This is a genomic window from Streptomyces sp. NPDC086554, assembly GCF_040686095.1.
In the GTDB taxonomy this organism is placed as follows: domain Bacteria; phylum Actinomycetota; class Actinomycetes; order Streptomycetales; family Streptomycetaceae; genus Streptomyces.
Map to the genome: position 1 here is coordinate 212457 of NZ_JBFBJK010000003.1, position 56218 is coordinate 268674.

The window sequence follows — 56218 nt, forward strand, 5'->3', positions numbered from 1 at the left end:
AACGAAGCGGTGCGGCACGAAGCGGTGCGGCACGAAGCGGTGCGGCACGAAGCGGTGCGGCACGAAGCGGTGCGGCACGAAGCGGTGCGGCACGAAGCGGTGCGGCACGAACCCCTACTCGCGGGAGGCATCCGATGACCTGGCAAACCTGGCAACTTGCCGAGAAGTTCGAGACGTCCGACGGGTACGTGAGGTGGGCGTCGTTCGGCGAAGGGGACCCGGTCGTCCTGCTGCATGGCTCCCCCTTCTCGTCGTACATCTGGCGCGGGATCGCCCCCGCCCTGGCCCGTACGCGCAAGGCCTACGTCTGGGACCTGCTGGGCTTCGGCCGGTCGGAGCAGCGGGACGGCCAGGACGTCGGCCTGGCCGCGCAGGGCAGGCACTTCGCGCGGCTCCTCGCGCATTGGGGCCTGGAGCGGCCCAGCGTGGTCGCGCACGACGTGGGCGGGGCGGTCGCGCTGCGGGCCCTGCTCCTGGAGGGTGCCGCGTACCGGGATCTGACGCTGGTCGACGCGGTCGGCGGCGGTGCGTGGGGGACGGGCTACTTCAAGCTCATCCGCGACAACGCGCACGTCTTCGAGCGGCTGCCCGGTTACGCCCATGAGGCGCTGGTGGCCAGCCACCTGCGCCACGCCACGTACGCCGGATACGGTCCCGGCGTCCTGGACGCCTACCTCGCCCCATGGCGCGGCGCGCGGGGCCAGGCCGCCTTCTACCGGCAGTACCGCCAGTTCGCGCAGTCCCAGACCGACGAGCTGGAACCCCTGCTCGGCGAGGTGTCCGTGCCGACCCGGATCATCTGGGGCCGTGAAGACCGCCTGCTGCCAGGGGAGTTCGCCGCATTCCTGCGGGCGAGGATCCCGCACGCCGAACTGATCTGGGTGGACGCCGCGGGCCACACCGTCCAGGAAGACGCACCGGCCCGGCTGCTTGGGCACTTGGAGGCGGACTTCGGGCGGGCGGTCAACTGAGTGCAGGGGAGCAGCGGCGCCAGATCGTGCGCGGACAAGAGGGCGAAGACCGGGCGCGAGGAATTGGAGGAAGAAGACCGGGCGCGAGGAATAAGCGGACATCCGTCATCGCTGGAAATGATCACGACCCCTGCCCCAAGAGGCTGGGCACCGACATCAGCCCGAGAACTGGGCACCGACATCAGCCCGAGAAAGGGAAGAACTTGCCCACCAAGTCCCTGCGGATTCCCACCCCCGACGGCCAGGCCGACGCCTTCGCCGCCTTCCCGGACGACGGCGAGCGGCACCCGGGGGTGCTGCTGTACATGGACGCCTTCGGCCTGCGGGCCGAGCTGGAGGAGAAGGCCCGCGAACTGGCCGGGCACGGGTACTACGTACTCGTCCCCAACCTCTACTACCGGCACGGCCCGGCACCGGTGATCGAACTTCCCGAGCACATCGCAGACGACCTCCGCCCGTCGATCTTCGCCCAGTTGATGCCCTTGGTCGAGGCGCACACCACCGAACGTGTCCTGAGCGATGCCGACGCCTACCTCAGGTTCCTCACCGCCCAGCCGGAGGTCGGTGTCGGACCGGTCGCCACGATCGGCTACTGCATGGGCGCCGCCCTGGCGGTGCGCACCGCGGCGGCCCACCCCGACCAGGTGGCCGCAGTCGCCGGATTCCACCCCGGCCTCCTTGTCACCGACGCGCCCGACAGCCCGCACCGGCTCGGCGCCAAGCTCACCGCGCAGGTCCATCTCGGCCTCGCCGTGGACGACTTGTCGCCCGAGGCCCTCAGCGAGCTCAACCAGGCCTTGGACGCCGCAGGTGTCGACTACACCACCGAGATCTACCCCGACACCGTCCACGGCTTCACCATGTCCGACACCGATGCCTTCAGCGACGCCGCGCTGCAGCGCCACTGGGACCGCCTGCTCCCCCTCCTCGAGCGCACCTTGGCCAAGCCGGTCCGCTAGGGCCTGTCCGATGGGTCCTGCCGGGGTCGCGACCCCGGGCACGCACTCCCCCAAGCTCTCGGCTTCGCTCGAGCAGGGAGGTGCCCCCTCCCGCGTTGTCGTCGGTTGCCAACTTCCCCAAGCTCTCGACTCCGCTCGAGCAGGGGAGACCCCATTCGCGTTGACGCCCTCCTCCGCCTTGCAGCTGCACGCACCAGGGCCCGCTCGGCACTGCTGAATCGGCACCCGGCGCGAAGACCGGCCTGACCCATCGGACAGGCCCTAGGCCCACTCCACCGCGAACGCCCGCGCGGGGTTCGTCGTCAGCATCTGCTCCACCACGTCTTCTCCTACGGCAAGTTGGAGGCGTGGTCGCACCCGGCGCAGCAGATTCGGCATCCCCGGTCCGCCGTTGACCGACCGCGCGCCGGCCGTCGTCGTGTCGCCGCCCAGGAGCAGCTGATCGGCGAACCCGGCCTCGGCCAGGGCGCGTACGGCGTCCGGCATCCGCCAGTCCGTGGCGTGGTGGGCACGGGAGGGGCCGTCGAAGGCGAGATGCGCGCCGGTCTTCGCGGCCTCCCGGTGGACGGTGAGGTCGGGGGAGCGGTTCAGATGGCCGAGGATCACCCGGCCCGGCGGGACGCCCAACTCCCCGCACAGCGCGTCGAGTACGTCCAGGGCGCCGGTGCCGAGTTCCAGGTGGACGGCGATGGGCGCTCCCGTCGCCCGATGGGCATCGGCCGCGGCCTCCATGGTCCAGCGGGCGTGTGCGTCCAGGCCGTGGAAGCCGCCCGCGACCTTGATGAGCCCGGCGCGTACGCCCGTGTCGCCGATGCCCTGCGTCAGCTCCCGTACGAAGAGGGCGCCGAGGTCACCGGCCCGCAGTCGGGCGAGCAACTCCGGTGTGTAGTGGGCCGCTTGGTGAAGTCCCGTCGCGGCGACGACCTGTACCCCCGTCGTACGGGACAGCTCGGGCAGCTCTCCGGCGTGCCGCCCCATGCCGTACGGCGTCCACTGCACCAGGCTCCGCCCGCCCGCCGCCCGGAATTCCGCCAGCTCGCGCGCCGCTGCTGTGGTCGAGTCCAGTTCCTGGCCCGGGAGTTGAGGGCTGGTCAGGTAGGCGTGGTCATGGGCGTCGCAGATGCCGAGCGACTCGGGGGTGACGTCTCCGAGGACCGTGCGGACCGCGCCGCTCACCACTGCCGGCCCCGGGGGAGCAGGTCCCGCTCCGGTGCCGACAGGTGCAGCACCTGGAACACGTCGCCCACGCCCTTGGGGGAGTCGTGGTCCCAGACGGAGAAGTGCAGTGCCTCCCAGGTCCGCGGGTCGATGGACACGGCCGCGTAGATGTTCCCGTCCTGGTACGCCAACCGCTCGGCCTCGTGGACGAGTTCGGCGGCCAGCGGGCCCAGGGGAGTGCGGTCGGGGATCCGCATCCGGCGCCGTATCGCGGCCCTGGCGGGAGCGGCGGACGCGGGTCCCTCCGCGAAGGCCAGACCCGTCCAGTGCTGCACCTCGGGGCGCCCGAAGTCATCGACGATGCCCTGGAATCCGGGGCCCCAGAGGAAGGAGTTCATGCCCTCGGGGGTGCTCCAGAGGTAGAACGGCGCGTACTGATTCACGGGGGAGTCGTCGACACCGCGCTCACGCACCAGGTAGGCCTTGGCGCCGAGCCCCGGGTAGCCGTCCAGGAGATGCCCCTTGGTGGCCACGCGGTCACGGATGATCCCCATGTCGTAATCGGCCGGCAGCGTGATCTCGTACTGCATCGCATGCATGGTCAATGGTTCCTTGTCTGCAGGAGGGCGAGCAGGCCCCGTACGCCGGTGTCGAAAGCTGCGGGCGATCCGTCGGCGCGGGCCAGCACATAGCCGCCCTGGACCGTCGCGACGACCGTCGCCGCGACCTCCCGCGGATCGAGCGCGGCCGTGAACTCGCCCTGCTCCTGGCCTTCTTCGACGATCCCGGCGAGCCGCTCCCGCAGCCAGTCGAGCGTCTCGGTGACCGGCGCGCGCAGCTCGTCGCTCGCGATGACATCCGGGTCCATCGTGAGCCGCCCGACCGGGCAGCCCCGCAGCACGTCGCGCTCCCGCAGCAGATACGCCTCGATACGCTCGTACGCCGATCCCTCGCCGCCCAGGACCGCATCGGCGGCAGCCCGCATCTCCTCGGCCGTGCGCCGGATCGCGGCGAGCGCCAGGTCGGGCTTCCCGGCGAAGTGGTGGTACATGCTGCCCTGCCCGGCTCCCGCGTGCTGCTGGATGGCCTTGGGGCTCGTACCGACGTAGCCGCGCTCCCACAGCAGCTCGCGGGTGGACTCGATCAGACGCTCCGGAGTGCTCATGGACGTACTGTACATACTAGTAGGTACAGAGGTCCAGGCTTCCTCCGGGAGCAGCGTCGACGGTCGCTCCTACTCCCCGCGTGGTACGCGAGCTGCCGCTGGCCGTACGACGACTCGGACCCCCTCGGAGAGCGAATCTCGATACATCGCACAGACATCGCGAACTGCGTCGCACAGATAGCGCGAAGGCATCGCGAACTCGCTTCCGAGGAGATGGACACCATGCAGACCCTGGCTCACTTCGACGGCGGGCCCGGCCCGTGGATCCTGTTCTTCCCGCTCATCTGGGCGGCCGTCGTGATCGGCGGCATCACCCTGCTGCGCCGCACCGTGTGGCGTGGCCGCCGCGCACCGTGGCAGCGTGACGGCCACGACGCGAACGTACGCATCGACGAGAAGTCGCCCATCGCCGTGCTCGGCCGGCGCTTCGCGTCCGGTGAGATCGACGAGGACGAGTACTGGCGGCGGCTCTCCGTCCTGAACGAGGAGTTCGGCCGTACCTCCAAGGGCGGTGCGGCATGAGCACCGCAACCGGACAGCGCACCGCCACGCTCGACGCGGCCCGCGTCACCGAGGCCGTCAAGGTCTACGGCAGCGGCGACACCGCCGTACGGGCCCTGGACGGGGTGAGCGTCGGCTTCCCGGCAGGACGCTTCACCGCGATCATGGGCCCGTCGGGCTCCGGCAAATCCACCCTGATGCACTGCGCGGCGGGCCTCGACACCCTCACGTCGGGCACCGCGCACATCGGGGACACCGAGCTCGGCGCACTCGACGACCGACGGCTCACGCTGCTGCGTCGCGACCGCATCGGCTTCGTCTTCCAGGCCTTCAACCTGGTGCCGACGCTGACCGTCGCCGAGAACATCACCCTCCCGATGGACCTGGCGGGACGGCACGGCGGACACGAGTGGACCGACGCCCTCATCGACGTCGTCGGCCTGCGCGACCGACTGCACCACCGGCCCGCCGAACTCTCCGGCGGACAGCAGCAACGCGTCGCCGTGGCACGGGCGTTCGCCGGGCAGCCCGACGTCGTCTTCGCCGACGAACCGACCGGCAACCTCGACTCGCGCTCCGGCGAGGAGGTCCTGCGCCTGCTCGGCCGCGCCGTACGGCAGATGGAGCGCACCGTCGTCATGGTCACCCACGACCCGGTGGCCGCCGCCCACGCCGACGAGGTCGTCTTCCTGGCCGACGGCCGGCTCGTGGACCGGATGGCGGACCCGACCGCCGACAAGGTCCTCGACCGGCTCAAGGCCTTCGACGCGAAGACCACGACGACCACGAAGACCACGAAGACCGCGACGACCTCGGCCACACCCGGTACCAAGGGGGCACCGTCATGAGTTCCCTGAGCGCGTCCGCGCGCATCAGCCTGTCCTCGCTGCGCGGCCACAAGCGGCGCTTCGCGGGTACGTTCCTCGCGGTCATGCTCGGTGTCGCCTTCCTGGCGGGCACGCTCGTCATGGGCGACACCCTGCGCGGCAGCTTCGACACCATGTTCGGCAACGCGACCAGCGGCACCGACGCCGTGGTCCGCAGCGCCGACACCATCACCACCCCCGACGACAGCCAGGGCACCCGGCAGCCCGTCAAGACCTCGCTCGTCGAGAAGATCGAGCGGACCGACGGTGTCGCGGCCGCCGCGCCCAGCATTCAGGGCGCAGGCCAGCTCCTCGGCAAGGACCGCGAGCCCATCGGCGGCGAAGGCCCGCCCACCCTCGCCGGCAACTGGATCGCCGACAAGGATCTGAACGCCTATCAGCTGGCCGACGGCCGCGCCCCCGCCAAGTCCGGCGAGGTCGTCGTCAACCGCGGCGCCGTCGAGTCCGGCGACCTGAAGATCGGCGACACGACCACGCTGCGCACCCCGGACCCGGTCGAGGTGACGATCGTGGGCCTCGCGACCTTCGGTGGCGAGGACGGCATGGCGCAGACCACGTTCACCGGCATGACGCAGGCCGACGCGGAGAAGTACCTCACGCCGAAGCCCGGCGAGGCGGCGTCCATCCAGGTGCGGGCCGGGCCCGGAGTGAGCGAGCAGGAACTCGTCGACGCGCTGAGTCCCGTACTCCCCAAGGGAGTTGAGGCGATCACCGGCGAGGCGTCGGCGGCGGAGAACACCGACAACATCTCCGGCCAGTTCCTGACGCTCTTCACCAGCTTCCTCCTCGTCTTCTCCGGGGTCGCCCTGCTTGTCGCGACCTTCAGCATCCACAACACCTTCGCGATCGTCGTCGCCCAGCGCACCCGCGAGAACGCGCTCCTTCGCGCCCTCGGAGCCTCGCGCCGCCAGGTCACCGCATCCACCCTCGTGGAGGCGAGCGCGGTCGCCGTCGTGGCGTCGGCGGCCGGCCTCGCGGGCGGCATCGGGATCGCGGCCGGGCTCCAGGCACTCTTCCCGGCCATCGGATTCCCCTTCCCCGAAGGCGACCTGGTGATCAGCGGCCTGTCGATGCTGCTGCCCCTGGCCGTCGGCATCGTGGTCTGCCTGGGCTCCGCCCTGCTGCCCGCCGTCCGCGCCGGGCGCACCGCACCCCTGGCCGCGCTGCGCGAGACGGCGGTCGACCACTCCGGGGCCTCGCGGGGGCGCGCCGTCACGGGCACGGCCCTCGCCCTCACCGCCGTCGGCCTCTCGCTCTTCGGTGTCCTCGTCAGCCCGTCCGTGTGGCTGGCAGGGGCCGGGGCGGTCCTCGCGCTCGCCGCGTTCGTCGTACTCGGACCGGTCGCGTCCTCGCGGGCGGTACGCATTCTCGGCGGGCCCCTGGACCGGCTGCGCGGCGTCACGGGCGGGCTCGCCCGGCGCAACGCCCTGCGCAGCCCCAAGCGGACCGCCGCCACCGCGAGCGCGCTGATGATCGGCGTCGCCGTCGTCTCGCTCTTCACGGTCTTCGGCGCCTCGCTGAAGGCGACCATGGACCAGACGGTGAACCGCTCCTTCGCCGGCGATCTCGCCATCAGCACCCCCGGTTTCGGCGCGGGCGGCAGCGGACTCAGCCCCAAGCTGGCCCCCGCGCTCGCGGAGCAGCCGGAGGTGGAGACCGCCGTCGGCCTGGGCAAGGGCGCGGCGGAGGTCGACGGGGAAGGGCGCGCCCTGACCGTCACGGACCCCGGCCCCTTCGCCAAGTCCTTCGACCTCGGCAAGATCGAGGGTTCGCTGGACCTCGGCACCAACGGCATCGCGATCAATCGCGCCGAGGCACAGAAGCAGGACCTGAAGGTCGGATCCAAGGCGGAACTCGCCTTCGCCGACGGCAAGAAGGCCACCTTCACCGTCCGCGCGCTGTTCGGACAGTCGGAGCTCGCGGGGGACTACGTCATCACCCGTGAGGCCTGGGCGCCGCACCGCATGCAGGACGCCGACAGTCTCGTGTCCGTCACCTTCAAGGACGGGGTGAGCGCGAGCGACGGCGAGGCCGCGGTCTCCAAGACCGCCCAGGAGTACGGCAATCCGGACGTGCAGAGCCGGGATGAGTACGCGCAGTCCGCGGCGGGCGGCATCGACATGATGCTCACGCTTGTCTACGCCCTGCTCGCGCTCGCGGTCCTGATCGCCCTGCTCGGCATCGCCAACACCCTGACCCTCGCGATCCACGAACGTACCCGCGAGCTCGGTCTGTTGCGGGCCGTCGGGCAGACGAGGGCGCAGCTGCGGGCCATGGTCCGCTGGGAGTCGGTGCTCGTAGCGGCCTTCGGCACGGCCGGCGGCCTGGCGCTCGGCGGCTTCCTCGGCTGGGTCCTGGTCAAGGCCTCGGACGGCGCGACCGACAGTGCCTTCGCGTTCGCGGTGCCGCCGGTGCAGCTCGTGGTGGTCGCCCTGGTGGGCCTGGCGGCGGGAGCCCTTGCGGGTCTGCGTCCGGCGCGGCGGGCCGCACGCCTGGACGTGCTGCGTGCCATCGCCACCGAGTGACGTACGCCGTCACGGACGCGGGGCCTGTCACCGCCCGGTCAGCCGACAACGGCCGACCGGGCGGGAGCATGTCCGGGCGCGTCGGCCAGGGCGTCCGGCGCGCCGGTGTCCAGGTCCGCGAAGGGGCCAGCCGTGGCCGCCCCGTACACCGGGTACGTGGGCAGAGAAGCCGCCGGGGTCGGCGCCGGAAGGGTGAACCAGACGACCTTGCCCGTCTCGCCGTGCGGGCGTACGCCCCAGCTCTCGCTGACCGCGGCGACCATCGCGAGGCCACGTCCGCAGGTCTCGAACGTCTCGGCGTCGTTCAGCTCGGGGAGGCGGGGGTCGTGATCGTGCACGGAGACCGTGAGGCGGTCGAGCAGCAGCTCGATCTCCACGGTGCACACCTTGTCCGGCTGTGCGTGCCGGTGCACGTTGGTCAGCAGCTCGGTCACACCGAGCGCGGCCCGGTCTATCAAGGGATCGAGATGCCAGTAGCGCAACTGCGCCGATACGATTCTGCGGACCTGGCCGATCCGCGCGGGCAGAGCCTGGAGCTCCACTGTGCAATACCTGCTTGGCTGGCTGATCACGGCTGCGACTCCCCGAATTACGGTCCGGAAGAAGACGACGATCGGATCCAGCAGCGGCCGCGTGGTCTGCCGCCTGCTGTGTGGCCGGCGGGCTGGTTCGCAGCGTCATCGCCGGTAAACCCAGAGTGATGTGAGACCAGAGTGACTCAGGGGGTGCGGGCGTGCAACTCGCACCCTGCCCTGCGGGCACTCCGGCCCCGCTCAGTCCCGGGTCTTGCGGCCTGACGCCCTGCGCACCGCGTCGATGAACTTGCGCACCGTGGGCGGACCCGCCGCGCCGGGCGCCGGATCGTGATCGGCGAGCGTGAGCCGGTAGCGCGTGCCGTTCAGTTCGGCCAGTGCCCGGCCGTCCGCGGCGAACCACGGCTTGCCCGCGCGCACCGTCTGCACGGGGGCGCTGTCGATCTCCCTGCCGTAACTGGTCAGCAGCTCGAACCTGCCGTCGCTGATGCGGACTTGGCCGGCCCGGGTGAGGGAGCGCAGCCGCCGCCCGATCCGTACGCCTGTGGCCGTGAACTCCGGCTCCGCCATGACGTTCCGCCCCCTTGCGCCTCGGTGTGTCGCTCCGTACGGGACTGCCGTCCCGTGCGGTGCAGTCTGCACGCACCCGGCGTCGAGCACCAGTGCGCATGAAGACGCCGGCACAGAACGGAGCATCCTCTCTCCAGTGTGCCCGGCGGGTGCGTCCGGTAACTGCGCCAGGTGTGCCTTTGAGCTGCTCAAAGGTGTGTTTATGCAGGTGAGAAGCGTGCGAAAGGTGCTTATGATCGAGGTGTCCGGCCGGCTGTGAGCGTGGCCGGCCCGACCCGGAGGAGCCGCGCGGTGAGCACCACACAGCAGGATCGAGCCGACGAGCCGATGGCGACGCTCGACATCGACCGCAGCGACGCGGAGTACCGCGCCTGGCTCAAAGAAGCCGTACGCAAGGTCCAGGCCGACGCCAACCGCTCGGCCGACACCCACCTGTTGCGCTTCCCGCTGCCGGAGGAGTGGGGCATCGACCTGTATTTGAAGGACGAGTCGACCCACCCGACCGGCAGCCTCAAGCACCGCCTGGCCCGCTCCCTCTTCCTGTACGGCCTCTGCAACGGCTGGATCAGGCCAGGGCGCCCGGTGATCGAGGCGTCCAGCGGCTCGACGGCCGTCTCCGAGGCGTACTTCGCGAAGCTGATCGGGGTGCCCTTCATCGCGGTGATGCCGCGCACGACCAGCGCCGAGAAGTGCCGACTGATCGAATTCCACGGCGGGCAGTGCCACTTCGTGGACGACTCGCGCACGATGTACGCCGAGTCGGCCGCCCTCGCCGTCGAGACCGGCGGCCACTACATGGACCAGTTCACCTACGCCGAGCGGGCCACGGACTGGCGCGGCAACAACAACATCGCCGAGTCGATCTACCAGCAGATGAGGCTGGAGCGTTATCCGGAGCCCGCGTGGATCGTCGCCACGGCGGGCACCGGCGGCACGTCGGCGACCATCGCCCGCTACGTCCACTACATGCAGCACGACACCCGGCTGTGCGTCGCCGACCCCGAGAACTCCTGTTTCTTCGACGGCTGGACCCACCACGACCCGGACGCCACCAGCGACTGCGGCTCCCGCATCGAGGGCATCGGCAGGCCGCGCATGGAGCCGAGCTTCGTGCCCGGCGCGATCGACCGCATGATGAAGGTGCCGGACGCGGCGAGCGTCGCCGCCGTGCGCGCCCTGGAGCAGGCGATCGGCCGCAAGGCGGGCGGCTCGACCGGCACCGGCCTGTGGAGCTCCCTGAAGATCGTCGCCGAGATGGTGGCCGCGGGACGCACCGGCAGCGTCGTCACGCTCATCTGCGACCCGGGCGACCGCTATCTGGACAAGTACTACTCGGACGAGTGGCTGGCCGAACAAGGACTGGACATCACGCCGTACGCGGCCGCCATCAAGTCGCTGCTGGCGACCGGGACTTGGGGCTAGCGCTCCGCGGGAAGAGCGGTGCTTGGGCTGCGGGTCGCATGTGGCTGGTCGCGCAGTTCCCCGCGCCCCTTCGGGGGCACCTTCGGGGCGGCGGAGGGATCAGGCGTTCGCCGCCGCCAGGCGTCGGTCGAGGGCCGTCACGGCGTCGCGGAAGGCCCGGCTCATGCCCGCCCTGCCCAGCTTCATGGCGAAGCGGAAAGGCGCGGCGCCGTCCGCGGCGAAGGTCCACTGCACGCGGGTGCCGGTGCCGGCCGGGGTGAGCCGCCACTCCTCCAGGAGGGCGCGCAGACCCGGCGCGTTCGTCTCGTCGATCCGGTAGGCGTACCGCTGCGCCGCCTCGGCCGCCACGATCGTCTCCCGGAAGCGTGTGCCGCCCTTGAGCCGGACCTCGCGGCCCGCGCCGCCGTCGATGGGGCGGCACAGGGTGACCGCCGTGAACCACTCGGGCCAGCCCGTCATGTCGTCGGCGAGGGCGCTGTACACCGCCTCGGGCGCGGCGCCCACCTCACGGGCGAAGACCAGACGCAGCGGTGCGGACTCGGCGAACTCGAGCCCCACGGGCCTCAGTCGGCGTGCCATCGAACTCAGCCCCCAAGCAGCATCGGGTGGTTGACCAGCCACCGTCACCATAGCTGAGGGGTCGTCAGATGTCTGCGGCGTACCCGCCGCTCTCCTCGGGCTCCTCGGGCTCGCCCGTGATCACCAGGCGCCGCAGATGGTCGGAGATCTCCGCCCGCGCCTCCGCGGGCAGCCCGGGGTCCGTCACGAGCGTGTCGACCTGCGCCAGCGTCGCGAACGAACTGAGGCCCACCGTGCCCCACTTGGTGTGGTCGGCGACCACGATGACGCGCCGCGCCGACTGCACCAGACGCCGGTTGGTCTCCGCCTCCGCGAGGTTGGGCGTGGACAGACCGGCCTCGGCCGATATGCCGTGCACACCCAGGAAGAGCACATCGAAGTGCAGCGCCCCGATCGCCTGGTCGGCGACCGGGCCCACCAGCGAGTCCGACGGGGTGCGCACACCGCCCGTGAGGACCACGGTGGCCGCGCCCTGGCGCTGGCCCGAGGTGCGCTGCGCGGAGTGGAAGACATCCGCGACCCGCACCGAGTTCGTCACCACCGTCAGGTCCGGCACGTCCAGGAGATGGTGTGCAAGGGCGTACGTCGTCGTGCCCCCGGAGAGGGCGATCGCGGTGCCCGGTGCCACCAGGGACGCCGCGGTGCGCGCGATGTCCTCCTTGGCGGTCAGCTCGAGGCCCGACTTGGCCTCGAACCCCGGCTCGTGCGTGCTCGCCTCGGCCACCGGGACGGCGCCGCCGTGCACCTTCTCCAGGACGCCCTGACGGGCCAGGGCGTCGAGATCGCGGCGGACCGTCATGTCGGACACGCCGAGCTTCCGCGTCAGTTCGTTGACCCGGACCCCGCCCCGGCGCCGTACCTCGTCGAGGATCAGGGCGCGGCGCTGCTCCGCGAGGAGGTTCTGATTCTCACTCACGTCAGGTCCGGCCCTTCTGCCTCGTCACATCTGTCGCGCCCGTCGAATGCGCTGTTCTCATCCTCTCACCCGGAACGGGGAGATTACGTGACGGGGGGTGCGCACGGGGCGACGAGCCGAGATCCTGGTTTCCTGACCACGCGCATCGACACTGACCACGTGCAACGGGGGATGCAGAACAGTGGAGCGCTCGACAACAGAAGACATGGCTCTCGAACTCCTCGTCCACGGAGTCGGGGGCACCACACCGGAAGAGATGCTGGGCGACCCCAGGACCGTACGGGTCTCCGGCGACGAGACGGCGGCGGTCTTCCGCCGCACCGAGGACGCGGACGCCGAGCAACGCCCGGACGACTACCGGGGCAAACCGGTCCCCGAGGCGTACGTGTGGTGCAACCTGACCTCCGGCAACGGCTCACGGGCCCTGTGGCTCCTGCTGCTGCCCTTCATGGTGGTCAACCTCGCGCACTGGATGCGCCCCACCTCGCGGCGCAGGAAGAAGACCGTCCGCGCCTACGGCCTCCTGGTGCGCCTGACCGGACTCACCCTCACCGTGCTGCTCATCGCCGCCGCCTGTGAGGTCGCCATCGACCTGACGGCCTGGCAGTGCGCGGGCACGCCCGAGTGCGCCGAAGGCCGCTCCTGGCTCGGCTTCCTGGCGACGGACGCCTCCGGGCACGGCGGCTGGTGGTCCCAGCCGGGGCGGCGCCTCGCGCTCGCCGCCGTCGTGCCGACCGCCATGACCGCCTTGCTCTGGTACCTCTCGCACCGCACCTGGAGCGCGTACGAGTCCCAGACGCCGCTGCCCCACCAGCGGGACCCGGAGGAGGACCCCGGCCGGACCGCGCTCGGCAGGCCCGGATTCTGGTACGGACGCCGCCTCGTGGCCCGGCTGCGCGCCGCGCACACGGCCGCGGGCTTCCTCACGGTGGCCGCAGCGGTGGGCACTTCGGCCGCACGCCACGACCGGCGGGGCGGCGGCCCCGCGCTGCTCGACGTACTCGGCTGGATCCTCGACGGCACGCTCGTCCTGGGGGCGGGCCTCGTGGTGTGGGTGGTGTGCCGCAGGGGCCGCAGCGAGAACAAGCTGGACCAGCACCTCGACGAGAAGCTGATCCGCCGCCTGCCGCTCGGCGCGCTCAGCCTGCTCGCCTTGACCCTCCTGTACGCGGGTTGGTCACGCCCCGAGTGGATCTCCCAGGGCCGGCTGCCCGGCGACGCGACCTTCGGCGGTATCGCCCTGGTCCAGGGGATCCTCGTCGTCGCCCTCGCCGTGGTCGCCCGCCTCCTGTACCGCACGGCCCCCGACACCCGCACCGCGATCCGCGGCTTCGGCGGCCCTGCCGTGGCCATGCTGGCGTGCGCGCTCGGCGGAGTGATGTCCGGCGGCGGCGCCCAGCGCGTCGCCGACTGGCTCGACGGATCGGGGCAGCCCGGTGCGGGCGGCACGATCGACGGCCCGCCCGTCCTGCTGACCTGGCAGGCGTCCGTGATCCCGCCGCTCCTGGTGGTGGTCGCGGTGCTCTGCGGCTGGCTGGGAGCGCGCACCGTACAGCTCAAGCGCCGCGAGACGGCGAAGGTGACCGACGACTACGCGGGCGAACCGGAGGACGCGGCACGCACCCGCCGCATCGCGAGCACGCGCGCGCGTGCCTCCCTCACTGACCGGGCGCCGCGGATCGTCGGCATCACCTCCGCCGTGACCCTGTTCCTCGGCGCCGCCGCGCTCGTCGGGGCCTGGCTGACGGAAGAGGTGCCGGGGGAGGCCGCCCAAGGGCTGCCGATCTTCTTCGAAGGGGCCGCGCAGACCTCCCAGTCGCTCGGCTCCTGGCTGATCGGGCTCGGCTTCATACTCTTCGTCACCTGGGGACGCCGCGCCTACCGCGACCCTTCGGCACGCCGGACCATCGGCATCCTCTGGGACGTCGGTACGTTCTGGCCGCGCGCCGCCCACCCCTTCGCGCCCCCCTGCTACGCCGAGCGCGCCGTACCCGACCTCACCTGGCGGATGCACACCTGGACCCGCCAGACGCGTGCCGAGGGCGGCAGGCTCGTCATCTCCGGGCACTCGCAGGGCAGCGTCCTGGCCGCGGCGGCCGCCTGGCAGCTGTGGCCGTCCGTACGTAAACGGGTCGCCCTCCTTACCTACGGCTCGCCCCTGGAGCGCCTCTACGGACGGTGGTTCCCGGCCCACTTCGGTCCCGCCGCCCTGCGCTCCCTGCACCGCGAGGTCGACTGCTGGCGCAATCTGCACCGCACCACCGACCCGATCGGCGGCCCCGTCCGGGTGCCCCCCGAGGACGAAGGACCGCAGGTCGACCGCGACGCCCTCAAGGACCCCCTGGCGTACGGCCGCACCGAGGAACACCCGCTGCCCGCACCGATCCTGGGCCACTCCGACTACCAGGTCGACCCGGCGTTCGCCGAGGAGCGGGCCCGGCTGCTCGCCCGGCTCAAGCCGGGCGTCCCCGGCCAGCGGCCGGGTCCACAGGTCACGGCAGCTCCGGCAGATCCTCCGGATACAGCAGGGTGAGGTCGTCCGTGCTCGGCTCGTCGAACTGGGCGACGCGTCCCGCGTGCCGCTCCACCATCGCCTCGAAGGTCTGGCGCGCGGTGCGGCCGTTGCCGAAGGCGGGGCCCTTGGGGAGGGCGGTGAAGTACTTCAGGAGAGCCTCGCCGGTGCCCGAGTCGAGGCGGTACTCGTGCTCGTCGGCCTGCTGCTCGACAATCCGGAGCAGCTCCTCGGGGGCGTAGTCGCTGAAGGTGATGGTCCGTGAGAAGCGGGACGCCACACCGGGGTTGACCGAAAGGAAACGCTTCATCTCCGCCGTGTAGCCCGCGACGATCACCACCACCGCCTCCCGGTGGTCCTCCATCAGCTTCACCAGCGTGTCGATGGCCTCGCGGCCGAAGTCGCGCCCGGAGTCCTCGGGCGAGAGCGCGTACGCCTCGTCGATGAACAGCACGCCGCCGCGCGCCCGGTCGAAGGCCTCCTGGGTGCGGATCGCCGTCGACCCGATGTGCTCACCGACCAGGTCGACGCGCGACACCTCGACGAGATGACCGCTCTGCAGGACGCCGAGCGAGGCCAGGATCTCGCCGTACAGCCGTGCCACGGTCGTCTTGCCGGTGCCGGGGGAGCCGGTGAAGACCAGGTGGCGGCGGACGGACGCGGCCTTGAGCCCCGCCTGCTGCCGGCGCCGCCCGACCTCGATCATGTCCGTCAGGGCGCGCACCTCGCGCTTGACGCTGTCCAGGCCCACCAGCGCGTCCAGTTCACCGAGCACGGCCTTGGATGTGCGGGACGGCTGCTCGGGGACGGCACTCTTCTCGGGCTCCTGCTCCGTGGTGCGCTGCCCGGGGACCGCGCCGAGCAGACCCACCGACTGCGTGGCCGTCTGGACGGCCGGCGCGGACTCCCGCGCGGTCGTCCGCGGGCCGCCGCTCTCGTCGCTGGTGCAGTCCTCGACGATCGGCCCGTCCTCGGAGAACTCGAAGCCGCCGCGTCCGCACCGCTCCGTACGGCACTTCTTCAGCGTCGTACGACAGCCGTCGATCACATGGAAGCCGAAGCCGCCGCTGTCGGTCACCCGGCAGCCGTACAGGCTGCCGCGGGCGCCCGCCGACACGTAGAACCCGGCCTCGGCGGGCGAAGTGACCGTGCAGCGCTCGATGGTGGGGTCGGCGCCCTTGGTGACGATGACGCCCGTCTGGACGCCGTCGACGGTGCAGTTGGCCAGCGTGCCGCCGCTGCCGTGGTCGCGGAACCACGCGCCGGTGGCGGCCTCGCGGATGCGGCAGTCGTCCAGCTGCGCGGTGGCGCCGTCGCTCACCGACACCGCCGTGTTGCGCACTTGGGAGAGATCGCTGTCGATGACGTCGGCGCGCGAGCCGCGGTCGAGGACGAACAGCGCGTCCGGCACGTCGTGCACCCGGCAGGACTCCAGGACGGCGGTCGCGCCGTCGCTGACCCACACCGCCGGATAGTCGCCCGTACTGTCGTGGATCTCGCACTGGTTGGCGTCCACGCGCGTGCCCGGGTCCCACACCGACAGGCCGTTGCGGCCGAACCGCCGCACCGTGGACCGCGTCAGGGTAAGCACCGACCGGGAGCGCAGATCGATCGCGTTCTCGGGGATGTCGTGGATCCGGCAGTCGGCGAGCGTCAGGACGGCGTCCGTGTCGAGCGTGACGCCGTCCGACGTCGTGCGGTGTACGTCGCAGTCCGTGAGGTGCGCGGTGGCCCGTCCGGTGATCTGCACCCCCGCGCCCTTGACCTCGTACACCTCGCAGCCGATCGCCTCGAGTCCGGTGTGCTCGCCGGTCGCCGAGAGCCCGGCGCCCGATGCGTGATGCACCCGGCAGCGCTCCAGGCGGGGGTGCGCGCCGCCGCGCACGGCGATGCCCGACTGCCCGGCCGAGACGACCTCGCACTCCTCGAAGACACCGCCCCCGCCGTCGAGTACGGCGATGCCGATGCCGCCGGGGTTGTCGACCGTGCAGCGGCGCACGGTCGGGCGCGCGCCGCCGCGCACCTCTATCCCGGAGGCCGAGCGCGTCACCACGCGTACGTCGACGAGTTCGGGTGCGCCGTCCTCGACGAGCAGCGCGGGCGCCGCCGAGTCCTGGCCCTCGATGTGCAGGTCCTGCACCACGGCGGACGAACGGACCGTGAGCGGCACGCCGTCGGAGGGTGCGATGCGGACGGAGCCGGGGGAGTTCTCGGGGCCGCGCAGCGTCACCGCGCGCTGGACGACGAGGTTCTCGCGGTAGGTGCCGGGTGCGACGGTGAGGACATCCCCGTCGGTCGCGGCCTCCAAGGCGGCGGCGAGCGATGCGTACTCGCCCGTGCGGCGCCGCCACCGCGACGTGCCGGTGTGCGTCACCTGGACCGTGCCCTGTGCCATGGAGTTGCTCTGCCCCCACCTCGTCGTACGCGGGACCTCACGACCTCGCGCAAGGAGCCGAAGAGTTCGGCCGGTCCACCGTAGCGCGCGCGGCGGGGGCGAGTTGACCCGATCGCCAGGCTCTCACCTGGTCATCGCCGGTCTCTCACCGGCTCAGGAGCCGGTGCCGGTGCGTCCCCAGTCCGGGCCCGCCTTGTCCCAGGCCTGGTCCCAGCGGTCGTACCGCCGCCGCACCATCCGCCAGACGACCAGCCGCCGGGTGCCCTCGACGACGCCGACGACCGCCGCGGCGGCACCGAATCCGGCCAACGCGGCGTGCGTCGCCGCGGTCGCGCCGTCCAACGGCCGCCCGACCACCAGGCCGTGCTCGTCCGTCCAGATCCGGAACCGGTCGCCGGGGTCCGGTGATTCCAGGTCGGCGACCACGGTGCCGGAGCGCGGAGTGCCGTCGGGAGCCGTCCAGTCGGCGATCACGCGGCTGTGTCTGTCGCGGGCGGACGAAGTCTCGGGATCGGGGTCGACCGGGGGTCTCGAGACCTTCTCGACCACGGTGGCGGAGATCGCGTGCCGTGCCTCGCGCTGCTCCCGGACCGACTGGAGCAGGGCTTCGCGCGCGAGGCCGCCGACGACGGTGCCGGTCACCGGCGCGGCGACGGCGATGAGCAGGAGGGCGGCGAGGGCCACCCACGCCTCTACGAGGTCGGTCTTCCGGCGCAGCGGATTGTGCCGCCACCGCCAGAGTCCGACGAGCGCTCGCACAGTCCTGCACCCCCTTCCGCGTCCGTCTTAACCGCGAACGGCACGGCCCACGCGTCGGTGGGAAGAAGAGAGAGCGAAATCACCCTTCTCATCGACGCTCAACGTCCGCGCCTCGCCTCCGAGTTCCCCTCACCGGGGCCGTTCATTCGAGGACCGTGAAAGGGTCGCCGATCCGGACGGTGCCGGTGGACTCGGGCACCAGATTCTGTCCGAAGACCAGCTGGTCACCGAAGCGGCGGTGCTTGGCGAGGGTGCGCAGCGGCTCTTTGCCGCGCTCCGACGTCCGCTGGTCGGTGGTGGTCACGACGCAGCGCCCGCACTTCTTGGCGACCCGGAAGGTGACATCACCGATCGCGACGCGCGACCAGTCGTCCTCGGCCCACGGGGCCGTACCGTCCACGACCACATTCGGCCGGAAGCGGTTCATGGGAAGCGGCCCCTCGTCGGAGTGATCGCCCTGGGCGATCAGCGAGTTCAGGGCGTCGAGCGAGGAGAGCGTGGTCAGGAGCAGCGGATAGCCGTCGGCGAACGTGACGGTCTCGCCGTCCTTCGCGTACTCCGGATCGATGGGGCGCCGCGTCGCGGGGTCGTCGAGATGGACGAGCCGGACGTCCACGTCCAGATAGGCGCTGAACCAGGCGTGCGCCGCCGCGTCGGCCGGAACTCCCTCGACCTTGTCGCGCCAGATCTCCACCGGGACGGTCTCGCCGGCCGGCGGCACGGCGACCGTCAACGGCTCCTGGCCGGGCGCGGACATGCGTATGCCGCCGCCGGGCCGGAGCTCGGCGGCGGCCAACGCCAGGCGCGGATGCGGCCGTTGCGTGACGATCCGTCCTTCGCTGTCCACCAGGACCCACCGCCGGTCACCCGCGAGTCCCCAGGGCTCGACGACGGCCTCACGCGGAGCGTGTCCCCCGACCGCCTTGAGCGGGTAGAAGTGGATCGAGTGCAGCGCTGGATTCGGCATGCGGCCATCCTGCCAGCAGCCACTGACAGGGACGCATACGGGCGAATCAGTAGCCGCGGTAGGGGCGGTTGTACGGATCCTCGTACGTCGGCGCGGGGCGGGGCGCCGCCGGGCGCATCGCCTCGTAGCCGGTCCCGGCGGGGGGACGCTGCTGTTGCTGGGGTCCCGGGTAGCCGCGCGGCGCCGAAGGCTGCTGCGGGATGTACGGGGCGGGGGCCTGCTGCAGCGGGGCGGGCTGCGGGGCCGCCGCGTAGCCGTACGCGGGGTTGTGGTGGGAAGGGGCGGCCGGCAGCGCGGGCAGCGGGGCGGCCGGGAGCGCGGGCAGGTGACTGCCCGTGTCGTACGCAGGGGAAACCCGGATCGGGGCGATCTGCGGAGTGCCCCGCTCGGCGACAAGCGAGTCGTAGATCGGAGTGTCCGGGAAGGACGGCGCGGAGTAGTAACCGCCGCCATAGGTGGAGCGGGGGGAGGTCATGAGACATAAGTTAAGCCCTTGATGTGCTGGTTGGGGAGACCGATAAGAGGGTTGTTTTACGTGTCGGTAGTGACTGGGCTTCCCCAATGTGAGCGAACTTAGGAAAAATCGGTCGCGCGGCGGCGTAGGGATCGTGTAAAAGCCAAGCTCCGTACGGGTTACCGGCGGTTGACGCAAGGTTGACGGGAGGGTCGCGGGAAGGGGCATCCGCGGCGGACATGGGCCTCTTCGGGGTCCGGGTAATAGGTTGGTCAACAACGAATCGGCGGCCCGGCCGGATGGCGACTTGCGATGGGGGCGGACATGACAATGCCTAAAGGATCGAATGTTCCGGTGCCTGCACCGGCCGTGCGGGTCGAATTGGGGTGGTCCTCGGGGCCGGGGGTACCGGACGCCGACGCGTCGGCGCTGCTCCTTGCCGCTTCGGGAAAGGTCCGCTCGGACGACGACTTCATCTTTTACAACCAGGCGGTCCACTCCTCCGGGGCGGTGCGCCACGAGGGCAAGAAGACCGAGGGCGGCCGGGTGACCGACGCGCTGGTCGTCGACCTCGCGCGCGTGGAGCCCGCGATCGAGACCGTGGTGCTCGCCGCTTCGACGGACGGCGGAACGTTCGGGCAGGTGCCCGGCCTCTTCATCCGCGTCGTCGACGCGGCGAACGGCGCCGAGATCGCGCGCTACGACAGCGAGGACGCGAGCGTCGAGACGGCGTTCGTCCTCGGTGAGCTCTACCGCCGCCAGGGCGCGTGGAAGTTCCGTGCCGTCGGGCAGGGTTACGGCAGCGGCCTCGAGGGTCTGGCCACGGACTACGGCATCTCGGTGGACGAGCCCCAGCAGGCGGCCCCGCCCGTCGCCGCCCCGGCCCCGGTGCAGCCTCCGGCTCCCGCCGCCCCGGTCCAGGCCCCACCGCCGCCCGCCCAGGCGCCCGCCGCGCCCGCTTCCCAGCCCGTACGCCTGACGAAGGTCACGCTCACCAAGGAGGCGCCGTCCGTCTCGCTGAAAAAGCAGGGCGGCACATCCGGCGCGATGCGCGTGAACCTCAACTGGGAGGTGCGCAAGCAGTTCAAGGGCTGGGGCGCCAAGCTCGGCCGGGCCGTGGCGATGCACGCCGACCTCGACCTGGACCTCTGTGCCCTGTACGAACTGGCCGACGGCCGCAAGGGAGTCGTCCAGGCCCTTGGCAATGCCTTCGGGGCGTTGGACCAGCCCCCGTACCTGCTGCTCGACGGCGACGACCGCACCGGAGCGGTCGCCACCGGTGAGAACCTCACCGTCAACCTCGACCACATCAACGACTTCAAGCGCATCGTCATCTTCGTGACGATCTACGAAGGCGCGCGCAGTTTCGCCGACCTGAACGCCACCGTGACCCTGCAGCCGCAGCACGGCGCCTCCATCGACTTCTCGCTCGACGAGTGCACGGTGCCCTCCACGGTGTGCGCGCTCGCGCTCATCACGAACAACAACGGCGACCTCTTCGTCCAGCGCGAGGCCCGCTACCTGGTCCCCGAGCGCGGCGTGAGCCCCCAGCGCACCATCGACTACGCCTACGGCTGGGGCATGAACTGGACGCCCGGCAGGAAGTGACCCTCAGCGCTGTTCCGGAGTGGGATCGGGGCGGGCGTACGTCCGCCCCTTCCACGCCGCACCGCGCCCCCGGTAGTGCTGCACCGCGGAATCCACCGTCATCAGGAGGTAGAGGAAGGCGGTGAACGGCAGCAGGGGAGCGAGCCACGGCGGCTGCCGGTAGTAGCGCAGCATCGGGAGGTACGTGGCCGTCATCAGGAGCCATGCGAGCCCGCCGAGCACGGCCGTCGCCGTGTTCCCGGCCGCCAGGCCGGCCAACAGCGCGACGGGCGGCACCAGATAGACCAGGGCGAGCCCCAGGACCGTGCCGAGCAGCACCAGCGGGTTGTGCCGCAGCTGGGCGTAGGCGCTGCGCGAGACCATCCGCCACAGGTCCCCGAGCCGGGGATAGGGCCGCACGCTGTCGACGCGCTCCGCGAGGCCCAGCCAGATGTGGCCGCCCGTGCGCTTCACCGCCCGCGCCAGCGACACGTCGTCGATCACCGCGTGCCGGATGGAGTCGGGAATCCCCGCGCGTTCGGCGGCCGCCGAACTCAGCAGGACGCACCCGCCCGCCGCTGCGGCCGTGCGCGAGCCCTTCCGCGCGATCCAGCGGAACGGATACAGCTGCGCGAAGAAGTACACGAAGGCCGGGACGACAAGCCGCTCCCACACGCTCACGACCCGCAGCCGCGCCATCTGCGAGACGAGGTCGAAGCCGCCCGTCTCCGCCGCGGCCACCAACTGCCGCAGGCTGTCCGGCTCATGGGCGATGTCCGCGTCGGTGAGCAGCAGATAGCGGGGTGCACGCGTGCGTGCCAGGGCGATTCCATGACGTACGGCCCAGAGCTTGCCCGTCCAGCCGGGCGGCGGCTCACCGGGCGAGCCGACGGTCAGCGGCAGGCCGCCGTGCCGGTCGGCCAGCGTGCGGGCGAGCTCGCCGGTGCCGTCCGAACTCCCGTCGTCGACAAGGAAGACCTCGGCCCGCCCCGGATAGTCCTGGGCGAGGAGTGAGGGGAGGCTGTCGGGCAGCACCTCGGCCTCGTCGCGTGCGGGGACGACGACGCAGACCGAGGGCCAGGCGTCCGGGTCACGTTGTGGCGGCGCATCCGGGTCGTGACGTGGCGGCAGACGAAGGTCCGTACGCCAGAAGAAGCCCTGCCCCAACAGCAGCCACAGCCAAGCGGCAAGCGATCCGGCGGCGGTCCACACAACGGCGCTCATCCGCCGCAGTCTGCCCCACGGCACCGGGCCGATGAGGCCGATCGACTATGGTGACCGGGTGAAGATCGCGCTTATGGACTCCGGTATCGGACTGCTCGCCGCGGCGGCCGCGGTACGTCGCCTGCGGCCGGACGCCGATCTCGTCCTCTCATCGGACCCCGACGGACTGCCGTGGGGGCCGCGCTCCACCGAGGACATCGTCCAGCGCTCGCTCGCGGTCGCCGAGGCTGCCGCCGAGCACCACCCGGACGCGTTGATCGTGGCGTGCAACACCTCCACCGTGAACGCCCTGCCCGCCCTGCGGGCCCGGTTCGAACCCGGCCTGCCCGTCATCGGGACCGTGCCGGCGATCAAGCCCGCGACGGCGAGCGGTGGTTCCGTCGCCATCTGGGCCACGCCCGCCACCACGGGAAGCCCCTACCAGCGTGGCCTCATCGAGGAGTTCGCGGGCGGCGCCCGCGTCACCGAGGTCCCCTGCCCCGGCCTCGCTGACGCCGTGCAGTACGCGGATGAGGCGGCCATCGACCGGGCGATCGCTGCCGCGGCAGCACTCACTCCGCGTGATGTAAGCACCGTCGTCCTGGGCTGCACCCATTACGAGCTGGTTGCGGAGCGTATCCGTGCGGCCGTGCAGCAGCCGCAGCTGCCGCCCCTGGTCCTGCACGGCTCCGCCGGTGCGGTCGCCGGCCAGGCGCTGCGCAGGATCGGAGTGCTCCCCGGCCCGGGCACCGGTACGGACGGTGGTCTGACGGTGATCCTGAGCGGCCGTGTCTCCGAGCTGCCCGCCGCCGCCCGAACCTATGCGGAAGGCCGGCTGCTCGCGGCGGTCAGCCAGGCGCGCTGAGGCCCGCCCGGAGCAGTCACGCTCCGCGACGCGGTGCCTTCGGGCCGGAACCTGAGTAGTCTCATTCGCATGAGGGACCACACCCACGGCGAGTCGGACGGCGCGGCCGGCGCCACGCCGGAAGTCTGGACCGGCAGCGCGACCAATCGTTTCCAGTGGCTGCTGGCGCTGGCAGGTGCCGCCTGCATCGCGCTCGGCATCGAGCTGGCCGTCGACAGCATGTGGACGTCCGGGGTCGCCGCTCTGGTGATGTCGGTCGTGGGGTGCATCGCGGCCGGGCTCCTGATTCTGTTCGGCACCCTCGCCTTCGTCCATGTCGCCGTGAAGGTCGACAAGGAGTGCCTCGAAGTGCGCTGCGGCCACATCGGCCTGCCGCGCCGCCGTATCCCCCTCTCCCACGTGGTGGGCGCCGACTTCGCGCAGGCCGTCAGCCCCCGGCAGTGGGGCGGCTGGGGCTACCGCTCGCGGCCCGACGTCGGTACCGCGGTCGTGGTCCGGCGCGGCGAGGGCCTGGTGCTCAAGCTGGGGGACGGCCGTACGTTCACGGTCACCGTCGACAACGCCGAAGCCGCCGTCCGGATCATCCGGGACCGGCTGCCCATGGCGGGGAGCCCGGCGGCCTGACCTGCGACGGTTCGTCGCTCAGCGGTCGCGCGGTCGCGATGCCCGCCAGATAGCCGGCGCCCGTGGTCACCGCCGTGACGCTCAGCGCGTTGCCGACCGATGCCACGGCGGCGAGCGCCGTCAGGGCGGCCCCCGCTGACAGGACGACCTGGGTCGAACGCGGCGAGCGGTACAGCGCGTACAGAAGCCAGCAGAACACCGCCGCCAGCAGGGCCACGCCCGTGAAGCCCTGCTCGGCTGCCTGCTGCAGCGGTGCCGAGTGGGGCTTGCCGTCCGTGAGGAGATTCTCGGCCACGGTCGGGCTGACGTCCGTGAACCGTCCGGGGCCCACGCCGAGCGCCGGCTCCCGGCCCGCCAGGTCGAGTGCGTCCTGCCAGAGCTGTACCCGGTGCCCGTCGAGCTGGCCTTCCAAGGAGGCGGAGAGCCCGTCGGGGAGTACGTCGTCCGCGATCGCCCAGGTCAGGCCGGTGACCACCACGGTGGCCAGGGCGAGGCCGAGCAGACCGAGGGCCCGGCGCCGCATCAGGGCGGCCGCCAGCGAGCAGAGCAGGATCCCGGTGCACGCGGCGACCCCGGCCATCGAGTCGAGCGCCGCGGCGGCCACCACCGTGCCCGCGGCCAGCAGCCGCAGCACAAGGCGCAGCGCCGGTTTCCGGGCCGCCCACGCCGCACAGCAGGCCGCGCCCGCGGCCAGGATCAGGAGTGCGGCGGTGGCGCCGGTGTGGCCCAGGGGCGCCGTGCTCACGGGCCCCGGCGAGAGTCGCGGCGCGGCCGCCGCGAGGCCGATTCCGGCCAGCGCCCCGGCGCAGGGCGCGGCGACCGGCAGCAGCGTCCCGCAGATCCGGCCGCCCGCGTATCCCGCCGCCACGGCGAGGACCGCGAGCAGGACGCCCTCCGGCTGCCCGCCGTGCACCCCCGCGGTGATCAAGGTCCAGGCGGCGCAGACACCGAGCAGGGCGACGCCCGTCGCGTCGGACGCGCTGCGTCGCTCGTAAGCCCCTGGTGGACCGGCCGTCGCGGCCATCCCCGTTCTTGCCCCCACCCCGTCGCCCCCCGTTGCGTGACGGGCCCCGATCGCGGTGGCTGGATCTGGCCGCACGTCGGGGACTCGGCCACACGGTAGTCGCTGCGGCCCCGCATTGGGGCGTCTTGCGCAGGAACGATCCGGCTGACGGGCGCCGAGGCTGCCTCCGCCGCCGTCCGCCGCCGATCATGACCATGCTGTCCGTCCCCAGGTGACGCGCCGTACACTCCCCGAGTGACCGCCACCACCACCCCCGTAGACGAGTCGGAGCAGCTCGGACCGCAGCCCGCGCCCGCCTCGCGCAAGGCCCGCGTCCTGCGCGCGCTCGTCCCGGCCGCCGCGGCCGCACTCTCCGGAGTGCTGCTGTACGTCAGCTTTCCGCCCCGCACCCTGTGGTGGCTGGCCCTGCCGGCCTTCGCGGTGTTCGCCTGGTGCCTGCACGGCCGGACCTGGAAGGCGGGCCTCGGGCTCGGCTACCTCTTCGGGCTCGGTTTCCTGCTGCCGCTCCTGGTGTGGACCGGGGTGGAGGTCGGCCCGGGACCCTGGCTGGCGCTCGCCGCCATCGAGGCGATGTTCGTGGCCCTGGTGGGAGCGGGCATCACCGTCGTCTCACGGCTGCCCGGCTACCCGCTGTGGGCAGCGGCCCTCTGGACCGCCGGTGAGGCGGCACGCGCGCGCGTGCCGTTCAGCGGATTCCCCTGGGGAAAGATCGCCTTCGGGCAGGCGGACGGCGTCTTCCTGCCGCTGGCCGCACTCGGCGGGACGCCGGTCCTCGGGTTCGCCGTCGTCCTGTGCGGCTTCGGCCTGTACGAGATCGTCCGCCAGGTGCGCGACGCACACGGCACGCGCGGCCTGCGCCGTGGTGCCGCCGCCGTGGCCGTCCTGAGCGTGCTCGTCCCTGTCGTCGGCGCCTTCGCCGCGAAGCCCCTGGTCAGCGACGACGCCGAGGACGGCACCGCGACCGTCGCGGCCATCCAGGGCAACGTCCCGCAGGCCGGGCTCGACTTCAACGCCCAGCGCCGTGCCGTACTCGACCACCACGTACGCGAGACGGAACGGCTCGCCGACCGGGTCGAGGCGGGCAAGGCGAAGCAGCCGGACTTCGTCCTGTGGCCGGAGAACTCCTCCGACATCGACCCGTTCACCAACCCCGACGCGCGCGAGGCGATCGAGCGCGCGGTCAAGGCGATCGGCGCCCCCATCTCCGTGGGCGGCGTCGTCGAGACCAAGGACGGCAAGCTCTTCAACGAGCAGATCCTGTGGGACCCGAAGAAGGGACCCACGGACACCTACGACAAGCGGCAGATCCAGCCGTTCGGCGAGTACATCCCGCTGCGCTCCGTCGTCGGCTTCTTCAGCAGCGACGTAGGCATGGTGCGCCAGGACTTCAGCCGCGGCACCGAGCCCGGCGTCTTCACCATGGCGGGCACCAAGGTCGGCCTCGCCACCTGCTACGAAGCCGCCTTCGACTGGGCCGTGCGGGACACCGTCACGCACGGTGCCCAGCTGATCTCGGTGCCCAGCAACAACGCGACCTTCGACCGCAGCGAGATGACCTACCAGCAGCTCGCCATGTCGCGGATCCGCGCCGTCGAGCACAGCCGCACCGTCACCGTCCCGGTCACCAGCGGCGTCAGCGCGATCATCCTGCCGGACGGCGAGGTCTCCCAGAAGACCACGTGGTTCACCGCCGACTCGCTCGTCCAGGAGGTGCCGCTGCGCTCCTCGCAGACCCCGGCCACCCGGTACGGCGTCCTGCCCGAAGGCATCCTGGTGCTGATCGCGGCGGGCGGCATCGGCTGGGCCGTCACGGCGGCCGTACGGGCCAAGCGCGCCCGTTAGGGTCGACGGCATGGCTACTCCTGACTTCATCCGTACGATCCGGGCCGACGCCGGTCAGCAGCTGCTGTGGCTTCCCGGGGTCACCGCCATCGTCTTCGACGACGAGGGCAGAGTGCTCCTCGGGCGGCGCTCCGACAACGGCAAGTGGTCGGTCATCGGTGGGATCCCGGACCCGGGGGAGCAGCCCGCCGAGTGCGCCGTGCGCGAGGTGTTCGAGGAGACGGCGGTGCACTGCGTGGCCGAGCGGGTGGTGCTTGTCGAGGCCCTGGAGCCGGTGACGTACCCGAACGGCGACACCTGCCAGTTCATGGACATCACGCTGCGCTGCCGGGCCGTCGGCGGCGAGGCACGGGTCAATGACGACGAGTCCCTCGAAGTGGGCTGGTTCGCCACGGACGCGCTGCCCGACCTGCACGAGTTCGGGGTCTTCCGCATCAAGCAGGCGATGGCGGAGGAACAGCCCACCTGGTTCGACCGCTCCTGAGAGCACCGCAACAGGGGATGCCGGTCAGTTCCCCTTGATCATGTCCCCTTGATCATGTCCGCGCACTTCTCGCCGATCATCATCGTGGTGATGCACGGGTTGACCGCGGGCAGGAACGGCATGACCGAAGCGTCGGCCACCCGGAGGCCGGTGACGCCCTTGACGCGCAGCTCGGGGTCGAGCGGCGAGTCCGCGTCGTCCGGCGCGCCCATCCGCACCGTGCCCGCCGGGTGGTAGACGGTGTTGTGGGTTTCGCGGATGTACGCGAACAGATCGTCGTCGGTGGTGACTTCGGGGCCCGGCGCGAGTTCGGCGCCCGTCCAGTCCGCCATCGCGGGCTGCGCGGCGATGTCCCGGGCGAGCCGGATGCCGTACGTCATCACGCGGATGTCGTGCTCGTCGGTGAAGTAGCGCGGGTCGACCTTCGGCTTGTCCCGGAAGTCGCGGGTGCGCAGCCGCACCGTGCCCATGGAGCGGGCCCGCGTGACGTTCGGGGTGAGACAGAAGGCGTTGTCGGTGGTCGGGTAGCCGCGCCGGTAGGTGTTCATGTCGAAGGGCACCGAGCCGTAGTGGAACATCAGGTCGGGGCGGTCGAGGCCCGGTTCGGTGTCCGCGAAGATGCCGATCTCCCACCACTGGGTGGAGGACGTCACCATGGGCTGCTTCGCCTCCCACATGATCACGCCCTCGGGGTGGTCCTGGAGGTGGGAGCCGACCCCGGGGGAGTCCACCTGGACCTCCACGCCGACCTCCCGCAGGTCCGCGGCGGGGCCGATCCCCGAGAGCATCAGGAGCTTCGGCGAGTCGATGGCCCCGCAGGAGACGATGACCTCGCGGCGCGCGTGGACCGTACCGGTGTGGATGGTGTCGGGCTCCAGGTACTCGACGCCCGTGCAGCGCCGGCTCTCGTCGAACAGGAGCCGCTTGGCCTGCAGTCCCGTACGCACTTCGAGGTTCGCCCGCTTGCCGAGGATCGGGTGCAGATACGAGACCGAAGCGGAGGAACGGGTGCCGTCAGGACGGGAGTTGATCTGGAACCAGTGGGCGCCGCGCACCACCGTCCTGCCGGTGTTGAACGGTGTGGTGGGGATGCCCGCCTCCGCGCAGGCGGACAGCAGGGCCGAGCCGCAGGGGTCCTTGGGCGGGACGGAGAGGATGTTCACCGGGCCCGAGCGGCCGTGGTGCTCGCCCGGTGCGTCGTTCGTCTCCAGGCGCCGGTAGAGCGGGAAGCAGTCCGCGGAGCTCCAGCCGGTGCAGCCGAGTGCGCCCCATTCGTCGAGGTCCTCGGCGGGTGCCCAGAAGGCGATGCAGGAGTTGTGCGACGAGCACCCGCCGAGCACCTTGGCGCGCGCGTGCCGCATGAAGCTGTTGCCGTTCTCCTGCGGCTCGACCGGGTAGTCCCAGTCGTAGCCGGACTCCAACAGGGCCATCCACTTGTCCAGTTGGAGGATGTTGTCGTCGCCGACGTCGGAGGGTCCTGCCTCAAGCACACAGACGCGGACGTCCGGGTCCTCGGTCAGCCGAGCGGCGACGACGGCGCCTGCCGTACCGCCGCCGACCACCACGTAGTCGAACTCGGACAAGGGGCTCTCTGCGGGCATCACGTCTCCAGGATCTGCGGATTCAGGGGGCGGCGGCCGGGGGCGGCGGTGTGGGGGTCGCGGCCTGGACGCGGTGCTCCTCGAGCACGCCGGTCTTGTGCCGCTGTACGAACCAGTAGTAGGCGAAGCCGCCGAGCGCGACGATGCCGATGAAGAGGAAGGCACCCCAGCGCAGATACCAGTGCTGCGGGCCCGTCGCGTTGTACACCTCGGCGCGCGGCCAGGCGAGGTTGATCGACATGGCGGCGCCCCAGAGCACCGCGACGATGTTGATCGGAAGACCCCACCGGCCGAGCGAGAAATTCCCCTCGGCGGGCGTCCATTGACCGCGCAGCCGCTTGAGCAGCAGCGGTACGGTGACCAGCAGATAGGCCACGTAGATCATGATGATCGCGATGCTCGTGATCACCGAGAAGATCTGCGGCTGGTTGATGTTGATCACCAGGATGACGACACCCACCACACCGATCAGGACGGCGGGCACCACGGGGGTCTGGAAGCGCGGGCTGACCCGGGCGAGCATCGAACCCGCCGGCAGGTTGTTGTCCCGCGCCATGGCGAACATGAGCCGGATGCCGGCGGCCTGCACGGCCAGTACGCAGACGGTGATGGCGACGACCACGCACCACAGGAAGATCTCGCCGATGGTCGAGCCGAGCGTCTTGAGGACCACATACTGCAGTCCGCCCGTCGACAGTTCCTCGGCGTTCAGGTCCGGCACCGCCATCAGGGCGAAGAGCAGGATGAATCCGCCGATGAGGAAGGACGCGATGAGCGCCCGCAGGATGGCACGGGGCGCGTTCTGGCCGGGATTGTGCGACTCCTCGCCGAGCGACGAGGCCGTGTCGAAGCCGTACATCACATACGCCGACGCCAGGGACGCGGTCAGGAACGCGCCGAAGTACCCGAGGTTCTGGCCGCTGCCGAGTCCGTACGTCTCGGTCAGGACGCTGCTGGGGCCGCGGGTGATGTGCGCCGCCAGGAAGACGATCAGGGCGACGGCGGCGATCAGCTCGATGAAGACGCCGGCGGAGTTGATCCGGGCCATGAGCTGGACGCCGAAGGCGTTGACCACGGTGGAGAAGAGGATGAGTACGGTGCCCAGGAGTACGGCGTTGGCGGCCGCGTCGTTCTCGCCGGTGCCGTCACCGACGAACTGGAACCAGTCGTCGATCTGCGGCAGCGTGATCTGGTAGGCGAGCGCCACGGCCGAGAGCGTCACCATCGTGGCCGTCATCATCATCCAGCCGCCGAGCCAGCCCACGTGCGGGCCGCCCATCGTCTTGGCCCAGTTGTAGACCGAACCGGCGACCGGATAGCGGGCGGCGAGCTCGCAGAAGCACAGCGCCACCATCAGCTGTCCGACGAAGACCATCGGCCACGACCACCAGTAGGCGGGGCCGCCGAAGGTGACGCCGAAGTAGAAGAGCTGGAAGGTGCCGGTGAGGATCGAGATGTAGCTGATGCCCGCCGCGAAGGTGTGGAAGTTGCCCAGGGTCCGCTTGAGTTCCGGCTTGTAGCCGAGCTCGCCGAGCGCGTCGTCGTCGTGCTCGCCCTGGGTCTTCTCCGGGACGGCGGGACCGGGGCCCGCTCCGGGTTCCGTACTCATTCGAACCACCTCTGCGGCGTCGCTGCGAGATTGCGCCAGATGTGCTTGGCCTCCTGGTACTCGGCGAGTCCCGCCGGTCCCAGTTCGCGGCCGAAGCCGGACTGCTTCATGCCGCCCCACTCCGCCTGCGGCACATACGGATGGAAGTCGTTGATCCATACGGTTCCGGCGCGCAGCCGCGACGCCACGCGCTGGGCCTTTCCGGTGTCCTGCGACCAGACGGCCCCCGCCAGGCCGTAGACCGTGTCGTTGGCCAGCGCGAGCGCCTCCTCCTCGTCCCGGAACCGCTCGACGGTGAGCACAGGACCGAAGGACTCGTCGGCGACCACGGACATGCCGGGCGTGCACTCGTCAAGGACGGTCGGCAGGTAGTAGTAGCCGTCCCTCAGCGCCGGGTCGTCCGGGCGGGCGCCGCCGCAGCGCAGCACCGCACCCTCGGCGATGCCGGCCGCCACGTACGCCTCGACCTTGTCGCGGTGCGCGGCGGAGATCAGCGGGCCCGTGCGGGCGTTGTCGTCGAAGGGGCCGCCGAGCGGGATCCGCCGGGCGCGCGCGACCACCTCGTCGACGAACGCGTCGTGCAGTTCGTCCTGGACGAGGAGCCGCGCCCCGGCCGAGCAGACCTGCCCCGAGTGCAGGAAGATCGCCATCAGGGCGTAGTCGACCGCCGCCTCGAAGTCGGCGTCTGCGAAGACGATGTTGGGGTTCTTGCCGCCGAGTTCCAGGGCGACCTTCTTCACCGTGGGCGCCGCGGCGGCCATGATCCGGCGCCCGGTCACGAGCCCGCCGGTGAACGACACCAGGTCGACTCGCGGGTCCTCGCTGAGCGGTGCGCCCGCGGTGGGGCCCGCGCCGAGGATCAGATTGGCGGCCCCGTCCGGAAGCCCGGCCTCGGTGAGCAGCCGCATCAGGATGATGGCGGTGTGCGGGGTCAGCTCGCTGGGCTTGAGGACGAAGGTGTTGCCGGCGCCTATGGCCGGGGCGACCTTCCAGGCCGTCTGCAGCAGCGGGTAATTCCACGGGGTGATCAGGGCGCACACCCCGACCGGCTCGTGCACCACCCGGCTGTCCACCTCCGGATTCCCGGCGTCGACGATCCGGTCGGTGCCGCCCGCCGCCGTCAGGTTGCCGAAGTAGCGGAAGCAGTTGGCGATGTCGTCCATGTCGTACTCGCTCTCCACGAGCCGTTTCCCGGTGTCCAGGGATTCGGCGCGGGCGAGCGCGTCCTTGTCGCGTTCCAGCAGGTCGGCGACGCGCAGCAGCAGCCGGCCGCGTTCGGCGGCCGGGGTATGGGGCCACGGGCCTGAGTCGAAGGCCTCGCGTGCCGCGGCGATCGCCGCGGCGGCGTCCTTCGGCCCGGCCTCGTCGACGGCCGCGATATGGGTGTTGTCGGCGGGGCAGCGGATCTCCCGAACCTGCCCGTCCACGGCGGCGGTCCACTTACCGCCGATGAACAGCTCCGGCATGACGGCTCCTCCGGTCGGATACGCGGAGACGACCCGACCGAGGCCCGGCCGGTCACGCTCCGTGATGCTCGATCGGCGGAACGTGCTCCACCCCTAGACGGTAAGGAGGTCACGCCGTGCGCGCACTATGGGCGCCGCTGACCGGCGGGCGTCCCCGTCCGGCCCGGCCGGCTCAGCCGTCTCGCGCGGGTGGGTCTCCAGGGCCTTTCCGTGCACACATCGGCCGTCAGACAGGCGTCGCCGTACGCGTCGGAAACACTGACGTTCAGGACGGGCGGGCGGTCGCCGGCGGTCGGGGCCGACAGCAGGGTCGCGTGACGCCGCGGGGACGGCCGACCCGGCCCATGCCCCCGCCGCCGAGGCGCTCCGCCGGCTCGAAGCGGGCGTTGATCACCCGTCGAGCGGGACCCCGGCGGTCCTGCCGAAGATCGTACGCTCGCCACTCCGTTAGCCTGAAGGCACGATGAACCGGCTGACCACGTCATGGGGCGCGTACGACCTCACACGATTTCCCGAGGACCCTCGCGACCAGTTGCGGGCCTGGTCCGCGGCCGACGCCTATCTGCTGCGGCATCTCGCCGGCGAGACGGAGGAGGAGCCCGTCGACCTCTCCGGCACGGTGGCCGTCGTCGGTGACCGCTGGGGTGCGCTGACCACCGCGCTCGCCGGGCGCGGGCACACGCCCACGCTGATCACCGACTCGTTCCTCGCGCACGAGGCGACGCGGGCCAACGTGGCGCGCGCCGGTCTCGCGCCGGACGCGGTGCGGCTCTCGACGACCCGGGACACTCCGCCGGACCGTATCGACGTCCTCCTGGTCCGCGTGCCGAAGAGCCTCGCGCTTCTTGAAGACCAGTTGCACCGGCTCGCACCCGCCCTGCACGCGGGCACTGTCGTCGTCGGTACGGGCATGGTGACCGAGATCCACACCTCCACCCTGGAGCTGTTCGAGCGGATCATCGGCCCCACGCGGACCTCCCTCGCCCGGCAGAAGGCGCGCCTCATTTTCTGTACGCCGGATCAGCGGACGGGTGCCAACTCCAGTCCCTGGCCGCGCAGTTACGTCCTTGACGGCGACTCCGGAGCGGGCTCGGGGCTCACCGTGGTCAATCACGCGGGCGTCTTCTGCGCCGAACGCCTCGACATCGGCACCCGCTTCTTCCTGCGCCATCTGCCGACCGGCAGGGGCGGCGCGCACATCGTGGACCTGGGCTGCGGCAACGGCGTGCTCGGCACGGCCGCCGCCGTCGCCGACCCGGAGGCCACGGTCACCTTCATCGACGAGTCCTACCAGGCCGTCGCGTCGGCGGAGGCCACCTTCCGGGCCAACGCCGACGACGCCACCAAGGCGGAGTTCGTGGCGGGCGACGCGCTGACTGCCGTGCCCGCGGGGAGCGTGGACCTCGTCCTGAACAATCCGCCCTTCCACAGCCACCAGGCGACCACCGGCGCGACCGCCTGGCGGATGTTCAGCGGGGCGCGCGCCGCGCTGCGCCCCGGCGGTGAACTGTGGGTCGTCGGCAACCGCCATCTCGGGTACCACGTGAAGCTGCGCAAGCTCTTCGGCAACTCCCAAGTCGTCGCCAGTGACCCGAAGTTCGTGGTCCTGCGCGCCGTGAAGGGGAGCGTGAAGGGGAACTCGTCGCGATGAGCGGCGAGTTGTTTCCCCGGACGCGGTCGGAGATCGCGCCCGGGGCCGTGCACGTGCCCGACTGGCTGACGCTCGACGAGCAGCGGAACCTGGTCGCGTCGTGCCGGGAGTGGGCCCGCCCGCCGGCCGGTCTCAGGACGGTCAGGACGCCGGGCGGCGGCATGATGACGGCCCGTCAGGTGGGGCTCGGCTGGCACTGGTTCCCGTACGGGTACGCGCGTACAGCGGTGGACGGCGACGGCGCCCCGGTGAAGCCGATGCCGCCGTGGGTCGCGGCCCTGGGCCGTGCGGCCGTCGACGCCGCTTACGGGAGCGCGGAAGGGGCCTTGGAGAGTGGTGAGGAGTACGACATCGCGCTCATCAACTTCTACGACGCCCAGGCCCGGATGGGCATGCACCGGGACGCCGACGAGAAATCGGCATCGCCGGTGGTCTCGCTGTCCCTCGGCGACTCGTGCGTCTTCCGCTTCGGCAACACGGAGACGCGGACGAAGCCGTACACGGACATCGAGCTGCGCAGCGGCGATCTGGTCGTCTTCGGGGGGCCTTCGCGGCTCGCCTACCACGGTGTGCCGCGCGTGTACGCGGACACCGCCCCGCCGGACCTCGGTCTGACGGGGCGGCTGAACATCACGCTGCGGGTGAGCGGGCTGAAGTGACTCAGGCGTCGAAGGCGGTCGCCCGCGTCACCGGCTCCCACGCGGCGATCTCCGCGCGGACCGCGTCGAGATGCCCGACGACCGCGTCCACCGCGTCGTCGCCCAGCGGAAGCCGCAGCGGCGTCTCGTCGGCGTCGAGCGCCGTGATGATCGCGGCGGCGGCCTTCGCCGGGTCGCCCGGCTGGTCCCCGTCGCCGCCCGCGACCATCTTGCGGGTGGCGCCCGCCGTCTCGGCGTAGTCCGGTATCTCGACGGCACCGGCACTGGTGTTGCCGAACAGGCTGGTGCGGAACGCGCCGGGCTCCACGATCAGGACCTTGATGCCGAGCGGCCCCACTTCCTGCGCCAGCGCCTCGGAGATCCCCTCCAGGGCGAACTTGGTGCCGCTGTACGCCGAGAACCCGGCGAACGACATCTGCCCGCCCATGCTGCTCATCTGCACGATCGCCCCGGAGCGCCGGGCCCGCATGTGCGGAAGGACGGCGCGGGCCAGCGCCGCGGGCCCGAAGACATGCACATCGAACAGGGCCCGCAGCTCGGCGTCCGAGTCCTCCTCCAGGGCGCCGACATGGCTGCGGCCCGCGTTGTTCACCAGGACGTCGATCCGGCCGTGCCGGTCGGTGACGTCCCGCACCGCGGCCTCGATGCCCGCCGTGTCGGTCACATCGAGGGTGAGCGCCTCGACCTGGTCGGGGTGGGCGGCGACCAGGTCGTCCAGGGACGCCACATTGCGGGCGGTCGCCACGACGACGCCGCCGGCGGCGACGGCCGCCTCGGTGATCGCCCGGCCGAAGCCGCTGTTGGCACCCGTCACGAGCCATACCTTCGTCATCACGAACTCCCTGGAGATGTAACGGACTTCCTCGCTCTTCTCTGTACGCGGATCAGCTTGCCGCCGGGGTGAGTGGCCCGTCCAAGACCTGACGTGATAGCTGATGGTTATGGACGTACACAGCAGGAACCTCCGGTACTTCGCCGCCGTGGCGCGGGAGTTGCACTTCACGCGGGCGGCCGAGCGGCTCTTCGTCTCGCAGCCCGCGCTGAGCAAGCAGATACGCATGCTGGAACGGCAGCTGGGCGCCGACCTGTTCGTACGGGACCGCCAAGGGGTGCGGCTCACCGCGGTGGGCTCCGCGCTCCTCCCGCACGCCCAACAGGTCCTGGAGGTATGGGAGTCGGGCATGGCGGCGGTCGAACACGCCAAGACGCAGGAGCGGGCCGCGCTCGTGGTGGGCATGAGCACACGGCCCGCCCGTGGAGGGCTGCTCCCGGCCGTCCGGTCCCGCTTCACCGAGGCGCATCCGGCGGCCACCGTCCGGCTGCGGCAGGTGAGTTGGGAGGATCCGAGCGCGGGCCTCGCGGACGGCGCGGCGGATGTCGCGTTCATCTGGCTGCCCCTGCCCGACATGGAGCGCTACGCATGGCTCGTGGTCGCCGAGGAGCCGCGTCATGTCGCCCTGCCGGAGGACCACCGCCTCGCGGCCCGCGACGCGATCGACTTCGCCGACCTTCTGGACGAACCGTTCCTCGCGCTGCCGGAGAGCGCGGGAGCGCTGCGCGACTACTGGCTCGCCCTGGACGCCCGCGAGGGCAGGACGCCCCGGATCGGCGCCGAGATCGCCAGTACCGACGAGACGTACGAGGCGCTGGTGGACGGCCGCGGCGTCTGTCTGGTCGCCACCGGCAACGCGCCCCTGATCACGCTCGGCGGCGTCGTCACCCGCCCGGTCCGCGGCATCACCCCCAGCCGCTTCGCCCTGGCCTGGCGCGCGGACGACCGGCGCCCGCTGGTGGGTGCGTACGTCACGGCGTGCAGGGGAGCGCTCGGTTCGGCGGTCCCCGGGCGCGTGCGGAGCTGAAGACTCCCGCCAAATTCCTCTTTCCTCGTCAGCACCGTTGACCCCGCCGTAACACGCCCTTACCGTTTCGGCGTTCGAGATTACAGATGACGTACGAAATATCGAACGTCGCGTATGGGGAGGCCCGTTGATGGAGAGCAGGGTGCTGCGCAAGGCGGCATGGCGGCTGCTGCCGTTTCTCGGCCTGCTGTATGTGATCGCCTACATCGCCGCGGTCGTCGACTCCACGGGCAGCGCCCTGACCGGCCTGCTCTTCCTCCTCGCGGTGGCGGTGCTCGGCCTGCTGCGGCGCGCCCTGAGCACGCCGCCGGCCGCCGCGCCCCTCGGCGGGGCTGCCGACGGCCGTGGAGAAGCTCACCTCGTAGCCCGAATCCGCCCACCTCTCCGAAGGAGCCGTATGAGCCGCAGTGACATACCCAGCCGCAGAGCCGTCCTGAGAGGGACCCTCGCCACCGGCGCCGTACTCGCCGCGCAGGGCCTCGCCCAGGGCCCGGCCCACGCCGCGTCCGGGCCGCGTGCCTACCGCAATCCGCTCGTCGAACAGCGCGCCGACCCGCACATCCACCGGCACACCGACGGCCACTACTACTTCACGGCCACCGCACCCGAGTACGACCGCATCGTCCTGCGTCGCTCCCGCACCCTGCGGGGCCTCACGCAGGCCGACGAGTCCGTCATCTGGCGGCGGCACACCACCGGCGACATGGCCGCGCACATCTGGGCGCCGGAGCTCCACCGCGTCGACGGCGCCTGGTACGTCTACTTCGCCGCCGCCCCCGCCTACGACGTGTGGAAGATCCGCATCTGGGTCCTGGAGAACACCAACGCCGATCCGTTCAAGGGCAGTTGGACCGAGAAGGGGCAGATCACCACCGCCTGGGACACCTTCTCCCTCGACGCCACCACCTTCCGGCACCGGGACAGCCGCTACCTCGCCTGGGCGCAGTACGAGCCCGGGCAGGACAACAACACCGGCGTCTTCCTGTCCCGGATGGCGAACCCCTGGACCCTGACGGGGCCTCAGATCCGGCTGACCACACCGGAGTACGACTGGGAGCGCGTCGGCTTCAAGGTGAACGAGGGGCCCTACGTCATCCAACGCAACGGCCGGGTCTTCCTCACCTACTCGGCGTCCGCCACCGACTTCAACTACTGCGTCGGTCTGCTCACCGCCGACGACGCGAGCGACCTCATGGACCCCGCATCCTGGTCCAAGTCACCCACCCCGGTCTTCACCAGCAACGACGCGACCGGCCAGTACGGTCCCGGCCATAATTGCTTCACCGTCGCCGAGGACGGCCGCACCGACGTCCTCGTCTACCACGCACGCCAGTACAAGGAGATCGAGGGCGACCCCCTGAACGACCCCAACCGCCACACCCGCATCCAGACGCTCGGCTGGAAGGCCGACGGCACACCGGACTTCGGGGTCCCGGTGCCCGACGCCGGGTAGGCGCGGCGGCGGTGGCCGCGGTCAGGCCGAGCCCCCGGTCAGGCCGAGCCGCGGCGCACCAGCTCCGTCGGCAGGATGACCGCGGCCGGGTCCTCGCCGCCGATCTGCGCGAGCAGCACACGGACCATCTCCGCGCTGATCCGGTCCCAGGGCTGGCGGACCGTCGTCAGCTCGGGGCGGGTGCCCAGGGCGGCGGAAAGCCGCTCTATGTCGCCGAGACCGCCTACCCCTTCCGCCTGGACAGCGACGACGACTGGGAGAACGTCATCGACAAGACAGCGGAACTCGTGGCCGGCTACCCCGCCACCGAGGCGGGCCAGGCGGCCACTGTTCGACTACGACGGCGTGCCCACCGAGGCCATGAATGGGTTCGCGCACCGCTGACTCAGGCTCGCATCACGAGACGGTCCACGGCGGCGGTTCCGGAGGTGTACGTCCCGGAGGCATAGGGGACGGGCAGCCCGCCTGCCGCACCCGACGGCAGCGTCTGTTCGAGCGCGCCGAGCAGCCGCTGCACATCGGTCGGCGGGCGGACCACCAGGCGCAGGAAGCGGCTTGAGCTGCCGATCTTGTTGCCGCACTCGCGGATGAGGATGCCGTGTTCCTCCAGGAGCCGGTCCCGCAGCTCCGCCCCGTCGACGCCGTCGGGCAGCCGGGCGTACACGAAATTGCCCTGCGAGGGATAGGTGACGAGGCCGGGCAGGCGGGCCAGGTGCCAGATCATCTCCTGGCGGTCGCGGCGCACCTGACGCAGGCTCAGGTCGTAGGCGTGACGGTGCTTCTTCAGCATGAACACCACGGTCTCCGCGAAGGAGTTGAGGTTCCACTTCGGCAGCGCGTCGCGCACCTTGCCGGCCAGGCCCGGGTTGGCGACGAGATAGCCGAAGCGCACGCCGTGCAGCCCGAAGTTCTTGCCGAGGCTGCGCAGCACGATCACATTGGGGCGCAGCACCGCGTCGTCCACCACGGTCGGCTGCGGTTCGGCGTCGGCGAACTCCAGGAACGACTCGTCCACGACCACCAGATCCAGGTCCCGCAGCGCGTCGAGCAGCGCGAGCACCGAGTGGCGCGGCAGCAGGCCGCCGTCCGGGTTGTTGGGGTTGCAGATGACGGCCGTGCGGGAGCCGCGGGCGCGTACGAAGTCGACGAAGGCCGCCGGGTCCAGGGCGAATCCGGCGGCCTGCGGCAGCGGGAACATGTCGACCCGCTTGCCGGTTTCCATCGGCTGATCGGTCCACCGGCCGAACGTCGGCACCGGCACGGCCAGCGCGTCACGGACCAGCAAGTGGTCGATCCAGGTGATGAGTTCGGTGGAGCCGTTGCCCATCGCGACGGTCTGCGGATTGAGCCCGAGCGCGGCGCTCAGCTCGGCGGTCACGGTGTCCGCGCTGCTCGGGTAGTACGTGAGGATGTCCCGAAGCCGCCCGCTGAGCTCGTCGAACATCTCGGGCGTGGGGAAGTACGGATTGCACGGGATGCAGAAGTCGATGAGCGGCCGCCCGCCCTCCGCCGTCCGGCTCAGCGTGGAGTACGAGGGGCTGTGCGCCGTGGACGCGCGGAAGAGGGCGGTGACGGTGCCCGCGTCTGCCATGGAGGTTGCCTCCGGGTGCTCCGTATGGGGGAGGTGCTGACTCCCGTACATACGGACGTGGGGCGAGGCTTGCTCAACCGGTGGGGCTGGAGGGGTGGTTGATGCGGACAGTGGCGGCGCACCGACCGGGTCGTCGCGGCGGCCCGCGCCGAGGCGCTGACGCCCTTGGTGTCGGCGGCGCTCCTGCGGCACGCGGTACGCGGCGAGTGCGTACCCCAAGTGGCCGACACCATCCGGGGGTTGGCCGCCGCCGACCCGCTGGACCTCGCGCCCCTGCCGGCCGTCGGCCACCACTCGGGAGCGCACCTGGCCAGGGGGCTCGCAGGTCGGCCTGGCCTGAACCGCCCCGCCGTAGCGCGCGCGGGGCTCACCCGTCGAGGACATCCCGTACGAACGCGTTGCGGAACGTCCCCGCCGGATCCAGCTTCCCCGCAAGCGCGGCGAAGTCACCCAACCGCGGGTAGTGGGCGCGTAGTTCGGCGGGCGGCACGCGGAACACCTTCCCCCAGTGCGGACGCGCCCCGAACCCCGCGAGCCGCTCCTCGATGAGCGCGAGCACGGGAAGCACCTCCGCCGTACGAGGCACCCAGGTGAAATGGAAGGAGACCGTGTCACGACCGTACGCGGGACTCAGCCACTGGCTGTCCGCGGCGACGGTACGCACCTCGCAGACCTGCAGCACCGGCGCGATCGCTTCCCGTGCGGAGTCGAGGGCGTGCAGCGCGGCGATCGCGTCGGCGCGCGGGAGCAGATACTCCGACTGCAGCTCGGCACCGCTGCTCGGCGTGAACTCCGCCCGGAAGTGCGGCAGTCGTTCGTGCCAGGGTCCCGGCACCCCGAGCTGCGGAGTGCAGTTCTCCGCGGGCATGCCGGGCACCGGGTGCAGGGGAGCGGAGGCCGGGGCGGCCCAGGGGAAGTCGACGGGCGGCGTCCCGTCGTGGCGTGCCTTGAGCCAGACCTGGGTGAAGCGGGGGCGCCGCCAGTCGGTGAACAGACTCACGCTGTACGCCGCCGAGCTGATCGCCTCGAACGTATCGAAGTCCAGGGCGGGCAGCGGGAGTTCGGTGAAGACGCGCTGGCTCACCTCGAAGGCGGGCTCCAGGTCGAGTGTCAGTGCCGTGACGACGCCGAGCGCTCCGAGGGAGACCACGGCGCCGTCGAACCCGTCGTCGCCGCGGCGCAGCGTCAGCGTCGCCCCGTCGGCTGTCACCAGGTCGACGGCGGCGACCGCCGCCGACAGCGAGCGGTTGGCGTTGCCCGAGCCATGGGTGCCGGTGGCGACGGAGCCCGACACGGAAATGTGCGGCAGCGAGGCCATGTTGGGCAGCGCGAGCCCCTGCTCGTGGACGCGGCGGGCAAGTTCCGCGTAGCGCACACCGCCCGCCACCCGCACCGTGCGCGCCGCCGTGTCGACGTCGACGGACGGCGGCAGCGCGGTCAGCGACAGCAGCGTGCCGTCAGGGCCGTCGGTGTCCGCTATCCGGTTGAAGGAGTGCCCGCTGCCCAGGACCCGCACCTGCCGACTGCCCGCGACCAGTTCGCGCAGGGCGTCCAGGGATGCCGGCCGGTGCAGTCGATCGGCGCGGAAGGCAATGTTGCCCGCCCAGTTGGTGGGTGCGGGGCCGGTGTCGCTCATCCCTGACGGTCCTCCCTTACGCGGTGCCGGTGGCGGCAGCCGCTGTTCGGTATCCGGAACGCTGTTCGGCAGCGTGTTCGCTTCGCCGACGCTACCGTGGCCCGCCCGCTGCCGGGGAGGGGTACGACCGGCCTCGGCTGAAGGAGGGCCCAGGGCCGGACCCGGGACCTCACAGGGAACCGGCAACCTCACCGGCGCCCGCGGCGACCAGCAGGTGTTCTCGCCCCCGACCTGTGAGGTCCCGATGTCCCTCGTACCTGCCACAACACACCGCCGCCGCAGAGGCCGACTCCTCGCGGCGACCCTCGCCGCCGTCCTCGTCGGCACCGGTGCCACCCTGGCCGTGGACCACTACGCGGACGCTGCCGACACGCTGCCCGCGCCCGCAAACAAGGCGACGAAGGCGCTGGCCGCCGCCCGGGTCGCCGAGCGGCTCGACCGCGGCCTGGTCGCGGTCCCCGCCGACGGCGGAACACTCGTCACCTGGCGGATGTTCGGCGACGACCCCGAGGGCGTGTCCTTCAAGCTCTACCGCGGCGGAGAGCTGATCACAGAAGCGCAGCAGACCAACTACCTGGACAGCAGCGGCAGTTCATCGTCGACGTACGAGATACGCGCCGTCGTGAACGGCACCGAACAACCCGGCGAGAAGGCAGGCGTCTGGGGCGCGGGGCGCCTCGACATCCCGTTGCGGAAGCCCTCGGGCGGCACCACCCGCGACGGCGTCGCCTACACCTACGCCGCCAACGACACCTCGGCAGGCGACCTCGACGGCGACGGACAGTACGAGCTGATCGTGAAATAGGTGCCGTCCAATGCCACCGATGTCGCCAACTCCGGCACCTGCACCGGACCGACGGTCTACGACGCGTACGAACTGACCGGCGAACGGCTGTGGCGGGTCGACCTCGGCACCAATGTCCGCAGCGGCTCCCACTGCGACTCGTTCCAGGTGTACGACTACGACCGCGACGGCAAGGCCGAGATGGCCGTCCGCACCTCCGACGGATCGAAGGACGCGGCGGGCACCGTCATCGGCGACGCGGACGCCTCGCACCTCGCCGACAACTGCGCGGTCCTCAGCGGACCCGAGTATCTGTCCGTCTTCAACGGCGAGAGCGGCAAGGTGATGGACTCCGCGCCCTTCGAGCCGGCCCGCGGCTCCGTCGCCGACTGGGGCGACACCTGGAGCAACCGCGAGGGCCGGCTGCTCTCCGCCACCGCCTACCTGGACGGCACGCGGCCCAGCATGGTCTTCACCCGCGGCATCTACGAGCGCACCGCGCTCGCCGCGTACGACTGGAACGGCTCGGACCTGACCCGCCGCTGGAAGTTCGACAGCAACAGCTCGACGAACCACGGCAAGGGCTACGACCAGCAGGGCAACCACAATCTCGCGGTGGCCGACGTCGACGGCGACGGCAAGGACGAGATCATGTACGACGCGAAGACGGGCGAGGTCCTGTGGGGTCAGAAGACCGGCACGGACGTGGGCCGCGGCATCTGCGCGGACCGTCTGGCGGAATGCCGACTCCACGGCCCTGCGGCTCTACAGCACGCCCCACCCGACGGAGCACCGGCTGCCGACGCTGATGCACGACCCCGTGTACCGCACGGGCGTGGCCTGGCAGAACACGGGTTACAACCAGCCTCCGCAGGTCAGCTACTACTTCGGGACGAAGTAGGCCAGTCAGGCGAAAGCGGTCATGGGTGAGCCCCCGCCTCGCGAGGCGGGGGCTCATGCCACGTGCTCAGAGTGACCAGAGTGCTTAGAGGGCTCCGGAGGCCGCGATGGTGATCTTGGCCTTGGTGGCGCCGGACTGCGAGCCGAGGGCCTCGATCTTCTTCACGAGGGCCATGCTGTCCTCGTCGGCGACCTCACCGAACACGACGTGCTTGCCGTCCAGCCAGCCGGTGACGACCGTGGTGATGAAGAACTGCGAGCCGTTGGTGTTCGGGCCCGCGTTGGCCATCGAGAGGAGGCCCGGCTTGGTGTGCTTGAGCTGGAAGTTCTCGTCGGCGAACTTCTCGCCGTAGATGCTCTTGCCGCCCGTGCCGTCGCCCCTGGTGAAGTCGCCGCCCTGGAGCATGAACCCCGGGATGACGCGGTGGAAGCTCGAGCCGGCGTAGCCGAAGCCCTTTTCGCCGGTGGCGAGCGCGCGGAAGTTCTCCGCGGTCTTCGGCGCGACGTCGTCGAACAGGTTGAACGTGATCCGGCCCTCGGCCTTGTCATTGATGCTGATGTCGAAATAAGCCTTGATGGTCATGCCGCTCATCCTGTCATTGCCCTGTCCCCACCCGCCAACCGAACCCCCCGGTGAACCTCCCGCGACCCCGGTGACCAGGCATGATCAGTCGGTCTTGATCCTCATGAAGGTGATCGAGTTCGCCGGGAAGGTGTACGAAAAGGAGTCGGACACGCCGTCCAACGTCGAGATCACGGGTTTCACTGGAGTCGCGTCCTTCGTGTTCTCCGCGGCCGGGTCAGCGGCGAGCGTGGTCACCTTCGCGGTCGGCGCGACCCGTGTGCCCGAGCCGAGACCGATCTTGGTGCGGGCCTCCGTGCCCTGTGCGTTGACGACCTTGACGATGAGGTCACCCGTGGCCTTGTCGCGCGTGACGACCTGACGGAACGGCTCGGCGGGCTTGTCGTCGGTGAAGGAGCCCCACTTCTTGCCGTCGAGGTAGAGCGTCACCTGGCGGCCGCGCACCTCCACACGGAGGTCGTAGCTGCGGCCCGTCTCGATGGTCGTGGTGTCCTGGACCATGGTCTGCTTCGCGCCGTCGACGGTCTTCTCCACGGCCGACTGCGTGTTGTTCCAGCCGCCCAGGTTCCACCAGTAGTGGTTGCCGGTGTCCTTGACCCCGAAGGCGACCATGAAGCCCTCCTTGCCGGACTTCTTGGTGGCCTTCACGTTCAGGTCGTAGTTCTGCCACCCCACGTCGCCCGCCGTGACCAGGGTGTTCTCGGCGGCCTCGTCGGACTGGACGTACGCACCGTCCTTGACCGCCCAGGTGCCCTTGTCCGCCGCCTCGGTCCACTGGCCGTCACCGGCGGAGAAGTCGTCGGACAGGAGCGTGCCGCCGTCCTCGCCGGTGACCTTCACATCGTCGTACGCCGCGCTGGTCGCCCAGGTGGACAGGCCGACGGCGCCGGTGATGGGCCCTGACGTGCCGGGGGTTGCGGAGGCCTTGGACGGTACGACCTCGTCGCCGACGTTGCGCATGAAGAGCTTCTGCGTCTCGTAGTTGGCCGAGCCCCATGACTGGTCGTTGTCGAACCAGATCATGTTCGGCTTCCACTGCACGTAGTCCTCGTTGGCGAGCAGCGGGGCGTACGAGGCGAGCTTGACGATGTCGGCGTTGCGTTCAAGACCGGTCATGTACGCCGCTTCGGAGAGGGCGTTGGAGAACTTGTTGCCCTGCGATGCGTACTCGCCGAGGAACACCTTCGGGCCCTGGCGGTCGTAGGAGTCGTAGCGGTCGTTGTTCTCCAGGAACCACTGCGGGCTGTTGTAGTAGTGCTCGTCGACCATGGCGACGTCCGCGTCGCGGTTGAGCTGCCAGGCCTTGTCGAAGGTCGAACCGCTGTCGTCGGGGCCGGAGTTGGAGATGACGGTGATGTCCGGGTGCTTCGCCTCGATGGCCGCGCGGAACTCCTTGAAGCGGGCGAAGAACTCCTCGGGGAGGTTCTCTTCATTGCCGACTTCCAGGTGGGTGAGGTGGAAGGGCTTCGGGTGGCCCATCGCCGCCCGCTTCTTGCCCCACTCGCTCGTCGCCGGGCCGTTGGCGAACTCGATGAGGTCCAGGGTGTCCTGGATGTGCCGCTTGAGCAGGGCCGGGTCGTCGGTGGCCTTGTTCTGGCCGCAGCCGGTCACCAGGGCGGGGGCGACGGGCAGCGGCATGGCGCCGGTGTCCTCGGCGAACTGGAAGTACTCGTAGTAGCCCAGGCCGTAACTCTGGTTGTAGCCCCAGAAGTTGGCGTTCGTGGCGCGCTGCTCGACCGGGCCGATGGTGTCCTTCCACTGGTAGGAGCGCTTGCGCTGCCAGCCGGACTGCTCGTCGTACGCCTCGTGGGAGCCGGTGTTGACCAGGCAGCCGCCGGGGAAGCGCAGGAAGCCGGGCTTCAGGTCGGCGACCTTCTCGGCGAGGTCCTTGCGCAGGCCGTTCGCGCGGCCCTTGTAGGTGTCGCGGGGGAAGAGCGATATCTCGTCGAGCGCGACGGGGGCGCCCGATGCGACCGTGAGGCGGCCGGTGGCCGAGGTGCGGCCGGCGGTGAACGCGGCCTCGTACTTCGCCCAGCCGCCGCGCGCGGTGACCCGGCGGGCCGGGGCCAGTTCACCGGAGGCGTCGCGCAGGGTGAGGGTGAGCGGCGCGCTCCCCGTGCCGCCGGTCCGGGCCCAGACCGAGAAGTCGTAGCGCTTGCCCTTGGCGACCGCGATGCCGGTGTTGTAGCCGGAGTTGGTGACGGATGAACCGCCGTCCAGGGAGAGGTAGTTGCGGTTGCGGGCGTTGAGGCGGCCGTCGTCGTTCACCACCTTCGCGGTACCGGAGGTGTCCCACGAAGTCAGCGGCTTGTAGGCGGCGTTGTCGGCCGTGCTGTACTCGAAGGAGCGGTTCTGGACGAGCTCGGCGTAGAGGCCGCCGTCCGCCGCGCGGTTGATGTCCTCGTAGAAGACGCCGTACATCGAGTCGTCGATCTTCGCGCCGGTGTGGGTCGGGTCGACGTCGATCGTGTAGTTGGTGGGTTCGGCCGCGGCGGTGGGTCCCGCGGCGAGCGTTCCGGCGAGGAGGGCTCCCGCAGTGAGCCCGAGTCTCCAGCGTCTGCGTGCCATGCGTACCCCAGTCTTTGTGCGGTATGTCGAACGCTGATCAGTTGGTCGAACGGCAACTTAAGGAGCGGGGAGCGGTGCGTCAACGCATTGCGCAGGAAGTGGCCGATGTGCGTCCCAGGGTTCGTGATGTCGAACAACTTCCGGGAATTTGACGGGACTTCGGCCGCGGTGCTGTCCGAACCGTTGACGCGTCGGGCGTTCAACCTTACGGTCCCGTTCGAAGTTGCGAGCAGCATTCGAAATATCGAACAGAAGTGAGCCGCAATGTCACCACCCCTCCCGAGCCGACGAGGTGTGCTCGGCGGCATAGGAGCGCTCGCGGTCGCGGGCAGCTTCGGCCTCGCCGCCGCCAATCGCAGCGCCTCCGCGATCGCGTCGGACGCGGACGTACGGGTCCGCTACTGGAATCTGTTCTCCGGCGGCGACGGCGCCAACATGATCGCGATGCTCGACGCCTTCCGCGCCGCGAACCCTCGCGTCGGCGTCTTGGACTCGACCTCCAGTGGGGCAACCCGTACTACACCAAGCTCGCCATGGCGGCCTCCGGGAACCGCGCCCCCGACCTGGCTGTGATGCACCTGGGCCGGATCCCCGGCTTCGCGCCCGGACAGCTGCTCGACCCCTGGGACGTACGGCTCCTCGCCAAGTACGGCGTGCGCGAGGCGGACTTCAACCCGTTGCTGTGGAAGCGCGCCGTGATCGACGGCAAGCTTTACGGCCTCCCCCTCGACATCCACGCACAGCTCTGCTTCTACCGCAGGGACGTGTGCGAGAAGGCGGGACTGCTCGGCACGAACGGTGATCTGGCGCAGGTCACCTCGCCCGAGGACTGGTTCAAGGCGCTGAAGGCCGCCAAGAAGGCCGTCAAGGGAAACGTCCACACCATCGGCATCAAGGCCGACGAGCCCAACTTCTCCTGGTGGTTCTTCCTGACCTTCTACACGCAGCTCGGCGGCACCTGCCTGAGCGCCGACGGCCGGGACGTCACCTTCGACACCGACAAGGGCACCCAGGTCCTGGAGTTCCTGCGGCAGCACCTTGCCGACGGCTACTCGACCGCGATCGGCGCCGCCGACGGCGAGGCCTTCGTGAACGGCTCCGCCTTCGCCTGGGAGGGCAACTGGTCGGTGCCCGTCTTCAGCGGCGCGAAGCTCAAGTACGGCGCGACCCCGCTGCCGCCCGTCTTCGGCGCACCCGCCACCCACACAGAGTCGCACTGCTTCGTCCTGCCTCACCAGTCACAGCGCGGCGGCGTCACCAACGACGGCGCGCACCAACTGGCCGCGTACGTCGTCAAGAACGCCACGGCGTGGGCGCGGGGCGGCCACATCCCCGCCTACCTGCCGACGCTGGACGACAAGAAGTACAGGGCACTCAAGCCCCAGTCCGAGTACGTCTCGGCGATGGACCACATGGCGGTCGAGCCGCCCGCCTGGTTCGCGGGATCCACGGGGCTCCTCGCCCAGCGCATCGGCCCCGTCATCGCCTCCTCCAACGTCGGCTCCGCCGAGCCCGACGCCACGGCCCGCCGCATGAAGGACGTACTCGAAAAGCTGGTCGCGATGAAGAACCCGATGGAAGGCCGGTCCGCGACCGAGGGAGGGTCCGCCGCGTGAGCGCCGTCGAGACCGCGGTCGCACCGGCCGCCGTACGGTCCGTCCCGGTGGCGGACGCCGATTCGCTCCGGGCCAGGATGACCCGCCGCTTTCAGCACGGCGGCTGGTTCGTCGCCCCGTTTCTCGCCCTCTTCGCGCTGTTCGTGCTGCTTCCGATCGGCCGCGGCCTGTGGCTGAGCTTCACCGACGCCAACATCTCCGGCACGGGCGAACGCTTCGTGGGCCTGGACAACTACCGGGAAGCCCTGGACAGCCCGCTCCTGTGGGACTCCCTCGGCCACAGTGCGTACTTCACCCTGCTCGTGGTGCCCTGCATCGTCGTCCTCGCGTTCCTCCTCGCGATGCTCGCCCACCACATCGAGCGCGCCAAGTGGCTGTGGCGGCTGTGCTTCTTCGCCCCCTTCCTGCTGCCGTCGACGGTCGCGGGCAACCTGTGGCAGTGGCTGTTCAACCCCGGCACCGGAATGATCAACCACGTCTTCGGCCTCGACACTCCCTGGCTGACCCAGAAGTCCACCGCCCTGCTCGCCGTCGTGATCACCACCCTGTGGTGGACGGTCGGCTTCAGCTTCCTGCTCTTCCTGGCGGCGCTGCAGAACATCCCGCGCCATCTGTACGAGGCCGCCGAGCTCGACGGCGCCGGCGCCTGGCACCGCATGGTGCACATCACCCTGCCGATGCTGCGCAACATCACCGGCCTCGTGATCACCCTGCAGATCCTCGCCTCGCTCCAGGTCTTCGATCAGGCCGTGGTGATGCAGGACTTCGGGCCAGGACCGGAGGACAGCACCCGGACGTTCGTCCAGTACACCCTCGAAGAGGGCTTCACCGCCTACCGCGTGGGGTTCGCCTCCGCGATCTCCATGATCTTCTTCGTGCTCATCGCGGCCGTCGCCCTCGGCCGGATGTGGCTTCTACGCAAGCGTGAGGAGGGCGTGCGATGAGCACGGCCGTAGTCGTACGGAACAACAGCCCGAAGAAGAAGTGGACCCCGAGCCAGATCGTGCTCACCGCGCTCGGCGTCCTCGTCTCCGCACTGTGGATGACGCCGCTGCTGTGGGCCCTTTTCACGTCCCTGAAGTCGGAGACCGAGGCCGTCGAGGTGCCCACGCACTGGGTGCCGGAGGAGTGGACGGGCCAAGCCTGGAAGGCGCTCGTCGAGAGCGGCAACATCACCAACTGGTTCGTGAACTCGGTCGTCGTCTCGGTCTGCGTCACCTCTGTCGTCGTACTCGTCAGCGCGCTCGCCGGATACGGCTTCGCACGCACCGAGTTCCGCGGCAAGAACGCGCTGCTCGGCCTGGTGATGGCAGGCCTGATGGTGTCGCCCGCCGTGCTCGGCGTGCCGCTCTTCACGACCGTCCAGTCGATGGGGATGGTCGACACCTACTGGGGCATGATCCTGCCGCAGTGCGCGCCCGCCGCGATGGTCTACATCCTCTACAAGTTCTTCCAGTCGATCCCGCGCGAGCTGGAGGAAGCCGCGTACATCGACGGCGCCGGACGCTGGCGGGTCTTCTTCACCATCGTCCTGCCGCTGTCCCGGCCCTCGCTGTCGGCCGTCGGGATCTTCACGTTCATCGCGTCCTGGAACAACTTCCTGTGGCCGTACATGGTGACCAACAACCCCGACCTGATGACGATGCCGAACGGCATCGCGACCGTCATGAACTCCTACGGCATCCAGTGGGCGCAGTTGATGGCCGGCGGCCTGATGGCGGGCCTGCCCCTGGTCGTCGTCTTCGTCTTCTTCCAGCGCCAGATCATCAGCGGCGTGGCCCATACGGGCCTGGCAGGACAGTAAGTCCCCTGCCCAGCACACCTGTTGCATCCCTGAAAGGACCCGCATGGCCCCCCGCACCGCACGCTTCACGCTCGACCCCGCCTTCGCCGTCGGCGATGTCGACCCCCGGCTCTTCGGCTCCTTCGTCGAGCACCTCGGCCGCTGCGTCTACACCGGCATCCACGAACCGGGCCACCCCGCGGCCGACGAGGCGGGCCTGCGCACCGACGTACTCGAATTGATCCGCGAGCTGGGCGTGACGGCCGTGCGCTATCCCGGCGGGAACTTCGTCTCCGGCTACAGGTGGGAGGACTCCGTCGGCCCCGCCGACGAGCGGCCGCGCCGCCTCGACCTGGCCTGGCACTCCACGGAGACCAACCGCTTCGGGCTCTCCGAGTACATCGCCTTCCTGCGGAAGATCGGCCCGCAGGCCGAACCGATGATGGCCGTGAACCTCGGCACGCGAGGCGTCGAACAGGCCCTGGAACTCCAGGAGTACGCCAACCACCCCTCCGGCACCGCACTTTCGGACCTCCGTGCCGCGCACGGCGACAAGGACCCCTTCGGCATCCGCCTGTGGTGCCTGGGCAACGAGATGGACGGCCCGTGGCAGACGGGCCACAAGACCGCCGAGGAGTACGGGCGTCTGGCCGCCGAGACCGCGCGCGCCATGCGCCAACTCGACCCGGACGTCGAGCTGGTCGCCTGCGGCAGCTCCGGCCAGTCCATGGAGACGTTCGCCGAGTGGGAGGCCACCGTCCTGGCCGGGACCTACGACCTCGTCGACCATATTTCCCTGCACGCGTACTACGAGGAGACCGACGGCGACCGGGACTCGTTCCTCGCATCCGCCGTCGACATGGAGTCCTTCATCGAGAACGTCGTCGCCACCTGCGACCACGTGGGCGCCCGCCTCAAGTCCAAGAAGAAGATCAACCTGTCCTTCGACGAGTGGAACGTCTGGTACCAGTCCAGGCCGCACCCCGAGGTCGAGGCGAGCCTGCGCGACTGGCCCGAGGCGCCGCGCCTCCTGGAGGACAACTACACGGTCACGGACGCGGTGGTGGTCGGCTCGCTCCTGATCGCCCTGCTCCGGCACGCCGACCGGGTGGCCGTCGCGTGCCTGGCCCAACTGGTCAACGTCATCGCGCCGATCCTGACCGAACCGGGCGGCCCGGCCTGGCGGCAGACCACCTTCTTTCCCTTCGCGCAGGCCTCGCGGCACGGCCGCGGCCAGGTCCTCGACGTACGCGTGGACTCACCCGCGCACGAGACGCCGAGGTTCGGCGAGGTGCCCCTGCTGCACGCGACGGCCGTACGCGCCGATGACGGCACCGTCACCGTCTTCGCGGTCAACCGCAGCCAGAGCGAACCGCTGCCGCTCGAAGTCGCCCTCCAGAGCCTGGAGTTGACGACCGTCATCGAGCACAGCGCCCTCTCCGACGCGGACCCGGACGCGCGCAACACCCTCGCGGAGCCGGAGCGCGTCACCCCGCACGGAGTCACCGGAACAGCACTCCAGGACGGCACGTTGAACGCCGTCCTGGAGCCACTGTCATGGAACGTGATCAGGCTGGGCTGAGGCCCTGCTGATGCTCTCCCGCGGCCTCGAACGCCGCGAGGGACTTCACCGTGGTCATTTGGGGTGAGTGCGGGGTCAGTACGCGACGGGCCATCCGGAGCTCCAGTTCAGGAGGTTCACGCCGAGCTTCGGGGCGCCGTTGTCCTGGCCGTCGTAGTAGTGGTAGACGAGCAGGTCGCCGTCGGTGTCCTTCAGGATCGACTGGCCGCCGGGGCCGATGTAGCGGCCGTGGGTCTCCTGGACCGGGGTGCCGCCGTTGTTCATCATGCCGACGCCGTTCTTGTCGACGTACGGCCCGGTGACGCTGGAGGCGCGGCCCACCTTGATCTTGTACGTGGAGCTGGTGCCCGCGCAGCACGTGTCGTACGAGGCGAAGAGGTAGTAGTAGCCGCCCCGCTTGACGATGTAGGGCGCCTCGACGGCCTTGGTGCCGGTGGGGCGCGAGGCGAGCGAGCGCCGGGCGGTGTCGCCCGCGTACTGCTTGCCCGTCGAGGGGTCGACGCGGATCATCTTGATGCCGGTCCACCAGGAGCCGAACGACAGCCACCACTTGCCGTCGTCGACGAACAGGTTCGGGTCGATGGCGTTGTAGTCGCTGGACGTGGTCGAGGTGTACACGGCGCCGTAGTCGGTCCAGGAGCCGGGCTCACCGGTCGTGGAGGCCGCGAGGCCGATGGCCGACTTGTTCGAGCCGAACGACGAGACCGAGTAGTACATGAGGTACTTGCCGCCGTGGTACGAGATGTCCGGGGCCCAGACGTCCCCGGTGGAGTTGTAGTTGTTCCACCAGCTGGGTCGGGTGGGGAAGGCCGAACCGTTGCGGCCGAACGCGATCCGGTCGGTGGACGTGCGCAGTTGCAGGCCGTCGCCGGTCGAGTAGAGCAGGTACTTGCCCGACGAGGTACGGGCCAGGGTCGGATCGTGCACGACGATGTCACCAGTGACTTGACCGGGGTTGGGGTAGGCGGTCGCGCTGCTGGGGATGAGGGCGAGGAGGGCGGCGGCGGGCAGCGCGACGAGGGCCCTGCGCCGAAGGGAGTTGGGGGTACGGCTCACGTGGGTCTCCTTGGAATGAGGCCCGGCCCCGAAGGGGCTCGGGCCCCCTAGGGGCGCGGGGAACGGCGCGACCAGCCACAGATCACCCGCAGACAAAGTTCCCGTTGCGCTACAGCGATGGATACGCGTTCTTCAGGAGCTCCTGAAACTGCGCCGAGAACCACTTCCCGGACAGCGGCGCATCAGCCAGCGCGCCCGAACGGTTGAAGCCGTTGCGTGGATTCCCCTCGTACGTCGGGTCACACATGCGGTCGAAGCCCTTGCCCTCGTCGTTCGGGATCTCCTTGCTCGACCCGTCGGACTCGCCCGGCGGCTTCATCCACACGTAGGCGTCGATTCCCCTCAACCCTGAAGTGGTCCGGTCGGCCCGACACCTGGAACCCGTCAAATCCCGGCTCCAACACCGGACTTCACGTCTCCGTCGTCGACCGCACCGACGACGTGGGCGTGTCCGCCGCCTACGCCAAGACCCTCACGTACTACGCCGCGGCCACCGGCCACACCGAAGCCGCCACCACGGCCAAGGCCCTCCTGGACGGCATGTGGCAGCACCACCAGGACCCGCTGGGGACCCCGACTGGCCGAAGGTCGAGGCCTATCTCGCCGGGGGAGCGGCACCGCAGTTCACCTACCACCGCTTCTGGGCGCAGGCGGACATCGCGCTCGCCATGGGGACGTACGCGGAGCTCCTGGAACCGGGGTCCGCGTAAACTTCACAACTCCAGTGCGGGGCAGGGTGATCGAAGCGCTTCGATCTGTCTATGGACAGCCCAAAGGTGTCCCTCTAGGGTCGATGTGCCGTTGAGTCGAAACGCTTCGCCCCCGCCCCCACGACTGCCCTGGAGAGCTGAATGGTCACCCTCGCCGAGGTCGCCCAGCATGCCGGAGTCTCGGCCAGCACGGTGAGCTACGTACTCAGCGGCAAGCGGTCCATATCCGCCTCCACCAAGGACCGCGTCGAAGAGTCCATCCGGGAGCTCGGCTACCACCCGAACGCGGGCGCCCGCGCCCTGGCCAGCAGCAGGTCCAACATCATCGCGTTGATGGTGCCGCTGCGCACCGACATGTACGTACCGGTGATGATGGAGATCGCCATCGCCGTCGCCACCACCGCGCGCACCCATGGTTACGACGTGCTGCTCCTGACCGGCGAGGAGGGGCCCGAGGCGGTCCGCCGCATCGAGGGCAGCGCGCTCGCCGACGCGATGATCCTGATGGACGTAGAACTGCACGACGAGCGCCTTCCGCTGATCCGCGAGGCGGACCGACCCGCCGTACTCATCGGCCTCCCCGCCGACCCCACGGGTCTGACCTGCGTCGACCTCGACTTCGTGGCGACCGGCGCGCAGTGCGTGGAGCACCTCTCCGGGCTCGGACACCGGGAGATCGCCGTGATCGGCGAGGCGCCCGCGGTGTACGAGCGGCATACCGGCTTCGCCGAGCGGACCCTGGACGGGCTGCGCACGCGGGCCCGTGAGCTCGGCGTGCGGGTGCTGCACCGGCCCTGCGAGGGGACGTACGACGCACTGGCCGCGACGCTCGCCAGGATCTTCGACGAACGCCCCGGCACCACGGGCTTCGTCGTGCAGAACGAGTCGGCGGTGGAACCCCTCCTGAGCCTCCTGCGCCAGCAGGGCCGCGCCATCCCCGAAGACGTCTCCGTCATCGCCATCTGCCCCGACCAGGTCGCCACCCAGGCCTCGGTGCGCCTCACCTCCGTCGGCATCCCCGCGCAGGAGATGGGGCGCGAGGCAGTGGAGCGTGTCGTCGCCAAACTACGGGGACAGGGCATCGACGAAGTCTCCCTGATCGCCCCGGAGTTGACGGTCCGCGCAAGCTCGGGCCCGGGACCGGCGAAGGGCTGAGGCGAGCAAAGTCCACCCCTCCGTACGTCTCAAGGAGCCCCCCCATGGGTCAGGACAACAAGCATCGGCTGAGCCGGCGCGGCATGCTTCAACTCTCCGGCGGCCTCGTCGTCGCGGGTGCCGCCACCGGCGCCGCCGCCATCGCCCTCACCGACGAGAAGGCGGACGCCGCCCCCGCGTCGTTCGCCCACCCCGGCATGCTGCACAACGCGGGTGACCTCAATCGCGCCAAGGTGAAGGTCGCCGCGGGCGCCGCGCCCTGGACGGCAGGCCGGCAGAAGCTGACCGCCAACGCGCACTCCGCGGCCACCTGGAAGCCGAACCCCAGAGCGGTGATCATCCGCGGCGGCGAAGGCCAGAACTACCCCACCCTCTACAACGACATCCACGCCGCGTACCAGAACGCCCTGCGCTGGCGGATCGGCGGTTCGGCCGCCCACGGCGACACCGCACGCGACATCCTCAACGCCTGGTCGGCGACGCTCACCCGGGTGACGGGCAACGCCGACCGGTTCCTTGCCGCCGGGATCTACGGCTACCAGTTCGCCAACGCGGCCGAACTCATGCGTGGCTACGACGGGTTCGACCTCGACCGTTTCAAGTCGATGCTGCTCAAGGTCTTCTACCCGCTCAACGACGACTTCCTGAGGAACCACAACGGCGCCTGCATCACCAACTACTGGGCCAACTGGGATCTGTGCAACATGGCGTCGGTCATGGCCATCGGCATCCTCTGCGACGACAAGGCCAAGTACGACCGGGCGGTGGATTACTTCAAGAACGGCGCGGGCAACGGCTCCATCAAGAAGGCCGTCCCCTTCGTGTACGACGGCGAAGGCCTCGCCCAGTGGCAGGAGTCGGGCCGCGACCAGGGCCACACCGTGATGGGCATGGGCCTGATGGGCGCGATCTGCGAGATGGCCTGGAACCAGGGCGACGACCTCTACGGCCACGACGGCAACCGGTTCATGAAGGCTGCCCAGTACGTCGCCAAGTACAACCTGGGCCAGGACGTGCCGTTCACCAAGTACACCTGGGGAACGGGCACCAACTGCGCCTACCGTGAGCAGACCGTCGTCTCCGACGCGGGACGCGGCCAGGCCCGCCCGGTGTGGGACCTGCTCCACTTCCACTACGCGCGCCGCCGCAGGCTGTCCGTGCCGTACATCACCGCCCTCGCGGAGAAGGTGCGTCCGGAGGGTGGTGGCGGTGACTACGGCCCCAACAGTGGCGGGTTCGACCAACTGGGCTTCGGGACGCTGCTGTACGCGAAGTAGGCGCGAAAGGTTGCCGCCTGTAACGGATCCCACGTGGCTCAGACCTGACTGGGATTCCGGACGTTGTTCGATGTCTCGCACATACGTTGCTATGCTCGCGCACCGCACTTCGGCGGCACGGGGGCCACCAGCGCGCGTGCGGAGTCGCGCGCAAGGACAGAGAGAGGTCACCCGTGGGGACAGCCGTCGACGACGCAGCCGCGGCGGAGTTCCATGACTTCTTCGAGCGGCACTACGCCGAACTCGCCCGCCTCGCCCACCTGTTGACCGGCGAGAAGGATGCCGCGGACGATCTGGCGGCGGACGCCCTGGTCGCGCTCTGGCACCGCTGGGACCGGGTGCGGGCCGCCGACCACCCGGCCGCGTACGCCCGCGGTGTCGTCGCCAACATGGCGCGCAGCCGCATCCGCAGCGCCGTCCGGGAGCGCCGCAGAGTGGCCCTGTTCTGGGGGCAGCGCTCGGAGGGCGTGGACGACCCCGACGTACCTGCTGTCGTCGACGTCCAGGAGGCGCTGCGTACGCTGCCGTTCCGTAAGCGGGCCTGTGTGGTCCTGCGGCACGCCTTCGACCTGTCGGAGAAGGACACCGCGCTCACCCTCGGAGTATCGGTCGGTACGGTGAAGAGCCAGACGTCCAAGGGAATGGCGGAGCTGCAACGGCTTCTGGGCGACCGTGCCGCGTCGCAACTCGTGGGAGGGAGGCAGTGATGGACGACGTACGCAAGCAGCTGCGCGATGCCGCGGCCGAGCACCGCCCCGACCGGGAGCGGATGCTCGCCCGGGTCGAGCGCGGCATGGAGCGCGACGCCCACCCGGGCGCCTCGTCCCGCGCCAGGCCGCCGCGGCCCGCTCCCTGGCTGCGCATCGCGGGCGCGACGGCCGCCGTGGCCGGAGTCTTCGCGCTCGGCGGGTACGCCGTCGCCTCCGTGGTCCACGGCGATGATGAGCCGTCCCGCACCGTCGGCACACCTGCCGCCCCCGACACCCCGGCCGACCCGCGGCCCTCCTCATCGGCGCCGGACGGCGCCACGGCCGAACCGGACTCGCCCGCCGAGCCCACGCGCCCGTCGGGCAAGCCGACGAAGAACGCGCCGGACGGGGATGAGAGCAAGGACCAGTCGCCCAGGAAGACCGAACCCCCGGCCGCCACACAGCCGTTGGACCCCGACGCCGAGGGGGTCGAGGACGGCTACCTGTGGAGCGACGGCTCCATCGACCCGCAGAGCAACGACTTCTGGGCGCAGAGCACCCTCACCTTCAAGACCGACAGGCCGCTCACCGCGCTCACCGTCGAACTGCGCGTCGCACAGACCGGCGGCGTCGCCGACACGGGCAACTGGCGTTCCCTGCCCGCCGACGACTTCTCCGTCTCCGTACGCGAGGCGGGCGGCGACCTGGTCTACCGGTGGACGCTGAAGGCGGGCCGCACCGTCCCGGCGGGGGAGCACGTCTTCGCGGGCCAGTACAACCACGCCGAGGGCGACAGGGACGCGGGCGACGACACCTACGCCGCGGAGGCGACCGCGTCGGGGCGCGAGGCGGCGGTGCGCGGGGATTTCGCCCGCACCTCGTAGGAGCCTTTCGCGCACCTCGTAGGCCACGGCAGAAAATTCCCGCGCAGCGGCAACCTTCTTCGGCCGGGTGGAGACCACCTGACGCAAGGACATCCCCCCAGCGAAAGAACGGTCCCCATGACCACGCAACGAGCCGAACTGCGCAAGAGCCGCAAGCGCCGCCTCACCCGCCGCCGCGTCGTCGGAGCGGCGAGCGGCGCGCTC

48 protein-coding genes and 6 pseudogenes (1 of these 54 running past the window's edge) are annotated in these 56218 nt (G+C 70.6%); 30 read left to right on the plus strand and 24 right to left on the minus strand.

The genetic code is table 11. The features are described 5' to 3' along the window. Positions 1–134: 134 nt before the first annotated feature. Together AB0O76_RS06000 and AB0O76_RS06005 are read left to right on the plus strand one after the other, a co-directional pair. On the plus strand, positions 135–971 hold the full coding sequence (locus AB0O76_RS06000) for an alpha/beta hydrolase (RefSeq protein ID WP_365485933.1): 837 nt from the start codon (positions 135–137) through the stop codon (positions 969–971). 203 nt (positions 972–1174) lie between these two features. Continuing rightward, a complete protein-coding gene (locus AB0O76_RS06005) occupies positions 1175–1930 on the plus strand; it encodes a dienelactone hydrolase family protein (protein WP_365485935.1) in 756 nt (251 codons plus the stop codon). Positions 1931–2191: 261 nt separating this feature from the next. On the opposite strand, the gene AB0O76_RS06010 is transcribed toward AB0O76_RS06005, so the two are convergent. The 3 genes from AB0O76_RS06010 to AB0O76_RS06020 are packed head-to-tail and all read right to left on the minus strand — an operon-like array spanning position 2192 to position 4253. Next, a complete protein-coding gene (locus AB0O76_RS06010) occupies positions 2192–3109 on the minus strand; it encodes a phosphotriesterase (RefSeq protein WP_365485937.1) in 918 nt (305 codons plus the stop codon). Further along, positions 3103–3687, minus strand: a complete 585-nt coding sequence (locus AB0O76_RS06015) for a DUF4865 family protein (RefSeq protein WP_365485939.1) — start codon at positions 3685–3687, stop codon at positions 3103–3105. Before AB0O76_RS06015 ends, AB0O76_RS06010 begins: the two co-directional genes overlap by 7 nt. A gap of 2 nt (positions 3688–3689) precedes the next feature. After that, on the minus strand, positions 3690–4253 hold the full coding sequence (locus AB0O76_RS06020; RefSeq protein ID WP_365485941.1) for a TetR/AcrR family transcriptional regulator: 564 nt from the start codon (positions 4251–4253) through the stop codon (positions 3690–3692). Between the two features lie 222 nt (positions 4254–4475). Between AB0O76_RS06020 and AB0O76_RS06025 the strand changes: the two genes are divergently transcribed. Genes AB0O76_RS06025 through AB0O76_RS06035 form a run of 3 tightly spaced genes read left to right on the plus strand, consistent with a single transcriptional unit; the run spans position 4476 to position 8166 of the window. Then, positions 4476–4775 carry an SHOCT domain-containing protein gene (locus AB0O76_RS06025; RefSeq protein WP_365485943.1) on the plus strand — a complete coding sequence of 100 codons (300 nt, stop codon included), beginning with the start codon at positions 4476–4478 and terminating at the stop codon, positions 4773–4775. Continuing rightward, entirely contained in the window at positions 4772–5602 is an 831-nt protein-coding gene (locus AB0O76_RS06030) for an ABC transporter ATP-binding protein (RefSeq protein ID WP_365485945.1), read from the plus strand. The genes AB0O76_RS06025 and AB0O76_RS06030 overlap by 4 nt, the downstream gene beginning before the upstream one ends. 5 nt (positions 5603–5607) lie before the next feature. After that, complete coding sequence (locus AB0O76_RS06035; RefSeq protein WP_365486335.1) at positions 5608–8166, plus strand: FtsX-like permease family protein; 2559 nt, start codon at positions 5608–5610, stop codon at positions 8164–8166. Positions 8167–8204: 38 nt separating this feature from the next. Here AB0O76_RS06035 and AB0O76_RS06040 read toward each other — a convergent pair whose 3' ends face one another. Both AB0O76_RS06040 and AB0O76_RS06045 read right to left on the minus strand, forming a co-directional pair. Further along, positions 8205–8738: an ATP-binding protein gene (locus AB0O76_RS06040; protein WP_365485947.1), complete on the minus strand. Its 534-nt coding sequence runs from the start codon at positions 8736–8738 to the stop codon at positions 8205–8207. A 201-nt stretch (positions 8739–8939) separates the two neighbouring features. Then, positions 8940–9269 (minus strand): hypothetical protein, encoded by a 330-nt coding sequence (locus AB0O76_RS06045; RefSeq protein WP_365485949.1) that lies wholly within the window; start codon positions 9267–9269, stop codon positions 8940–8942. A gap of 327 nt (positions 9270–9596) precedes the next feature. On the opposite strand from AB0O76_RS06045, the gene AB0O76_RS06050 reads away from it, so the two are divergent. Further along, positions 9597–10691: a PLP-dependent cysteine synthase family protein gene (locus tag AB0O76_RS06050; protein ID WP_365486337.1), complete on the plus strand. Its 1095-nt coding sequence runs from the start codon at positions 9597–9599 to the stop codon at positions 10689–10691. A 99-nt stretch (positions 10692–10790) separates the two neighbouring features. Here the strand turns inward: AB0O76_RS06050 and AB0O76_RS06055 are convergent, their stop codons facing one another. After that, complete coding sequence (locus tag AB0O76_RS06055; RefSeq protein ID WP_365485951.1) at positions 10791–11270, minus strand: SRPBCC family protein; 480 nt, start codon at positions 11268–11270, stop codon at positions 10791–10793. Positions 11271–11334: 64 nt separating this feature from the next. After that, on the minus strand, positions 11335–12186 hold the full coding sequence (locus AB0O76_RS06060; RefSeq protein ID WP_365485953.1) for a DeoR/GlpR family DNA-binding transcription regulator: 852 nt from the start codon (positions 12184–12186) through the stop codon (positions 11335–11337). Positions 12187–12391: 205 nt separating this feature from the next. Between AB0O76_RS06060 and AB0O76_RS06065 the strand changes: the two genes are divergently transcribed. Then, a complete protein-coding gene (locus tag AB0O76_RS06065) occupies positions 12392–14719 on the plus strand; it encodes a hypothetical protein (RefSeq protein ID WP_365485955.1) in 2328 nt (775 codons plus the stop codon). On the opposite strand, the gene AB0O76_RS06070 is transcribed toward AB0O76_RS06065, so the two are convergent. The 4 genes from AB0O76_RS06070 to AB0O76_RS06085 all read right to left on the minus strand — a co-directional run bounded on the left by AB0O76_RS06070 (position 14679) and on the right by AB0O76_RS06085 (position 19294). Further along, positions 14679–17093 (minus strand): right-handed parallel beta-helix repeat-containing protein, encoded by a 2415-nt coding sequence (locus AB0O76_RS06070; RefSeq protein WP_365485957.1) that lies wholly within the window; start codon positions 17091–17093, stop codon positions 14679–14681. The two genes, AB0O76_RS06065 and AB0O76_RS06070, sit on opposite strands and share 41 nt — an antisense overlap. Positions 17094–17246: 153 nt before the next feature. Next, positions 17247–17852 carry a hypothetical protein gene (locus AB0O76_RS06075; RefSeq protein WP_365485959.1) on the minus strand — a complete coding sequence of 202 codons (606 nt, stop codon included), beginning with the start codon at positions 17850–17852 and terminating at the stop codon, positions 17247–17249. Between the two features lie 142 nt (positions 17853–17994). Then, a complete protein-coding gene (locus tag AB0O76_RS06080) occupies positions 17995–18819 on the minus strand; it encodes an MOSC N-terminal beta barrel domain-containing protein (RefSeq protein WP_365485961.1) in 825 nt (274 codons plus the stop codon). Between the two features lie 46 nt (positions 18820–18865). Continuing rightward, positions 18866–19294 carry a DUF6643 family protein gene (locus AB0O76_RS06085; protein WP_365485962.1) on the minus strand — a complete coding sequence of 143 codons (429 nt, stop codon included), beginning with the start codon at positions 19292–19294 and terminating at the stop codon, positions 18866–18868. A gap of 291 nt (positions 19295–19585) precedes the next feature. On the opposite strand from AB0O76_RS06085, the gene AB0O76_RS06090 reads away from it, so the two are divergent. Further along, complete coding sequence (locus AB0O76_RS06090; RefSeq protein ID WP_365485964.1) at positions 19586–20881, plus strand: TerD family protein; 1296 nt, start codon at positions 19586–19588, stop codon at positions 20879–20881. A gap of 3 nt (positions 20882–20884) precedes the next feature. Here AB0O76_RS06090 and AB0O76_RS06095 read toward each other — a convergent pair whose 3' ends face one another. Beyond that, on the minus strand, positions 20885–22084 hold the full coding sequence (locus AB0O76_RS06095) for a glycosyltransferase (protein WP_365485966.1): 1200 nt from the start codon (positions 22082–22084) through the stop codon (positions 20885–20887). A 31-nt stretch (positions 22085–22115) separates the two neighbouring features. Between AB0O76_RS06095 and AB0O76_RS06100 the strand changes: the two genes are divergently transcribed. Continuing rightward, positions 22116–22928 carry an aspartate/glutamate racemase family protein gene (locus tag AB0O76_RS06100; protein ID WP_365485968.1) on the plus strand — a complete coding sequence of 271 codons (813 nt, stop codon included), beginning with the start codon at positions 22116–22118 and terminating at the stop codon, positions 22926–22928. A gap of 69 nt (positions 22929–22997) precedes the next feature. Next, positions 22998–23552, plus strand: a complete 555-nt coding sequence (locus AB0O76_RS06105) for a hypothetical protein (RefSeq protein WP_365485970.1) — start codon at positions 22998–23000, stop codon at positions 23550–23552. On the opposite strand, the gene AB0O76_RS06110 is transcribed toward AB0O76_RS06105, so the two are convergent. Beyond that, positions 23509–24576: an O-antigen ligase family protein gene (locus tag AB0O76_RS06110; protein ID WP_365485972.1), complete on the minus strand. Its 1068-nt coding sequence runs from the start codon at positions 24574–24576 to the stop codon at positions 23509–23511. The two genes, AB0O76_RS06105 and AB0O76_RS06110, sit on opposite strands and share 44 nt — an antisense overlap. Before the next feature lie 234 nt (positions 24577–24810). On the opposite strand from AB0O76_RS06110, the gene lnt reads away from it, so the two are divergent. Both lnt and AB0O76_RS06120 read left to right on the plus strand, forming a co-directional pair. Beyond that, positions 24811–26418, plus strand: a complete 1608-nt coding sequence (gene lnt / locus AB0O76_RS06115) for an apolipoprotein N-acyltransferase (protein WP_365485974.1) — start codon at positions 24811–24813, stop codon at positions 26416–26418. A 10-nt stretch (positions 26419–26428) separates the two neighbouring features. Next, positions 26429–26902, plus strand: a complete 474-nt coding sequence (locus AB0O76_RS06120; RefSeq protein ID WP_266869501.1) for an NUDIX domain-containing protein — start codon at positions 26429–26431, stop codon at positions 26900–26902. A 38-nt stretch (positions 26903–26940) separates the two neighbouring features. Here the strand turns inward: AB0O76_RS06120 and AB0O76_RS06125 are convergent, their stop codons facing one another. The 3 genes from AB0O76_RS06125 to AB0O76_RS06135 are packed head-to-tail and all read right to left on the minus strand — an operon-like array spanning position 26941 to position 31578. Beyond that, on the minus strand, positions 26941–28503 hold the full coding sequence (locus tag AB0O76_RS06125; protein WP_365485977.1) for a GMC family oxidoreductase N-terminal domain-containing protein: 1563 nt from the start codon (positions 28501–28503) through the stop codon (positions 26941–26943). Between the two features lie 22 nt (positions 28504–28525). After that, a complete protein-coding gene (locus AB0O76_RS06130; protein WP_365485979.1) occupies positions 28526–30112 on the minus strand; it encodes an amino acid permease in 1587 nt (528 codons plus the stop codon). Beyond that, on the minus strand, positions 30109–31578 hold the full coding sequence (locus AB0O76_RS06135) for an aldehyde dehydrogenase family protein (RefSeq protein WP_365485981.1): 1470 nt from the start codon (positions 31576–31578) through the stop codon (positions 30109–30111). The genes AB0O76_RS06130 and AB0O76_RS06135 overlap by 4 nt, the downstream gene beginning before the upstream one ends. 463 nt (positions 31579–32041) lie before the next feature. Here AB0O76_RS06135 and AB0O76_RS06140 point away from each other — a divergent pair, with 463 nt between their 5' ends. Further along, positions 32042–33229 (plus strand): methyltransferase, encoded by a 1188-nt coding sequence (locus tag AB0O76_RS06140; protein WP_365485983.1) that lies wholly within the window; start codon positions 32042–32044, stop codon positions 33227–33229. Next, positions 33226–33888, plus strand: coding sequence for an alpha-ketoglutarate-dependent dioxygenase AlkB (locus AB0O76_RS06145; RefSeq protein ID WP_365485985.1), 663 nt, complete (start codon positions 33226–33228; stop codon positions 33886–33888). Before AB0O76_RS06140 ends, AB0O76_RS06145 begins: the two co-directional genes overlap by 4 nt. A 1-nt stretch (position 33889) precedes the next feature. Here AB0O76_RS06145 and AB0O76_RS06150 read toward each other — a convergent pair whose 3' ends face one another. Next, entirely contained in the window at positions 33890–34720 is an 831-nt protein-coding gene (locus tag AB0O76_RS06150) for an oxidoreductase (RefSeq protein ID WP_365485987.1), read from the minus strand. Between the two features lie 103 nt (positions 34721–34823). Between AB0O76_RS06150 and AB0O76_RS06155 the strand changes: the two genes are divergently transcribed. Together AB0O76_RS06155 and AB0O76_RS06160 are read left to right on the plus strand one after the other, a co-directional pair. Beyond that, entirely contained in the window at positions 34824–35747 is a 924-nt protein-coding gene (locus AB0O76_RS06155) for a LysR substrate-binding domain-containing protein (protein WP_365485989.1), read from the plus strand. 397 nt (positions 35748–36144) lie between these two features. Beyond that, positions 36145–37200 carry a glycoside hydrolase family 43 protein gene (locus AB0O76_RS06160; protein ID WP_365486339.1) on the plus strand — a complete coding sequence of 352 codons (1056 nt, stop codon included), beginning with the start codon at positions 36145–36147 and terminating at the stop codon, positions 37198–37200. 38 nt (positions 37201–37238) lie between these two features. Here AB0O76_RS06160 and AB0O76_RS06165 read toward each other — a convergent pair. Then, positions 37239–37466 (minus strand): annotated as a pseudogene (locus AB0O76_RS06165) (substrate-binding domain-containing protein); the annotation flags it as partial. Between AB0O76_RS06165 and AB0O76_RS06170 the strand changes: the two are divergent. After that, positions 37437–37649 (plus strand): hypothetical protein, encoded by a 213-nt coding sequence (locus AB0O76_RS06170; RefSeq protein ID WP_365486341.1) that lies wholly within the window; start codon positions 37437–37439, stop codon positions 37647–37649. The pseudogene AB0O76_RS06165 and the gene AB0O76_RS06170 overlap by 30 nt on opposite strands. Here AB0O76_RS06170 and AB0O76_RS06175 read toward each other — a convergent pair. Next, positions 37586–38791 carry a histidinol-phosphate transaminase gene (locus AB0O76_RS06175; protein WP_365485991.1) on the minus strand — a complete coding sequence of 402 codons (1206 nt, stop codon included), beginning with the start codon at positions 38789–38791 and terminating at the stop codon, positions 37586–37588. The two genes, AB0O76_RS06170 and AB0O76_RS06175, sit on opposite strands and share 64 nt — an antisense overlap. A 150-nt stretch (positions 38792–38941) precedes the next feature. Between AB0O76_RS06175 and AB0O76_RS06180 the strand changes: the two are divergent. Further along, positions 38942–39103: pseudogene (locus AB0O76_RS06180) on the plus strand (hypothetical protein); the annotation flags it as partial. A 55-nt stretch (positions 39104–39158) separates the two neighbouring features. Here the strand turns inward: AB0O76_RS06180 and AB0O76_RS06185 are convergent. After that, positions 39159–40427: an FAD-binding protein gene (locus AB0O76_RS06185; RefSeq protein WP_365485993.1), complete on the minus strand. Its 1269-nt coding sequence runs from the start codon at positions 40425–40427 to the stop codon at positions 39159–39161. Positions 40428–40671: 244 nt separating this feature from the next. On the opposite strand from AB0O76_RS06185, the pseudogene AB0O76_RS06190 reads away from it, so the two are divergent. After that, positions 40672–41811 (plus strand): annotated as a pseudogene (locus tag AB0O76_RS06190) (rhamnogalacturonan lyase); the annotation flags it as partial. Between the two features lie 157 nt (positions 41812–41968). After that, a complete protein-coding gene (locus AB0O76_RS06195) occupies positions 41969–42112 on the plus strand; it encodes a hypothetical protein (protein WP_365486343.1) in 144 nt (47 codons plus the stop codon). Positions 42113–42196: 84 nt separating this feature from the next. On the opposite strand, the gene AB0O76_RS06200 is transcribed toward AB0O76_RS06195, so the two are convergent. Beyond that, positions 42197–42694 (minus strand): peptidylprolyl isomerase, encoded by a 498-nt coding sequence (locus AB0O76_RS06200; RefSeq protein WP_365485995.1) that lies wholly within the window; start codon positions 42692–42694, stop codon positions 42197–42199. Between the two features lie 84 nt (positions 42695–42778). Continuing rightward, positions 42779–45262: an alpha-L-arabinofuranosidase C-terminal domain-containing protein gene (locus AB0O76_RS06205; protein WP_365485997.1), complete on the minus strand. Its 2484-nt coding sequence runs from the start codon at positions 45260–45262 to the stop codon at positions 42779–42781. A gap of 264 nt (positions 45263–45526) precedes the next feature. Between AB0O76_RS06205 and AB0O76_RS06210 the strand changes: the two are divergent. From AB0O76_RS06210 to AB0O76_RS06225, 4 genes and pseudogenes are all read left to right on the plus strand, one after another. Further along, a pseudogene (locus tag AB0O76_RS06210) lies at positions 45527–46878 on the plus strand (extracellular solute-binding protein). Between the two features lie 47 nt (positions 46879–46925). Continuing rightward, complete coding sequence (locus tag AB0O76_RS06215; protein WP_365486345.1) at positions 46926–47822, plus strand: sugar ABC transporter permease; 897 nt, start codon at positions 46926–46928, stop codon at positions 47820–47822. Further along, on the plus strand, positions 47819–48682 hold the full coding sequence (locus tag AB0O76_RS06220) for a carbohydrate ABC transporter permease (protein ID WP_365485998.1): 864 nt from the start codon (positions 47819–47821) through the stop codon (positions 48680–48682). The genes AB0O76_RS06215 and AB0O76_RS06220 overlap by 4 nt, the downstream gene beginning before the upstream one ends. 43 nt (positions 48683–48725) lie before the next feature. Further along, positions 48726–50243 (plus strand): alpha-N-arabinofuranosidase, encoded by a 1518-nt coding sequence (locus AB0O76_RS06225; RefSeq protein WP_365486000.1) that lies wholly within the window; start codon positions 48726–48728, stop codon positions 50241–50243. Between the two features lie 75 nt (positions 50244–50318). On the opposite strand, the gene AB0O76_RS06230 is transcribed toward AB0O76_RS06225, so the two are convergent. Continuing rightward, positions 50319–51299, minus strand: a complete 981-nt coding sequence (locus AB0O76_RS06230) for an arabinan endo-1,5-alpha-L-arabinosidase (RefSeq protein ID WP_365486002.1) — start codon at positions 51297–51299, stop codon at positions 50319–50321. 109 nt (positions 51300–51408) lie between these two features. After that, positions 51409–51639 (minus strand): annotated as a pseudogene (locus tag AB0O76_RS06235) (glycoside hydrolase family 6 protein); the annotation flags it as partial. Between AB0O76_RS06235 and AB0O76_RS06240 the strand changes: the two are divergent. From AB0O76_RS06240 to AB0O76_RS06265, 6 genes and pseudogenes are all read left to right on the plus strand, one after another. Next, positions 51633–52009, plus strand: a pseudogene (locus tag AB0O76_RS06240) (glycoside hydrolase family 48 protein); the annotation flags it as partial. The pseudogenes AB0O76_RS06235 and AB0O76_RS06240 overlap by 7 nt on opposite strands. A 141-nt stretch (positions 52010–52150) precedes the next feature. Next, the gene (locus AB0O76_RS06245; protein ID WP_365486004.1) at positions 52151–53164 is read left to right on the plus strand and encodes a LacI family DNA-binding transcriptional regulator; all 1014 of its coding nucleotides are present in this window, start codon (positions 52151–52153) and stop codon (positions 53162–53164) included. A 44-nt stretch (positions 53165–53208) separates the two neighbouring features. After that, positions 53209–54441 carry an alginate lyase family protein gene (locus AB0O76_RS06250; RefSeq protein WP_365486006.1) on the plus strand — a complete coding sequence of 411 codons (1233 nt, stop codon included), beginning with the start codon at positions 53209–53211 and terminating at the stop codon, positions 54439–54441. A 173-nt stretch (positions 54442–54614) separates the two neighbouring features. Beyond that, a complete protein-coding gene (locus AB0O76_RS06255; protein ID WP_365486008.1) occupies positions 54615–55148 on the plus strand; it encodes a SigE family RNA polymerase sigma factor in 534 nt (177 codons plus the stop codon). After that, positions 55148–56014, plus strand: a complete 867-nt coding sequence (locus AB0O76_RS06260; protein ID WP_365486010.1) for a hypothetical protein — start codon at positions 55148–55150, stop codon at positions 56012–56014. The genes AB0O76_RS06255 and AB0O76_RS06260 overlap by 1 nt, the downstream gene beginning before the upstream one ends. 117 nt (positions 56015–56131) lie before the next feature. Then, positions 56132–56218: the beginning of a pectate lyase gene (locus AB0O76_RS06265; protein WP_365486012.1), read on the plus strand. Its footprint extends 759 nt past the window's final position; 87 of the gene's 846 nt are visible here — the first part of the coding sequence; its start codon is at positions 56132–56134; its stop codon lies off the right edge, out of view.

Bases quoted from the DNA above. Each gene is read 5' to 3' on its own strand.
- AB0O76_RS06000 (WP_365485933.1), top strand. From the start codon at position 135: ATGACCTGGCAAACCTGGCAACTTGCCGAGAAGTTCGAGACGTCCGAC.
- AB0O76_RS06015 (WP_365485939.1), bottom strand. From the start codon at position 3,687: ATGCATGCGATGCAGTACGAGATCACGCTGCCGGCCGATTACGACATG.
- AB0O76_RS06020 (WP_365485941.1), bottom strand. From the start codon at position 4,253: ATGAGCACTCCGGAGCGTCTGATCGAGTCCACCCGCGAGCTGCTGTGG.
- AB0O76_RS06025 (WP_365485943.1), top strand. From the start codon at position 4,476: ATGCAGACCCTGGCTCACTTCGACGGCGGGCCCGGCCCGTGGATCCTG.
- AB0O76_RS06030 (WP_365485945.1), top strand. From the start codon at position 4,772: ATGAGCACCGCAACCGGACAGCGCACCGCCACGCTCGACGCGGCCCGC.
- AB0O76_RS06045 (WP_365485949.1), bottom strand. From the start codon at position 9,269: ATGGCGGAGCCGGAGTTCACGGCCACAGGCGTACGGATCGGGCGGCGG.
- AB0O76_RS06050 (WP_365486337.1), top strand. From the start codon at position 9,597: ATGGCGACGCTCGACATCGACCGCAGCGACGCGGAGTACCGCGCCTGG.
- AB0O76_RS06055 (WP_365485951.1), bottom strand. From the start codon at position 11,270: ATGGCACGCCGACTGAGGCCCGTGGGGCTCGAGTTCGCCGAGTCCGCA.
- AB0O76_RS06065 (WP_365485955.1), top strand. From the start codon at position 12,392: ATGGCTCTCGAACTCCTCGTCCACGGAGTCGGGGGCACCACACCGGAA.
- AB0O76_RS06070 (WP_365485957.1), bottom strand. From the start codon at position 17,093: ATGGCACAGGGCACGGTCCAGGTGACGCACACCGGCACGTCGCGGTGG.
- AB0O76_RS06080 (WP_365485961.1), bottom strand. From the start codon at position 18,819: ATGCCGAATCCAGCGCTGCACTCGATCCACTTCTACCCGCTCAAGGCG.
- AB0O76_RS06085 (WP_365485962.1), bottom strand. From the start codon at position 19,294: ATGACCTCCCCCCGCTCCACCTATGGCGGCGGTTACTACTCCGCGCCG.
- AB0O76_RS06090 (WP_365485964.1), top strand. From the start codon at position 19,586: ATGGGGGCGGACATGACAATGCCTAAAGGATCGAATGTTCCGGTGCCT.
- AB0O76_RS06095 (WP_365485966.1), bottom strand. From the start codon at position 22,084: ATGAGCGCCGTTGTGTGGACCGCCGCCGGATCGCTTGCCGCTTGGCTG.
- AB0O76_RS06100 (WP_365485968.1), top strand. From the start codon at position 22,116: ATGAGGCCGATCGACTATGGTGACCGGGTGAAGATCGCGCTTATGGAC.
- AB0O76_RS06105 (WP_365485970.1), top strand. From the start codon at position 22,998: ATGAGGGACCACACCCACGGCGAGTCGGACGGCGCGGCCGGCGCCACG.
- AB0O76_RS06110 (WP_365485972.1), bottom strand. From the start codon at position 24,576: ATGGCCGCGACGGCCGGTCCACCAGGGGCTTACGAGCGACGCAGCGCG.
- AB0O76_RS06120 (WP_266869501.1), top strand. From the start codon at position 26,429: ATGGCTACTCCTGACTTCATCCGTACGATCCGGGCCGACGCCGGTCAG.
- AB0O76_RS06125 (WP_365485977.1), bottom strand. From the start codon at position 28,503: ATGCCCGCAGAGAGCCCCTTGTCCGAGTTCGACTACGTGGTGGTCGGC.
- AB0O76_RS06130 (WP_365485979.1), bottom strand. From the start codon at position 30,112: ATGAGTACGGAACCCGGAGCGGGCCCCGGTCCCGCCGTCCCGGAGAAG.
- AB0O76_RS06135 (WP_365485981.1), bottom strand. From the start codon at position 31,578: ATGCCGGAGCTGTTCATCGGCGGTAAGTGGACCGCCGCCGTGGACGGG.
- AB0O76_RS06140 (WP_365485983.1), top strand. From the start codon at position 32,042: ATGAACCGGCTGACCACGTCATGGGGCGCGTACGACCTCACACGATTT.
- AB0O76_RS06145 (WP_365485985.1), top strand. From the start codon at position 33,226: ATGAGCGGCGAGTTGTTTCCCCGGACGCGGTCGGAGATCGCGCCCGGG.
- AB0O76_RS06150 (WP_365485987.1), bottom strand. From the start codon at position 34,720: ATGACGAAGGTATGGCTCGTGACGGGTGCCAACAGCGGCTTCGGCCGG.
- AB0O76_RS06155 (WP_365485989.1), top strand. From the start codon at position 34,824: ATGGTTATGGACGTACACAGCAGGAACCTCCGGTACTTCGCCGCCGTG.
- AB0O76_RS06160 (WP_365486339.1), top strand. From the start codon at position 36,145: ATGAGCCGCAGTGACATACCCAGCCGCAGAGCCGTCCTGAGAGGGACC.
- AB0O76_RS06175 (WP_365485991.1), bottom strand. From the start codon at position 38,791: ATGGCAGACGCGGGCACCGTCACCGCCCTCTTCCGCGCGTCCACGGCG.
- AB0O76_RS06185 (WP_365485993.1), bottom strand. From the start codon at position 40,427: ATGAGCGACACCGGCCCCGCACCCACCAACTGGGCGGGCAACATTGCC.
- AB0O76_RS06200 (WP_365485995.1), bottom strand. From the start codon at position 42,694: ATGACCATCAAGGCTTATTTCGACATCAGCATCAATGACAAGGCCGAG.
- AB0O76_RS06205 (WP_365485997.1), bottom strand. From the start codon at position 45,262: ATGGCACGCAGACGCTGGAGACTCGGGCTCACTGCGGGAGCCCTCCTC.
- AB0O76_RS06220 (WP_365485998.1), top strand. From the start codon at position 47,819: ATGAGCACGGCCGTAGTCGTACGGAACAACAGCCCGAAGAAGAAGTGG.
- AB0O76_RS06225 (WP_365486000.1), top strand. From the start codon at position 48,726: ATGGCCCCCCGCACCGCACGCTTCACGCTCGACCCCGCCTTCGCCGTC.
- AB0O76_RS06245 (WP_365486004.1), top strand. From the start codon at position 52,151: ATGGTCACCCTCGCCGAGGTCGCCCAGCATGCCGGAGTCTCGGCCAGC.
- AB0O76_RS06250 (WP_365486006.1), top strand. From the start codon at position 53,209: ATGGGTCAGGACAACAAGCATCGGCTGAGCCGGCGCGGCATGCTTCAA.
- AB0O76_RS06260 (WP_365486010.1), top strand. From the start codon at position 55,148: ATGGACGACGTACGCAAGCAGCTGCGCGATGCCGCGGCCGAGCACCGC.